This is a genomic window from Dyella sp. ASV21 (assembly GCF_016428975.1).
Lineage (GTDB): Bacteria > Pseudomonadota > Gammaproteobacteria > Xanthomonadales > Rhodanobacteraceae > Dyella.
This window is the reverse complement of sequence record NZ_JAELTT010000002.1, coordinates 1-57,001: the sequence shown is the minus strand read 5'-3', so window position 1 is coordinate 57,001 and position 57,001 is coordinate 1. Positions and strand designations below refer to the sequence as shown.

Sequence of the window (57,001 nt, the reverse complement as noted above, 5' to 3'; positions counted from 1 at the left end):
GCAGGAGTCGTTGCATGGTTGCGGGCACGGTGAGTGAGGTCTCACGAGCATGCGCCGCGGGGCTTAGTTCCTGCTTAGGGAACGCTTGAACAAGTCGCGGAGCCGGCGAAGGCCGAACTTACGGCCATCAGCCGCTACCTGCGCCGTACCCGCGGGCGCCATTGCCCCCTGACACGCGTCAGTCGAACAACTTGCCGGGGTTGAGGATGCGTTTGGGATCGAACACCTGGCGCACGCCACGCATCAATGAAATCTCCGCATCGCTTCGCGTGCTGCCCAGGTACGCGCGCTTGACCAGACCGATGCCATGTTCGGCCGAGATACTGCCGCCATGGCGCTGCAAGGTATCGGCGAGCAACCGGGTAACGTGCTCGCACTGTGCGATGAAATCGCCTTCCGACATATCGGCCGGGCGCAGCACGTTGATATGCAGGTTGCCGTCCCCGATATGGCCGAACCACACCACGTCGAAATGCGGGTACTCGCGACCCAATAGGTCCTGGATCTCGTGCAGAAATGCCGGCAGCGCGCTGATGCGCAGCGAGATGTCGTTCTTGTACGGCTTGTACGGCGCCAGGCTCTCGGTGATGCCTTCGCGCAATCGCCACAAGGCCATGGCCTGCGCTTCGCTCTGCGCCAGCACGCCGTCGCTGATCCAGCCGTGCTCCACGCCTTGCTCGAACGTCGCCAGCGCCAGCTCCTGGGCGGCCTCGTCGGCATCGAACTCGGTGACCACGTAATACGGATGCTCGCCGTCGATGGCGCGCCGCGCACCATGCTCCAGCACGTGGCGCAGCGCGGTGTCGGTAAAGAACTCGAAAGCCTGCAAGTGCAGTTGGGCGCGAAAGAGTGCGAACACATCCATCAACGCATCCATGCTCGGCAACGCCAGCAGCATCACCTGCGAAGGCGGCGGCGGATCGGTGAGCCGCAGAGTAGCTTCGACCACCACGCCCAACGTGCCTTCCGAGCCGATCATCAACTGGCGCAGGTCATAGCCGCTTGAGTTCTTGATCAGGCCACGGTTGAGCTGCAGGAGTTCGCCGTTGCCCGCGACCACGGTGAGTCCGGCGATCCATTCGCGGGTATTGCCGTAACGGATCACGCGGATGCCACCGGCATTGGTGGCGATATTGCCGCCGATAGAGCAGGAACCGCGCGCGGCAAAATCCACCGGATAGATCAGGCCCTGCTCCCGTGCCGCGTCGTGCACCGCATGCAGGGTCATGCCGGCCTGCACGCTCAGGGTACGGTCGACCGCATCGAAGCCGAGCAACCGGTTCATGCGCTCCAGGCTCAGCACCAACTCCCCGCGAGCCGCTACGGCGCCGCCCGAAAGGCCTGTGCGGCCGCCGGAAGGCACCAGCGAGACGCTGTGCGCGTTGGCCCAGCGCACGATGGTCTGCACCTCGGCCACTTCGCTGGGCAGCGCAACCGCCAAGGGTGCCGGCGTCCAGCGCCGGGTCCAGTCGCGGCCGTAGTGCTCCAGGTCGGCGGGGGCGGTCAGCAATCGCAGGTTGGGCAGGCGGTCGGCCAACTCGGCCAGACGGGCATCGATCATTGCGCAGGGTTCCCAGGTGTCTGCCCAGCCTGCCAGCGATGGGGCGCAGCGTCCAGTGCTGCAACGCCGCAAATTGGCACCAAGGTCTGGCATAGTGCGGGGGACCTTTCTCGTGCCATGGCCATGAAGACCTCGTTCCCGAAACAAGACATCAAAGTGCTCCTGCTGGAAGGCGTCAGTCGCAGCGCGGTGGAAGCCTTTCATCGTGCGGGCTACAGCCAGATCGAATTCCACGAAAAGGCCCTGCCCGAGGCCGAATTGAAGGCCCGTATCGCCGATGCCCACATCGTCGGCATCCGTTCGCGTTCCCACCTCAACGACGACGTGCTTCAGCAGGCCAAACGGCTAATCGCCGTCGGCTGTTTCTGCATCGGCACCAACCAGGTGGACCTCGATGCCGCTCGGCGGCTCGGCGTGCCGGTGTTCAATGCCCCCTACTCCAACACCCGCAGCGTGGCCGAGCTGGTGATCGCCGAAGCCATCATGCTGCTGCGCGGCATCCCCCAGAAGAATGCCCTCTGCCATCGCGGCGGCTGGACCAAGTCCGCCGCCGGCAGCTTCGAGGTGCGCGACAAGGTGCTGGGTATCGTCGGCTACGGTCATATCGGCACCCAGGTCGGCGTGCTGGCCGAGAGTCTGGGCATGCGGGTGATCTTCCACGACATCGAATCCAAGCTCTCGCTGGGCAATGCGCGCGCCGCCGACAGCCTCGACGACCTGCTGGAACGTGCCGACGTGGTGACCTTGCATGTGCCGGAAACCCCAGCCACCAAGCTGATGATCGGCACGCGTGAGCTGGCCCAGATGCGCAAGGGCTCGCTGCTGATCAACGCATCACGCGGCACCGTGGTGGATATCGACGCGCTGGCGGCGGCACTGACAGCAGAACACATCGCCGGCGCCGCCGTGGACGTGTTCCCGGTAGAGCCCAAGGGCAACGACGATGCCTTCGTCTCACCCCTGGTGGGCATGGACAACGTGATCCTGACGCCGCATATCGGCGGCAGCACGCTGGAGGCACAGGACAATATCGGCATCGAAGTGGCCAGCAAACTGGTGCGCTACAGCGACAACGGTTCCACCCTGTCGGCGGTGAACTTCCCCGAGGTGTCGCTACCGGAGCACCCGCGCAGCCGTCGCCTGCTGCATATCCATCGCAACGTGCCCGGCGTACTCTCGCGCATCAACGAGTTGTTCTCGGCGGGCAACATCAATATCGATGCGCAGTTCCTGCAGACCGACAGCGAGGTGGGCTACGTGGTGATCGATGTGGCCGCGAACGAACGTCAGTCGGCCGCGCTGCGCGACCAATTGGCCGCCATCCCCGGCACATTGCGCAGTCGCGTGCTGTACTGAACCCGCTCCGGACGCGCGGCGCCCCACCCGGGGGCGCCGCGCGTTATCAGAACGACCAGCCGCTGCGACCCTTGGCCTTGGCCCGATACATTGCCGTATCGGCCCGCGCCAGCCACTCCTGTGCGGTCTCTTCGTCTTCGCCGCTATGAATGGCCGCGCCAATGCTGGTGGATAACTCCACGACCACGTTGAGTACTTCCTGCTCCCGACACACGCGCTCCAGTACCGATTGCGCAATCTGCGCCACGTCGGCATGCGCCTGGTGAATACCCTCGATCAACAACACGAATTCGTCGCCTGCGAGGCGCCCCAGGAAATCGCTATCGCGCACCGCCGACGACACCTGGGCCGCGAACAGGCGCAGCACCTCATCGCCGAACTCATGGCCCAGCGTGTCGTTCATGCGCTTGAAGCCGTCCAGGTCCATGAACAGCAGCACCAGTGCGTCACCGCTTTCGCGCGCGCGCGCCATGGCCTGATTCATTCGCTGCATCAAGGCACGGCGATTGGGCAGGCCGGTCAGTGCATCGTGCGTGGCGTCGTGCTCCACCTGCTGGAATCGGCGCTTGCGTTCGCTCACATCCTGCGCAAGGAGGTAGAAACCGGCCACCTTGCCGTTGGGCCGCACTTCCGGCACGAGATTGGCATAGAACCACATTGGCCCCTGCTTGCCGTGCAACTGGTACTCCACCGTGCCACGCCGACCCTGCAAGACATCGGTGAGCACCGGCCGTAGCTGCGCGTACGTGCTGGCGCCCCAAAAGATGCGCGCATCGACACCGATAAGACCATCCTCAGCCACTCCGAACCAATCGTGGTAGGCGCGGTTGTGAAAGCGATAGCGAAGATCGCGGTCCAGATAGGCCACCATGGCGGGCAGGTTGTCGGTGATGGTGCGCAAGCGCGAGGCCATTTCGCGCAAGGCGCGCTCGTCCGCCTTGCGGCGGCCGACATCGTGCATGAAGGCATGCACGATGATGCGTTCGTCCAGGCGGCTGGTATTGAGAATGATCTCCAGCGGGAACGATTCGCCGCCGCGCCGCATGCCCATGATCACCATGCGGCGCCCGCACAGGCGCTCGCCAGCGCCCGCCAGCAATGGCGCGAGCGCGCGAGCATAGCGTTGTCGTCGTAGCGCCGGCACGATCAAATCGAAGGGGTCGCGCCCGATCGCCTCTTCGGCCGACCAGCCGAAGATCCGCTGTGCCGAGTGATTCCACGCGACGATGCGTCCTCGTTCATCGACTTCCGCAAAGCCGGCCAGCACGTTTTGCAGGATGTATTCGTGCCGGTTCGGCTCGTCGCGCGACGCGCGCTGCGCCGGCTGACACAGGTACATCTGCGCCAGAGCGGCAAGATCCGCCAAGGATGCCAGGTCGGTTTCATCAAAGGCCCGCGGGTGCGGATCGACCAGGCACAGCCAGGCGAGCACGCGGCCATCGCCGCCGCGCACTGCGTGCTTGGCGAAGAATCCACCGGGAAACCGCGGGCATGAGCCGTCGACAACGATGTCGGCGTTGGTCAGTTCGCCGTAGCGCGAATGGGGATCGTTGGCCGCGAAAAGCCCACACGCGGCAACTTTGAACAGTCGGCGTGCGGTGCGCATGACAGCTGACAACTCAGCCGGGGCAGCCGCTTCTGTCGCGGCGAGCCGGCGCAACAGCTCTCGCCAGACAGGATCATCGTTGAATGAAACAGGTGGACTCATGGGCAAACTTGCACGCAACGAGCGTGACCGCATGCGCTCCAAACGCGGCAGACGCTCCTTCTATTTCACGTAGCGACCAGGAGTCCATCCAGCGGGCGCCATAACGCATCGGAACATTCACGATGCGAAGAACCTAGGGCAACGGCAATCGGCCAAGCATGACGCATTCACGGCGCATGCGACTGTGATTCATGGGGAGCCGACCCTGGCGACGATCCGCCAAACTCATGCCCCGCCATCCACCCGCCTCCCCTCCAGGAGCAGGCTTCCGATGTCTCGCACCCCTAAAAGCAAAACGGCGCCATAGGCGCCGTTTTATTTCGTCTGTTGCCGAATTGGTCGGGACGGCGGGATTCGAACCCACGACCCTCTGCCCCCCAGGCAGATGCGCTACCAGGCTGCGCTACGCCCCGACGATACGGCAAGTCGCTGAGTGTACCAGCTTCACTGGTCACACCGGAAGAAAAAAAACGAAAGACGTCAGCGGCGCAGCAGCGCCAGTACTTCCTCCAGCTCCATGCGCACCTGACGCACGATCTGGTGGGAAATGCTCGACTCCATCCGGGCCTGCGGGCCTTCCAGACGCGCACGCGCGCCGGTGATGGTGAAGCCTTCGTCGTACAACAGGCCGCGGATCTGACGAATCATCAGCACATCATGGCGCTGATAATAGCGACGGTTTCCGCGGCGCTTGACGGGATTAAGGGCAGGAAATTCCTGCTCCCAGTAGCGCAGTACATGCGGCTTCACGCCACACAGTTCACTGACCTCACCAATGGTGAAGTAACGCTTCGCCGGAATGGCGAGGAGCTCGGTGTTATTCCCTTGGTCCAGCATAGCCCTCGACTCTCACCTTGAGTTTCTGTCCCGGTCGGAACGTCACCACTCGGCGGGCGGAAATAGGGATTTCCTCACCCGTCTTGGGGTTGCGCCCCGGTCGCTGGTTTTTCTGCCGCAGATCAAAGTTGCCGAAACCCGACAACTTCACCTGTTCACCTTTTTCCAATGCTTCGCGGACGACTTCGAAATAGGCATCCACGAATTCTTTGGCCTCACGCTTATTGAGACCCACTTCGAGGAAAAGGCGCTCTGCCATCTCCGCCTTGGTCAGCGCCATTTCATCCTCTCAACTTTGCCATGCATGTCACCTCCAACGCTGCAACCGCTTCACGTATATAACGGTCCGCGTCGTCGTCGGTAAGCGTGCGTGAAGCGTCCTGTAATATCAAGCCCATAGCGAGACTCTTTCGGCCCGCTTCGACCCCTTTTCCGCTGTAACGGTCAAACAAGCGCAGCTCTTGGAGCGCCGCACCCACGGTGGCGCGGACCACCTGCTCAATTTGTGACCAGCTGACGCCCTCGGGCAGGTCCATGGCAATGTCCCGGCGCACCGAGGGGAAGCGCGGCACGGCCGTGGCCTTGGGCAGGCGACGGCCCAGCACCGGCTCCAACGCAAGCTCCAGCACATGTACGTCGGCCCCCAGGTCCAGCCGCTTGGCCAGCTGCGGATGCAGTGCGCCCAGATGCCCCACCGTCACGCCATCGCGGGTAACGCGAGCGCCTCGGCCCGGATGCAGCCAGGCGGGCAGGCCATCGGCGTGCACCGCCCAACGCTCCGGCTCGCCGCCCCAGGCGATCAGGGCATCGAGATCACCCTTGAGGTCATGGAAATCCAGGGTGCGGGCGGCTTCGCCCCACTGCTCGGCATGGGCCGTGCCACAAGCCACCACGGCCAGGGTCGGGGTTTCGGTCGGCGCGTCTTTGCGGGCGACCGCCTCGGCCTCGATACGGAACGTGCGACCCAGCTCAAACAGGCGCACACGCTCCTGCTGGCGGGCACGATTGTGCGATAGGGCCTGGATCAAGCCCGGCAGCAGGGAGGGGCGCATCACCGCAAGATCCGCCGACAACGGGTTGGCCAAAGCCACCAGGTCTTGCAGAAAGCCCCAGCGCTGCAGCAACTCCTGGCTCACGAAGGCCAGATTGACCGCTTCGTAGTAGCCCCGCGCTGCCCATTGCTCTCGCACCGCCAACTCGTTGAGGCGACCTTCCGGCTCAATGGCCAGGGTCAGCGCGCCGGTCGGCGTGGAGGTGGGAATATTGTCGTAGCCGTGAATACGGGCCACTTCTTCGATCAGGTCTTCCTCGCGCTCGATGTCGAAGCGACTGCTCGGGGCGGTGACCTGCCAGCCGTCGGCCTGCGCGGTCACCTGCATGCCCAGCGCGGTAAAGATGCGGGCAACCTCGGCGTCGGCCACCTCAATACCCAGCACGCGCTGGAGCCGCGCCCGACGCAGCAGCAAGGTAGCGGGCCTGGGCAGATCGGCGAGATTCTCCGCCCTGAGCACCGGCCCGGCCTTGCCGCCGGCGATGGACAGTAGTAGTTCGGTGGCGCGCTCCAGCGCGCGCTGCGGCAGCGCGGGGTCGACGCCGCGCTCGAAACGATGCGAGGCATCGGTGTGCATGCCCAGCTTGCGCGCACGTCCCATGATGGCCGCCGGGGCAAAGTGCGCCGACTCCAGGAAGACGTTCCGCGTATCGTCGGTGACGCGCGAATCGAAGCCGCCCATGACACCCGCCACCGCCAAGGCGCTCTGCTCATCGGCAATGAGCAGGAAGCCACTGCCGAGCCTGGCTTCGGAACCGTCCAGCAATGTGAGGGTTTCGCCTTCGCGCGCATGTCGCACAACGATGTCGCCGTGCAGCTTGTCGTTGTCGAACGCGTGCAGCGGCTGACCCAGTTCGAGCATGACGTAGTTGGTGACATCCACCACGGCACTGATCGGGCGCAGCCCGGCGCGGCGCAGACGTTCGGCCAGCCACAGCGGCGTGCGGGCCTTGGCATCGAGACCCTCGATCACGCGGCCCAGGTAGCGCGGCGCATCGGCCCCCGCCTCCAGGCGAATGCCACGGCGCGCGTCGCTGCTTACGGGTGCCGGCGCTTGCTCGCCCGTCTTCACACGGCTGCCGAACAGCGCTGCCACATCATGCGCCAGGCCAACCAGGCCCAGGCAGTCGGGGCGGTTGGGGGTGAGCTTGAGTTCGAAGCTCGCATCGGGGAGGCCGAGGTAGGTCGCCAGCGGCGTGCCCACGGGCGCATCCAGCGGCAGCTCCAGCAAGCCGGAGGCGTCATTGTCGATGCCCAGCTCCTTGGCCGAGCACAGCATGCCGAACGACTCCACGCCGCGCAGCTTGGCCGCCTTGATGTTGATGCCGCCAGGAAGGCTGGCACCTACCTTGGCGAGCGGAATTTTGATGCCAACGCGCGCGTTGGGCGCACCGCAGACAATCTGCAATGGCTCGCCCAGACCGGCGTTCACCGTGCACACCTGCAGGCGGTCCGCTTCGGGGTGCTTTACGGCGCCGATGATCTCGGCAACGACCACACCATCCAAGCCTTCGCCCAGCGGTGTGAGCTCTTCTACTTCCAGGCCAGCCATCGTTAGGGCGTGAGCCAATGCCGCGCGGTCGGCCTGGATCTCCACCAGTTCGCGCAGCCAGTTCTCGGAGAATTTCATGCGTATCGATTCCTGCTGCGATTTAGGCGAACTGCTTGAGGAAGCGCAGATCGTTCTCAAAGAACGCGCGCAGATCGGAGACGCCATAGCGCAACATGGCAAAGCGCTCCACGCCCAGGCCGAACGCGAAACCGGTGTAGCGTTCCGGGTCGATGCCGCAGTTCTTCAGCACGTTGGGATGCACCATGCCGCAGCCCAGCACCTCAAGCCAACGCGTGCTGCCGTCCTCGGCATCCCAGCGGATGTCCACTTCGGCCGATGGCTCGGTGAAGGGGAAATAGCTGGGACGGAAGCGCATCTCGAAATCACGCTCGAAGAAGGCACGGATGAACTCGGCCAGCGTGCCCTTCAAGTCGGCAAAGCTGGAGGTTTCGTCGACCAGCAGGCCTTCGATCTGGTGGAACATCGGCGAATGGGTCTGGTCCGAATCGCTGCGATAGACCTTGCCCGGCGCAATGATGCGGATGGGCGGCTGACGCCCCTGCATCGAGCGAACCTGCACCGGCGAGGTATGTGTGCGCAGCAGGCGGCCATCGCCGAAATAGAAGGTGTCGTGCATGGCGCGCGCCGGGTGATGCGGCGGGAAGTTCAGCGCCTCGAAGTTGTGCCAGTCGTCTTCGATCTCCGGACCGTCCGCGCGCTGGTAACCCAGTCGAGAGAAGATCGCGGTGATGCGCTCCAACGTACGCGTGATCGGATGGATGCCGCCGCGCTCGCCATGGCGACCCGGCAAGGAGATGTCGATGGTTTCCGAGGCCAGGCGACGATCCAGCTCCGCCTGCTCCAGCACCTGCTTGCGTGCGGCAAGTGCGTCGGCGAGGCGATCCTTGACGCGATTGACCTCGGCGCCGCGCGCCTTGCGCTCGTCGGGCGACAGCGCACCCAGGGCCTTCAGCGCGGTAGTGACGATGCCGCTTTTGCCCAGCAAGCCCACGCGAAGCGCGTCGAGCGCCTCCAGCGTGTCAGCCGTGTCGATTTCCGCCAGCGCTTGCGCGGCGCGGCTATCCAGATCGTCCATCGATGCGATTCCGGTGAAAAGGTCAGAAACAAAAACGGGGAGGAGGCTTTAGGCCTCCTCCCCGCAAGCGTTACGCGCATCCCTTGAAGAGTGCGGCCATCAATGGCCGCTTCTTGATCTTCGCGATCAAGGATGAGCGTACAAATTACGCTGCCAGACTGGCCTTCGCCTTTTCAGCGATTGCGCCAAACGCCTTGATGTCGTGCACGGCGATGTCCGCCAGCACCTTGCGGTCGACCGTGATGCCGGCCTTGGCCAGACCGTTGATCAGGCGGCTGTACGACAGACCGAACTGACGGGCAGCGGCGTTGATACGCACGATCCACAGCGCGCGGAACTGGCGCTTGCGCTGCTTGCGGCCGATGTAGGCGTACTGACCGGCCTTGATGACAGCCTGGTTAGCAACGCGGAAGACCTTGCGACGGGCGTTGTAGTAGCCCTTCGCGCGGCCAATGATCTTTTTGTGACGACGACGGGCGGTAACGCCACGCTTAACACGAGCCATGGTTCAGTCCTCCGCCTTAGAGATACGGCAACATGCGTGCTACACCCTTGGTGTCGCATGCCTTGACGTGGTTGGTCGCACGCAGACCGCGCTTACGCTTGGTCGACTTCTTGGTCAGGATGTGCGACTTGAAGGCGTGACCGGCCTTGAACTTGCCCGAAGCGGTCTTGCGAAAACGCTTCGCGGCCGCCCGGTTGGTCTTGATCTTGGGCATGGAAATGCTCCTTGATGGGGATAAACCCCGGTTTCTGACTGATCTGGCGGCAACCTGGCGGCTGCGCTTTCCGTCCTGCCAGCATCGGTGCACGACCCGTCCTGGTGGGTCGAACCGGCGATTATACGGAGGAAATCAGGGTTTTGCTAGCGCAAGATACCCATCAAGGCGAAACACCGGACGGGCCTGCACATGGCTGGGGCCTGATACGACCGGGTCGGCCTTTCTCGGCCGGGGCACGCGGGCGCCAGGGTCTGACTCAAGCACCGGACCCCTGCTTTCGCAGGCATGAGGGCTCTGGCGGGGACGGCTGTCTGACCAGGGGAATACGGCGACGAGGCCCCCAGGCCAGCAGCCCAGGCCTCGATGCCGATCGCAAGGCGGGCAACCGCCATCCAGAGGCTGACGCAAGCTTATGAACAAAAAGAAAAAAGCGACCCAAAGGCCGCTTTTTCCCACTATCCAGAAACTTACTTCTTCTTGGGGCCGATCATCATGACCATCTGACGGCCTTCCAGGCGGGGGAAGGACTCCACCACACCGTTCTCGCCCACATCCTCCTGGATCTTCTTGGCCAGATTCTGGCCCAGGTCCTGGTGGGACATTTCGCGACCGCGGAAGCGGATGGTGACCTTGACCTTGTCGCCTTCCTCAAGGAAGCGAAGCATGTTGCGCAGCTTGATCTGGTAGTCGCCCACGTCCGTCACCGGGCGGAACTTCACTTCCTTGATCTCAACCTGCTTTTGCTTCTTTTTGGCGGCCTGCGCCTTCTTCTGGGCTTCGAACTTGAACTTGCCGTAGTCCATGATGCGGCAGACCGGCGGGTCGCCATTCGGCTGAATCTCGACCAGGTCCAGACCGGCCTCTTGCGCCATAGTTAGCGCTTCGTCACGACTCAGAATGCCCAGCTGTTCCGAATCGGGACCGATGACACGGACGCGCGGTACGCGAATCTCATGGTTACGGCGATTGCCCTTAGTGTCGGTGGTAGCGATACCACTATCCTCCAGAAGAGTTCTTGATCATGCCGGCCCGCGCGCTTAGCGACGGGTCTCGGCTTCCAGACGTTCCACGAAGGCGGCCAGCGGAATGCTGCCCAGATCTTCGCCAGAACGGGTACGCACAGAAACCGCCCCGGATTCCTTCTCGCGATCACCGACCACCAGCAGGTAAGGGACTTTCTGCAACGTATGTTCTCGGATTTTATAGCCGACCTTCTCATTGCGCAAATCGGCCTGCACACGGAAACCTTTGTCCACAAGGGTTTGCGTCACCTCGCGAACATAATCGGCCTGGGCGTCCGTAATGCTGAAGACAGCCGCCTGCACGGGGGCCAGCCAAGTCGGCAATAGACCGGCGTGATGCTCGATCAGGATGCCGATAAAGCGCTCCATGGACCCCACGATGGCACGATGCAGCATCACCGGGTGACGGCGCTGTGAATGCTCGTCCACGTACTCGGCATCCAGGCGCTCGGGCATCATGAAGTCCACCTGCATGGTACCCACCTGCCAGGCACGGCCAATGGAGTCCTTCATGTGGTACTCGATCTTGGGGCCGTAGAAGGCACCCTCGCCCGGCAGTTCCTCCCAGACGACGCCGGCCGCGCCCAGCGCCGCGCGCAAGGCGTTCTCGGCGCGGTCCCATACCTCGTCGCTACCGATGCGCTTGTCCGGGCGCAGGGCGATCTTGAGTGCGATGTCCTCGAAGCCGAAGTCGCCATAGACCTTCATGGCCTGCTGGTGGAACGCCGTCACCTCGGATTCGATCTGCTCTTCCGTGCAGAAGATGTGGCCATCGTCCTGCGTGAAGGCACGCACGCGCATGATGCCGTGCAGCGCACCCGAGGGCTCGTTGCGATGGCACGCGCCGAACTCGCCGTAGCGGATCGGCAGTTCGCGGTAACTGTGCAGGTCGGTATTGAAGATCTGCACATGGCCCGGGCAGTTCATGGGCTTGAGCGCAAACGTGTGCTTCTCCGACTCGGTGAAGAACATGTTCTCCTGGTAGTTGTCCCAGTGGCCTGACTTCTTCCACAGCGACACGTCCAGCACCTGCGGGCAGCGCACTTCCTGGTAGCCGCTGTTGCGGTACACGCGGCGCATGTACTGCTCCACCTGCTGCCAGATGGCCCAGCCCTTGGGATGCCAGAACACCATGCCGGGGCCTTCTTCCTGCTGATGGAAGAGATCCAGCGCTTTGCCGATCTTGCGGTGATCGCGCTTCTCGGCCTCTTCCAACTGAAGCAGGTAGGCCTTGAGATCCTTGTCGTTCAACCACGCCGTACCATAGATGCGCGTGAGCATGGCGTTGTTGGAGTCGCCACGCCAATAGGCACCCGCGACCTTCATCAGCTTGAACGCGCGCAGCTTGCCCGTATTGGGCACGTGCGGGCCACGACAGAGATCGGTGAATTCGCCCTGCGAGTACAGCGAGAGTTCCTCATTGGAAGGAATGCTCTCGATAATCTCCGCCTTGTAGGCCTCGCCCATGCCGCGGAAGAAATTCACCGCCTCGTCGCGCGACTTCACGCTGCGCGTTACAGGCAGGCCTTCCTTCACGATCTTGTGCATTTCCTCTTCGATCTTGACCAGGTCGTCCGGCGTAAAAGGACGCTCGTAGGCGAAGTCGTAGAAGAAACCATTGTCGATCACCGGACCAATGGTGACCTGCGCGCCCGGATACAGGCGCTGCACGGCCTGCGCCAGCAAGTGCGCGGTGGAGTGGCGCAGGATGTCCAGCGCCTCCGGGCTCTTCTCGGTGACGATTTCCAGATGGGCGTTGTGATCGATGGGGAAGCTGGCGTCCACCAACTTGCCGTCGACCTTGCCGGCCAGTGTGGCCTTGGCCAGGCCCGCGCCAATGGAGGCAGCTACATCCTGCACCGTCACCGGGTGCTCAAAGGGGCGTTTGCTGCCGTCGGGTAGCGTAATTTCAATCATGTCTGCACCTGATTCGAGCCGCCCTACGAGGCGTGCTCCGTTGCTCTTGGAGAACTCCGAATAACGAGGGTTTCGCCTACTCGTCCTTCCCGCGCAGGCGGGAAGGATGGCGAAAATCGTGACAACCCTGCACTTCGGAAAAAATCATAAAAAAAGAGCGCCGCGCGCCCTTCCTGACACACAAGGCGTGGCGTCGTTCAACGTTGGAAATGGGTAGTTGCCATGTCACACACTCGACCGGCGCGTAAGCGCGAGCCACCTTGCTTCCAATGAAGTTCCCGGGAGACGCTAGTTTAGCCTACCCGGCGCTGTCAATTCAGCCTGCAGCGCCCGCCCCGGCGCCCCGGCGATAGAATGCGCGGCTTCCCTCGGAGGCCTTCCCATGCGCGTACTCGTCACCGGCACCGCCGGCTTTATTGGCTCAGCCCTGGCCGAACGCCTGCTGGCACGCGGCGACGAGGTCTATGGCATCGACAACCACAACGATTACTACGACCCCTCGCTGAAGGAAGCCCGCCTGGCGCGCTTTGCCACTCATCCGCTTTACACGCACCTGCGCGCGGATCTGGCCGATGCGCAAGCGGTGCAGCGCGCCTTCGCCGACTTCCTGCCGCAGCGCGTGGTGAACCTGGCGGCCCAAGCGGGCGTGCGCTATTCGCTGAAAAATCCCCAGGCGTATGTGCAGAGCAACCTGGTGGGCTTTGTGAACATCCTGGAGGCTTGCAGGCACGGCAAGGTGGAGCATCTGGTCTATGCCTCCTCCAGCTCGGTGTACGGCGCCAACCGCAAAATGCCGTTCGCCATCGCGGATGCCGTCGATCACCCGGTGAGCTTGTATGCGGCCAGCAAGAAGGCCAATGAGCTGATGGCGCATACCTACAGCCATCTCTACGCGCTCCCCACCACAGGACTGCGCTTTTTTACCGTCTACGGGCCCTGGGGCCGGCCGGACATGTCGCCCATGCTGTTCGCCGACCGCATCAGTCGTGGCCAAGCCATCGACGTATTCAACTATGGCAACCACAGCCGCGACTTTACGTACATCGACGATATTGTCGAGGGCGTCATCCGCACGCTGGATCACCCCGCCCTGCCCGACCCCGCCTATGACGCACTCAGGCCCACCCCCGGCACCTCCAGCGCGCCCTATCGGGTCTACAACATCGGCAACGACCAACCAGTACAGCTGCTGCGGTTCATCGAACTGATGGAACAACACCTGGGCCGCACCGTAGAAAAGCACCTGCTGCCGATGCAGCCGGGCGATGTACCCGACACCTGGGCCGATGTATCCGCGCTACGCCGGGATGTGGGCTACGCGCCCGGCACCTCGATCGAGGACGGCGTGGCGCGTTTCGTGGCGTGGTATCGGGAGTATTTCCCGCGCGAAGCGTAAGCCGCGCAGGAGTCACTCAGAACGGCTTGGCAAGCACCAGGAAAATCACGCCCAGCAGCACGAACACCGGCAACTCGTTCATGATGCGCAACGCCTTGCCCGACGGCAGGGCGCCGCCCTGCTCACTACGCTTCAGCAGGCGACCGGTCCAGATAAAGTAAGCGAGCAGCAACGCCACCAGCGCGAGCTTGGCATGCAGCCAATGCGCATCGCCAAAATGGGGCAGGACGCCCGGAAATACGCGCCAGCCTTGCCACAAGGCCAGGCCAAGCAAAAAGGCCAAGCCGAACATGTTGTGGCCGAACCGGTACAAGCGGCGCCCCATCAACACCAGGCGTGCCTTTACCGCCGCATTGTCACCCGCCTCCACCACATTCACCAGGATGCGCGGCAGGTAGAACACCGTGGCCATCCAGGCGATCACGAATAGCAAATGGAGGCTCTTGATCCACATATAGGTCATCGACGGGCTCCTTCAGCGCAAAAAGAAACGGCGCGGCCCCGAGGGCCGCGCCGTTTCATCGGTATTGGTGGGCGGTACAAGGATCGAACTTGTGACCCCTACCATGTCAAGGTAGTGCTCTACCGCTGAGCTAACCGCCCGGAACTCGCCCGGCATGCCGTGCGAGCCGCGCAGTATACGTGAGCCCAGGCCGGACGACAACCGTCCCCGAAAGCCCCGGCATTCAGCGCAGCGCCCGCTCCCGCAACTGGTGAATCTGGTCGCGCAGGCGCGCCGCTTCCTCGAACTCCAGGTTCTCGGCGTGTCTGTACATCTGCGCCTCCAGCTTCTTGATCATGTTGGCGGCCTGGTCGGCGCTGAGCGCGGCGTAATCGGCCGCCTTCTCCGCCACGACGGACGGGCGTTCACCGCGCCGGCCGCGCCCACGCGATCCCGCCTCGCTTCGCGCACCTTCCATGATGTCGGCGATGCGCCTCACCACCGACTGCGGGGTAATGCCGTGGTCCTGGTTGTATTGCTCCTGCTTCTCGCGGCGGCGCGCCGTTTCGTCCATGGCCGCTCGCATCGAACGGGTGATGACGTCGGCGTACAGGATGGCCTTGCCGCGCAGGTTGCGCGCGGCACGACCGATGGTCTGAATCAACGAGCCGGTGGAACGCAGGAAGCCCTCCTTGTCGGCATCCAGAATCGCCACCAGCGACACCTCGGGCATGTCCAGACCCTCACGCAGCAGGTTGATGCCCACCAACACATCGAACTCGCCCAGGCGAAGGTCGCGGATGATCTCCACACGCTCCACCGTTTCGATGTCCGAATGCAGGTAGCGCACCTTGACGCCGTGTTCGCTCAAATACTCGGTGAGGTTTTCGGCCATGCGCTTGGTCAGCGTGGTGACCAGCACGCGGTCGCCCATCGCGACGCGTTTGTGCACCTCGCCCAGCAGATCGTCCACCTGGGTACGCACGGGGCGCACTTCCACTTCCGGATCGAGCAAGCCAGTGGGGCGCACCACCAGCTCGACGATGGCATCACCGGACTTCTCCAACTCGTACTTCGCCGGGGTAGCCGATACGAAGATGGAGCGCGGCGCGCGCTGCTCCCATTCCTCGAAGCGCAGCGGTCGATTATCCATCGCCGACGGCATGCGGAAGCCGAATTCCACCAACGTTTCCTTGCGCGAGCGGTCGCCTTTGTACATGGCGCCCAGCTGCGGAATCGTTACGTGCGATTCGTCCACAACCAGCAAGGCATCCGCCGGCAGGTAGTCGAACAACGTCGGAGGTGGCTCCCCGGGCGCGCGGCGCGTGAGATGCCGCGAATAGTTCTCGATGCCTTGGCAATAACCCACCTCGGCCATCATTTCGATATCGAAGCGCGTGCGTTGATCCAGGCGCTGGGCCTCGACCAGCTTATTGTCTTTGTACAGCTGCTCCAGCCGCTCTTTGAGCTCTTCCTTGATGGTTTCGATGGCGTTGAGCACGCTTTCGCGCGTACTCGCGTAGTGAGTACGCGGATACACGGTGTAGCGCGGCACCTTGCGCAGGGTTTCGCCCGTCAGCGGATCGAACAACGCCATGTTCTCGACCTCGCCATCGAACAGCTCGATGCGCAACGCCTCGGTTTCCGATTCCGCCGGAAACACGTCGATCACCTCGCCACGCACGCGATACGTGCCGCGGCGAAGCTCCGTCTCATTGCGTGTGTATTGCAGTTCGGTCAGCTGTCGAATCAGGGCGCGCTGATCGATGTGCTCGCCCTTGGCCAGGATCAGGCGCAAGGACAAATAGTCCTCCGGATCGCCCAGGCCGTAGATGGCCGACACCGTGGCGACGATCAACGAGTCCTTGCGCGACAGCAGCGCCTTGGTGGCCGCCAGACGCATCTGCTCAATATGATCGTTGATCGATGCGTCCTTCTCGATATAGGTATCGGAGGCAGCAACATAGGCTTCCGGCTGGTAGTAGTCGTAGTAGCTGACGAAGTACTCCACCGCGTTGTGCGGAAAGAACTCCTTGAACTCGCCGTACAGCTGCGCCGCCAGGGTCTTGTTGGGTGCCAGCACGATGGTCGGCCGCTGCACCTTCTCGATCACATTGGCGATGGTGAAGGTCTTGCCCGAACCGGTCACGCCGAGCAGGGTTTGCGAGGCCAGTCCGGCCTCGAAGCCTTCACACAGGGCACGAATGGCGGCCGGCTGGTCGCCGGAGGGCTTGTAGGGGGAGACGAGCTCGAAACGGTCAGTCATGGCGGCTACATGCGGTCGCGAAGGGACATTTTAAATCGCCCCTGCTGACAGCGCCTGTCAGCAGGCTATGACCCATCGCCCCTCCCATCGACGACTCCAGGCCACGCGGGGCTTGGCTAGCCTGCCCCTTCTCAGCGCAGATGGGACGAGCCATGGCTTCGCAATGGAAGCACCGCACTGCCGGATTCACGCTGTTTGAGTTCATCGTAGCCCTGGGCTTGGGCCTGCTGCTGGCCACCCTGGCCACCCCTACCCTGACGCGGCTGCTGGACCGCCACCGCCTGTACACGGCCCAAACCGGCCTGATGGCCTCCTTGCAAGCCACGCGAACACTCGCCGTCATCCATCAATCACGCGCCATGCTCTGCCCGTCACGAGATGGCCGACGCTGCTCGGATGAATTGCATTGGGAGAGCGGCTGGCTGGTGGGACACTACCGCAGCGACAACGCCGACCAACTGGAAGGCACACCGCACTTCACTCGCCCCGGCCAGCCGCGTATCACCATCCTGAGTACCGCCGGCCGCCGCCGCGTCCGCTACCAGGCCGACGGCAGTGCGGGCGGCAGCAATGTCAGCTTTACACTGTGTCGCACCGGGCACGCGGAAGACGCGTTAAGTGTCGTCGTATCCAACGCGGGCCGCGCTTACCAGTCCACACCTACCCTGGATCAAGCCGCCCGTTGTGCCATGGGCGGTTAAAGACACGCCTTCGCGCTATCGCGATAGGCCCGCATGGCCAGTACCTCCACGCGCTCGTGCAGGCTCACTTCCGCCCCATCCGCTCGACTGCGCACCACCAGCCACTCCTCCGCCTCGGTGGTCGCGTTGGGCACGATGATCTGAAAGCCATCAGCTACTTCCATCATGCGCGCCGCAGGCGAGATTCGCGACCAATGGGCCAGCACACATTCGGCGTACTGGCGATCGGTCTTGACCGTACTTGCCTGAAACGTCGGCTTGTTACGCATGACATCGCCGCTGCTGGCGCAGCCAGCGAGCCACAGGGTTATCCCTAGCAATAGGAGCACACGCATGACGATCCCGGCGTTATCGCGGTGCTTCAAGTCTAGCGCGCACACGCCCAGGAGCGCGGCGAACCGCCGTATGAAGGGGTTGACTCCGTCCTCGCGCATGTCCACGGTCGTCCTGCTTGGCCGCATAGGCTGACGTCGGCGCACTTGAGCACCCCGAAATGACGTGACAGCATCGGGCACATGAACAAGCGACCCGCCGCAGCCCAGCATCTGCGCGACCTCGCGCGATTGCGGCGCGTCCGCGATCGCATCGACCGGGAGTACGCCCAGCCGCTGGATGTCGACGCGCTCGCGCGCGGGGCACACATGTCCGCGGGTCATCTCAGCCGCCAGTTTCGTCTTGCGTACGGCGAGTCGCCCTACAGCTACCTGATGACGCGCCGCATCGAACGCGCGATGACGCTGCTCCGACAAGGCGACCTCAGCGTCACCGACGTGTGCTTTGCGGTGGGCTGTGCATCGCTGGGCACCTTCACCACGCGATTCACCGAACTGGTCGGCATGCCGCCCGGTGCCTACCGGCGCCAAGAGACGCACGCGATCGCGGAGATGCCACCTTGCATCGCGCGACAGATAGCGCGACCGATCAGGAATCGAGAAGCGCTGGCTACCGAGCCGGACATAGACTGAACCCCATGGCCCCCCCCCCGCCGCTGAGAGAAACCGCCATGGACATCACCATTCACTCGAGCTTTCTTCCGCAGAACGACCCGGATGCCGCCCTCGCGTTTTATCGCGACACGCTTGGCTTCGAGGTGCGCAACGACGTCGGATACGGCGGAAAGCGCTGGATCACCGTCGGCCCTGCGGGCCAGGCCGCCCCCTCCATCGTGCTGTATCCACCCGAAGCCAGCCCCGGCATTACCGATGACGAGCGCCGCACTATCGGCGAGATGATGGCCAAGGGCACCTTCGGCATTCTCCTGCTGGCCACCCGGGATCTGGAAGGCACGTTCGAGCAGCTTCAGGCTCGCGATGCCGATATCGTGCAGGAGCCGACCGACCAACCGTATGGCGTCCGCGACTGCGCGGTTCGCGACCCCGCCGGCAACATGATACGCATCCAGCAACTGCGCTGAATCGCTTCAGCCATCAAGCTGAAGACAGCGGCCAAGAGGCAGGCTTGATACGCCAAAAACAAAAAGGGCTTACCCGAAGGTAAGCCCTTGAATTTGGCGCCCGAAGTTGGACTCGAACCAACGACCCCCTGATTAACAGTCAAGTGCTCTAACCGGCTGAGCTATTCGGGCGGGGTGAGCTGGATAGTTTGCGTATTCAGCTCGGGTCTGTCAAGCCGTTGCCGGCCGGTTTTTCAGCCCACCCGCTCGCCCGTGAGCACACGGTAGCAGGGCTCGTAGGCGGTACCGCCAGGCAGTTTCATACGGTCCTGCACCACGAAGGCCTTCAGCAGCTCGTCCAGCGACTGCATGATGTCGGCATCGCCGTCGATGGCGAACGGGCCGAACTTTTCGATGGCCCGCAGGCCCTCTTCCTTCACGTTGCCGGCCACGATGCCCGAGAAGGCGCGACGCAGGTCGGCCGCCAACTCGTGACGCGGACGATCGCGATGGATGGCGAGCGAGCGCATGGCTTCGTGGGTGGGGCGGAACGGCAGCTGGAACGCGTACGGAATATTGAGCGCCCAATTGAAGAAAAAGGCGTCCTTGGTATCCAGACGGTAGTTGCGCACCTTATCGATACCACGAACCATGGCACGCGCAACGGCGGCCGGATCGTCCACGATGATCTGGTAGTGCTGAGCCGCCGCATCGCCGAGGGTCAGTCGCAGGAAGCGATCGATCTGCTCAAAGTAGGCCGCCGACTGCTTGGGACCGGTGAGGATCAGCGGGAACGGCACGCCAGCGTTGTCCGGGTGCAGCAGGATGCCAAGAAGGTAGAGGATTTCTTCGGCCGTACCCACGCCGCCCGGGAACACGATGATGCCGTGACCCATGCGTACGAACGCTTCAAGACGCTTCTCGATGTCCGGCATGATCACCAAGTGGTTCACGATCGGGTTGGGCGATTCGGCGGCGATGATGCCCGGCTCGGTGATGCCGATGTAGCGGTTGTTGCGGCGACGCTGCTTGGCGTGGGCGATGGTGGCGCCCTTCATCGGCCCCTTCATGGCACCCGGGCCGCAACCCGTGCAGATATCCATGCCACGCAGGCCGAGCTGGTAACCCACCTGCTTGGTGTATTCGTATTCGTCGCGCGAGATCGAGTGACCGCCCCAGCACACCACCAGGTTGGGGTCGATCTGCGGCTTGAGGATGCGCGCATTGCGCAGGATCTCGAACACGGCATGGGTCAAGCCCACGCTGTCGTCCAGATCAAAGTTGCCCTGCTCCATCTGCGTCGACACGTAGACGATGTCGCGCACCACGGCCACCAGCAGCTCATTGATACCGCGGATGATCTGACCATCCACGAAGGCCTGGGACGGCGCGTGGGTCAACTCGATCTTGATGCCTCGATCCTGCTGCAGCACCTGGATGTCGAAATCCGGGAACTGCTCGAGGATGCTACGGGGGTCATCGCTCATGTTGCCGGAGGTGAGCACGGCCAGCGCGCAACGGCGCAGCAAGGCATGCAGGCCTGATCCGCTGGCGTCGCGAAGGCGAGCCACCTCGTTGCGGGACAGGATATCCAGGCCACCGGCGGGCGAAATGCGCGCGCTCACGGTGGCGGGGCGACCGGTCTTGCCGGCGTTCGTATCATTCATTGAAGCGTTCTCCTCGCCGCGCCCTCGCGGCTCGTACGTCCGAGCAAAACGCGGCGGACCGCGTAGCTTCTCGCGCCGGGCATGGCAGGGTCAAGCACGGAACCGCCCGGCGTTCAGCCCTCCCATAAAAAAAGCCGGCGCCCTTGCGGGCGCCGGCCTGACCGTCAGAACTTTCGACGGGTTTAGAACGTGTACTTCACGCTCAGCATGGCGGACCAACGCTGGGACGGGTTCAACGACTCGTTCACCGGGAGCGGGGACGCGTTCGGCGCGTAGTTGCCGTTCTTGTCCTTATAGTTCTTGCCCGAGATGTCGTAGTAGTAGTTGCCCTTGGCGTCGATGCCGCTCACGTCAGCCAGGTTACGCACACCCGGGAAGGTCGCACGGCGCTCCACACCCCAACGCTTGTTGAGCATGTTGGTGAAGTTGTAGATGTCCAGCGAGATGATGCCCTTGTTGCCGTCGAACAGGCCCGGAATTTCCTGGCGGAACGACAGGTCAAGCTGGCTGATCCACGCAGCACGATCGGCGTTGCGACCAGCGACCTCACCCTTGTGCTTGCGCAGGTAGTCGTCGCTGTTGACGTAGTCCATGAACTGCTGCTTCATCTGGCTGGTCACCGCGGAAGCCCACTTCACGTCGTCCACCGACTTCGGGATGTAGACCAGGTCGCGGGCATAACCGTCGCCGTTGATGTCGTTGCCGAAGGTCCAGCTGTACGGCGAGCCGGAGTGGCCGTCATACATCGCACTCACGGTGGTGGCGTAGTTGCCGAAGAAGCGGTGCTGCCAGGTCAGCGAGGCGATCACGCGCTTGGGAATCGAGTACGCCGACGTGGAGGCCTTGTCTTCGTTCGGATTCACCCAGACGTTGTTGCCGTAGTTGGAGTTGGCAACACTCGACGAGCCGGGGTTCACGTCCGTGGAGCGGTTGTAGCTGAAGCCCACCATGCCGTACCACTCGTCCGAGAATGCCTTCTTGAACGACAGCGTGACGTTGTCCGAACTGCCCTTATGGGTGTTGGTCAGCAGCGTCGTCGCACGGTCGAACGCCGGATTGCCGTTGGCGCGCTCGTTGCTCGAGGTCAGGCCGTTGGCGTTGGCGGTACCGCCGGTGCCCTTGACGTTGGCGTTCCAATACAGGTTACGACCATCCTGAGCCAGGCCGGTCGGGGCGCCGATGTTGATGTTCTTGTAGAAGATTGCATCGCGCACCTGCAGGTGGATCCACTCCACCGAACCCACGATGCCCATCCAGGGCAGCTCGCGGTCGAGCGCCAGGTTCATCTTCCACACGGTCGGCTGCTTGAAGCTCGGATCGACGGTATCCACCGCCATCTTCGCCGACGAGGAGCCCAGCGTGGTCGAGTTGCCCGGGATGATCGGGTTGTTGGGATCGTACGACGGTGCCGGCTTGGCGCCGATGCCGGCCAGCACGGTGCCCGGCAGGCCACTCTTGCTGTCGGTGATGTTCCAGGTGCCCACGCTATAGCCGTTGTTGGCATAGGCGTTGGAGATCCACACGCTCGGATTGTTCGCGATGAACAGGCCGGCGCCGCCACGCAGCTGGGTCATGCGCTCGGTGTCGAACTGGTAGTTGAACGACAGGCGCGGCTCGATTACGCGGTTGCCGCTGACGCGGGTGTTGTTCGCGTAGCCGAAGCCACCCTTCGCCGCCACGCATGCCGCCGTCTTGCCATCAGCCTGGTAGGCAGTGAACGCCTTGCCCGGAGCGGCCGCGAAGCACGGATTGAGCATCGGCTGATCGTTGGTCAGCGGGATATCCACACGGGCGCCGTACTGCACCGACAGACGGTCGGTTACCTGCCAGGTGTCCTGCAGGAAGATGCCGTACTGGTTCAGCGTGTAGCGTGCGGCCACGTCGTCCAGCGAGTAGCCGTTGACCGGGCGCTTCATCTGGTAGTTGTACCAGGCGCCATTGGGCCATGCGGACAGGTTGAACTGGTACGAACCGAAGTAACGCTGCAGGAACGCGTTGTAGTACTCGTCGCGCTGGTAGTCAGCGCCACCCTTGAGGGTGTGGTCGCCCAGATAGACGGTACCGGCGAAGTAGGCGTTCCAGGTCTTCACGCTCAACGCGTTGACCTGACTGCTCGGCTCGGTGCCCAGCGCCACGTTGGTGCCGCTGCTGGCATCGTTGTTCGGGTAGACCTGGATGTACGGCTGATCGCCGCCCACCAGCGCCGCGCGGGCCTGGTCGTAGGTGGCGTACGAAACGTTCGTCTCGGTGGAGAACTTGTCGTTCCAGTCGTCGAACAGGCTCACCGTGTAGCTCTTGCTGTCACGGTTCTTGGAGTACCAGTTACTGCTCAGGTTCAGATAACCGACGGCGCTGGCCGTGGCGATCGGCTGCACTTCGTTGGTCTTGTTGAAGCGGAAGCTGGCGCGATGGTTGGACGAGATGTTCCAGTCCAGCTTGACCAGGTAGCGCTTGTCGGTCAGATCGAACTTGTCGGTGTAGTTGCCCGGGGTGAGGCCGAGCTTCTGCGCCTGCGCGATGATCTGATCCACCTGCGCCTGGGTCAGGCCCTGCACGCCATTGGTGTAGCTGGAGTCAGACGGGCCGTAGCTCGAACCCACGCCGACCTTTTTGGATTCTTCGTACGAAGCGAAGAAGAACAGCTTGTCCTTGACCAGGGGGCCGCCGACGGTGAAACCCGAGGTCCAGTTGCGGTCGAAACCGGTGTACTTGGAGCTCTGGCCATTGGCGTTCTTCAGCTCGCCCACCATGTCATTGGTGTTCTGGAAGGTGTAGTACACCGAGCCGTGGAATTCGTTAGTACCGCTCTTGGTGACCGCATTGACGTTGGCACCCACGCCGCGACGGGCGGAGACGTCGTAGTTGGCGGTCGAGATGTTGTATTCCTCGATCGTGTCCTGCGAGATCGGCGTACCGACGCTGGCCAGGCCGTTGTCTTCCAGACCGAACGGGTCACCCGCGCTCACCGTGTCGATGGTGATGTTGTTGTAGCGGAAGTTCTGGCCCAGCGCGGAGATCTGGCCGCGGTCGCGGTCGGAAATGGTCACGCGCGGATCGAGGCGAACCACGTCCTGGATGGAGCGGTTCGGCGTCGGCGTGGCTTCGAGCTCACGGCGCGACACGTTGGTCGACAGACCCTTGTTGTCCGAGTTGAAGGTCTGCGACAAGGTCGTCGCCGACACCGTCACGCCGCCGAGGTTCTGCGCGGCAACCTGCGACGCGCCCATGGTCAGATTGACGGCCGTGTCCGAAGCCAGCTGCAGGTACACGTTGTCCTGCTCGGACTGGGTGCCGTCCTTGGAAACCTTCACATCGAAGGGACCGCCCACGCGCAGACCCTGGGCCGAGTAACGGCCGCTGGCATCCGTGGTGGTGGTCTTGGTGGTGCCGGACGGCTCATGCACGATCTGCACGGTGGCGCCTGCGACCGGCTGGCCGCTGGCGTCAACGATGCGGCCGCTGATCGAGGAGGAGTTGTCCTGTGCCAGGACCGGCGACGCCGCGAGCAGCGCGGCAATCGCGACCGGCAGCAATTTGGTACGCAATGCGTTGTTCATCGAGATTCGACCCCTAAGAGATTCGCAAGAAAGCATGGGACCAGCACAGAGGAGTCCCATGCCCCTCCGCCACCGTCTTAAGTGACTGATTCCCCAAAATTATTTGATGCGTCCAAGGCGCCCGGCGGGAGCCGCCGGCCAGGACTCATCACGACGAATGTATTCGTATTATATTACAATTTCGTAACTTTTTGACGAAAAACTCACACGTACTTGCGCTTTTTAGGGCGAATCTCGTAACTATTTGCTGTCGCTGTGCGGCGCCAGAAGACGACATCAGGCGGGCTGCAGCCAAAAAAAAACCGGCCCCCGAAGGGGCCGGTTGGCAAGGCGAAAAGCCGATGCGGTTTTAGAAGAACGACGCGCCGAAAGTCACCATGTAGGCACGCGGCTGCAGCAGGCCGTAGGTCGGCGAACTGGTGTAGAGCGAACCCATCGAGGTGGCCAGGAACTGCGCCGAGCTGACGTACGAGAACGCCTTGCGGTCGGTCAGGTTGCTCACATTGAGCTTCACGTACGGGTTCTTCAGCCAATCCCAGCTGCCGAACTTGTAGCCGGCGTTGAGGTTGAGGGTAGCGAAGCCACCCACGCGCTCGGTATTCATGTAATCGCCGTACAGCGAGCTGGTGACGCGTGCCGACAGCGAGGCCCACAGGTGGCTGCCATCGTCATAGGCGATGCTGACGTTGCCGATGTTGCGGGCCGTATCAGGCATGGTCTTGCCGTTGGTCGGATAGATGCCGTCGCCGCTACCACCATCGATGCTGCCGACGATCTTGGCCTGCGTGTAGGTGTAGGAGGCATACGCCGTCCAGTCCTGCGCCAACTTGTAGCTCAACTCACCGTTGAAACCCTGCATGTGCATGCGATGCACCGAGGTGTAGTAGGTGTAGCCCGTAGCCTGGTCGTAAGCGCTCTGCTGCTTGTTGTTGTAGTTGCTGCGGTAGATATCGGCGCTGGCGGACAGTGCGTCACCGTAGAAGCGGTAGCCCAGATCGGTGTTCCAGGCGGTTTCCGGCTTGTTCGCGTCAGCCTGGTTGTCCAGGGCATTCAGCAGCGCCACCGTGTTGGTGGGCGCGCGGAAGGTCTTGCCGCTGCCAATAAAGAACTGGTTACGCTCATCGAGCTGGAACTTGATACCCGCGGTCGGCAGGAACTTGTTCCAGTTCTTGTCCACGTTGGAGTAGTTCTGTTGCTTGGTGACGGTGCCGGCGGTGGAACCCGGGTACTCCCATACGAAGCCGTTACGGTTCGTCCACAGGTAGCTCACGCCAGCGGTGAAGGTCCACTGGTCGTTCGGGGTCCAGTTGTCGGTGACGAAGCCCTTCTTGATTTCGGTGTTGGTGTATTCGTCATACACCAGCTGCGGACGGCCGCTCGGGTAGTAGATATAGGCCGAGTTGGCCCACAGGTCAGCCGGGTTGCCCTGGCTGTCCGCCTGGCCATAGCTGTTGTCCTGGCTCTTGCGCGAACGCTCGTACCACACGCCGTATTCCAGGCTGTTATCCAGGCCAAAGTCCTGGTTGATCTTGGCGATCACGCCCGGGCGATACGTGGTGGCGGCCGAGTAGGAGTACACCACGCCCTTGGTGTTGTTGATCACCGCGCCGTCGTTGTTGACGTCCTGGTTGGCATAGCCAAAGCGATTGGTAGCCGCCGTGCTCTCGGTGACCGTCGCCGCGGCGCCGCCGCCGCCGTTGCCGTACCAGAAATACGGCACCACCGACAGGCGCGTGCTATCGCTCAGCTTGAACTCGCCGTCCAGGCTGAACATGTAGCTCTTGTACGGATTGGTGCGCAGGCCGTAGTAGTAGGTGTTGTTGCTGATGGCGGCCGCCGAGGAACCCTGCGACCAGGTCGGCAGGTAGTCGTAGTAGTAGCCGTTCTGGGCCACCTGAGCCTTGGTCAGCGAGCGATAGCTGTCGTTGTTCTGGCGGTTGTACTGCAGCGACGCACTGATGGAGTTGTCGTCATTGATGGTCCAGATCGACTTGCCGTCGACCTTGGTCACATTCATGTCGCCCTGACCACGCCACTTGTCGGCGGAGTTGTTGGAGTACGACAGCCAGGAGCGCACCGGGCCGGTGTCGCCCGTGTTGAAGCGGATGAAGGTGCGGCGGTAATCGTTGTTGCCCAGGCTCTGGGTGAAATCAAGGCCGGCGTTGTGCGAGGGGTCGATCGTCGCCCAGGCGATATGGCCACCCGAAGCGCCCGAGTCCGGCATGTCGATATCCGGAATGCCCTGCAGCACGGTGATGTCGCCCATGTTCTCCGAATCGCCGTACTCGGTGGCGTACACGGAGTAGCTGCCCGTGTCGGTGATCGGCGCGCCGTTCACGGTCATGCCGATGTCGGACGAGTCGAAGCCGCGGATGCTGTAGTGGCCGTTGGCCAGGCCAGTGACGTCATCGGTGGCGGCGTTCACGCCCGGGATGGAGCCGATCATCTGGGTGAAGTTGGCACCCGGGGAAGCCTTCTCGATGGCATCGCGCGTGATGGTCGAAACCGCCTTCGGCGCGGTCTGCACCGACATCAGGCCACCGCCGAGCGTCAGGCTCTGCGCCTGCACCGTCACCGTGTTGAGCTGCTGAACGCGCTTGGTGTCGTTCGAGGTGGTGGTGTTGGAGGTGCTGGACGCATTGGCGCGCTGGGCGGTCGCTTCCTTGGTGGTCGCCTGGCCGTTGTCCTGGCTGGCGGCGTCCTGTGCGAAAGCGGACCCGGCCGTCATGCAGAAGACGACCGCGATCGCCATGGAAAGGTGGTTACGTTTCATCATCGTCGTTTCCATAAGTGACAAAAGTGGAGCAAGCCGCCTGCGGCGAAGGCTCTTCAGGCAGCGGGGATTTGTGGGGTGGCGCATTCTTCGAAAAATCTTTCGCAATATTCGAAAAATCTCACGCAACCCCTTGCCCTAAAACGTAATTTCATTCGTTTAACGTAAAATTAAACGTTTTCTCAGGGCGTAAAAAAGCCCGATCGGTTGAAGATCGGGCAAAAATTACGAAATCAGTTAACGCACCGGCCCCTACGTGAAACACCCCTTGCGCACGGGCCAGCCTCGCTAAGGTTTACAGAAGTATTTTACAAGAAATTTACCGTTCGATCACGAAAGGCGCAAAAACGCACTTTTCGCTCGAAACAACTCGCGTGGAGTCGCAGGTGGACGGCGCCGGCCGCCTCACTTGCCGAGATAGCGCGCCCGCTTGGCCGGCTTGAGTGTCGCCAGATCCAACATAACCAAGCCATCGACACAACCAGAGAAGCCCGGGTCTTCGCCAAAGGCGAGGAACTGCACGCCTTCCGGATCCACCAGATCCACATATTGGCGATACAGCACCGGCAGGCTCACACCCAAGGCATCCAGGTGATGCTTGAGCTTGCCCAGCCCTGCGGCGGGATCCAACCCCGCCAGCGCGTCACGCACCAGATCGAACACCGCCGGTGACACGACGAATGGCTGCCGGGCCGAGGCGAGACCCGGTGCGCCGAAGTAATGCTGGTGAGCCGCGGCGATCCACTCGCGCGCCTCGCGCGGCAGACTGACCGACATGCTCACCGGTCCGAACAGATAGCGCAGTTCGGGATGACGTTGCAGATACAAGCCGATGCCTTGCCACAGGTGATCGAGCGCACGCGAACGCCAATAGGCTGGCGCGATAAAACTGCGGCCCAGCTCGAGGCCTTGCGCCAGGCGCGATTCCAGCGCGGGCGAATAATTGAACAGACTGGAGGTATACAGCGCGCTCATGCCGCGCTCGGTAATCAAACGTCCGCCATGACCGAAGCGGTAGGAGCCGACGATACGCAGCGCCTTGGGGTCCCACAGCACCAGATGCTCGTAATGCGGGTCGTACGCATCCAGGTCCCGGCGCGCGCCGGTGCCCTCGCCCACCTTGCGAAAGGTGAGCTCACGCAAACGACCGATCTCACGCAGTACCGCGCTGTCCGACGCACCCTTGAACAGCAGCAGTTGCTTGCCATCGTTGAGCTCGGCCAGCTTCTCTGCCTGCGATTGCAGTTCCGCCACCACCCGCTCCGTCGGCTCCGGATGGGCCAGCGGTGTCTGTCCGCCAAAGATCAGGCCGCGATGGCGACCTACGCGGTACACATGGCGACGCATCAACTTGGCCGCACGCTGCGGCAAACCGCCGCTGTGCTGTTCCAGTTCGTCGGCACCGACCAACGCGCCCACGCTAAAACCGATACGCCGGCTCACCGGCGAAATCGCCTCGCGCGGCAACATGGCCGTGCTCAGCGGCTTGGCCAACATGGAAAGGCCGTAGAACATGGCCGAATTGCGCGCCGCCACATGGATCGGCAGCACCGGCGCGCGGCTGCGCAGCGCCAGCCGTGCAAACCCATCCGACCACCGCCCGTCACTCACGCCGGACGGACGCACGCGCGACACTTCGCCCGCGGGGAACACGATCAGCGCCTCGCCCTTGTCCAGGGCGCGATAGATATTGCGCATGCGCGACGCCGCGCCGCTGCCGAATACATCCACCGGCAGCAGCAGCTTGTGCAGCTGGGGAATCGACATCAGCCAGTCGTTGGCAAGAATGCGCACATCGCTGCGCACTGACCCCACCAATTGCAGCAAGGCCAACGCGTCCATAAAACCCAGCGGGTGGTTGGCCACGATCAGCGCGGCGCCTTCGACGGGAATGTTTTCGCGCTCGCGCGGGTTAACGAAATAGCTGACACCGAGCAGGTCGAGCGAGCGCTCGACAAAATCGAAGCCTTCGGCCTCCCCGATCGCAGCCAGGGTCCGGTTGAAGCCATCCTCGTCGGCCAGCCGGCCCAGCATGCCAGCCATCGGCCGGCGAATCAGGGGATGTTGCGCCAACCATGGCAGACGTTCGGTGAGGGTCTGTTCGACGCTGAGCATGACCGCCTCCTGGGAATTTCCCCAAATGCTGGTCTTGGATTATGACAGCAAGGTTATGCGGATAGGACCGAAAGATCACGTCAGTGCAAACGCACCCTGTTTCAAACAGCCAGATGCAGGTACGCAGCCACGCCGCCAAGGAACATTTGCACCGATAGCGCGATCAGCAGCATGCCCATCACCCGCTCCAGGGCGGTCAGCACGCTCTCGCCCAGCCAACGAAACAGGTAGGTCGAGCACAGCAGGATCACCGAGGTCGCCAGCCACGCGCCGAGCAGCGCAATGGCCCAGTCCGCCGTGCGACCGGGCTGGGTATTGGTGAGCAGCAGCAGCGCCGCCATGGCCGAAGGGCCGGCCACGCCGGGGATAGCCATGGGCACGATGAACGGCTCTCCCTCGCCCTGCTTGCCGAAGATGCCTCCCTCGTGCGGCGGAAAGACCATGCGGATGCCAATCAGGAACAGCACGATGCCGCCCGCAATGCTGATCGACTCTTGCCGCAGCTGCAGCAGCTTGAGAATGAGCTGACCACCCACCAGGAAACACAGCAATACACCCAGTGCGATCAACAGCTCGCGCACCATCACGTAACGGCGTCGCTTGGGCGCGACATCCTTCAGCAGGCTGAGGAAGATCGGGATATTGCCCAGCGGATCCATGATGAGAAACAACAGGATCGCCGCCGACAGCGTGGTCATCTGCGTTTCCATCAGCGCAACTCCTTATGCGCCGTCATGCCGGCACCCGCAGGTCGAGTGCCGCGCCGCGCGCCTCGCGGCCTTGGCCGCCAAGCAGATAGATGGCTGCACGGGCTGTGGCATCCGGCAGCGGGTGCTGCATGGTGTCTTCACCGAAATACGCGGCGCGGCGCAACGTAGTACGCATGGGCGCGGGCAGCAGCGCATGGGCACGCAACGACGTACCCTCGGTTTCCTGGTGCAAGATCTCCACCATGCGCTCCAACGCCGCCTTGGACACGCCGTAACCACCCCAGTGGGCGCGCCGCATCAAGGCGGGATCATCGAGCACGAACACAGCGGCACTATCCGGTGCCTGGGTCAGCAACGCCATGCAGGCTTGGGTGAGCGCAAACGGCGCCGACACGTTGACATGCAGCGCGCGCAGCCAATCGTCCGGCTTGTGCACCGCCAGCGGGGTGAGCCCATTGAAGCTGGCCGCCGCATGCACGATGCCGTCCAGGCGGCCGAAGTCGCGCTCCAGGCCTTCCGCCAGCGCTTCGTAGTCACGCGGCGTGGCGGCTTCCATGTCCAGGGGATGGATGACCGGCTCGGGCAAGCCTTCACTCACCATCGCATCGTAAAGCTGTTCGAGCTGGCGCTTGCGGCGACCGGTGATGACGACCGTGGCATCCGCGCGCGCGGCCGCGCGCGCCACTGCGGCACCCAGGCCGCCATAAGCACCGGTGACCAGGATCACACGCCCGGCAAGGCTGTGCGCTGGCGGCGACCAATCGGCCGGTAGTTGAGCCATTGGCAACGTCATCAGGAATGCGCCCCGGCCACATCTGCCGCCATGCGCGCCAATTCGCCGGAGGCTTTCAGATCCTCCACGATGTCGCAGCCACCGATCAGCTCCCCCTGAATGAACAGCTGGGGAAAGGTCGGCCAGTTCGCATAGTGCGGCAGCGCAGCACGCACTTCCGGATCGGCCAGCACGTTCACAGCGTGAAACTCCGCACCCGCGTCCGTCAGCGCTTGCGCCGCGCGGCTGGAGAAGCCACACATGGGGAACTGCGGCGTGCCCTTCATGAAGAGCACAATGGCGTGTTCGGCCAGCACGGCCTTGATTCGCTCGTTAACGTCCATAGTCTCTTCATTCATCATTACAATGCACGTAGACCGATAGTGTAACAGTCGTCACTCGGCGGCCGCTTACCTGCGAGCTTGCCGGCACGATCCCTTTCCTCAGCCAACGCCCAGGAGCCATATCATGGCGATCGAACTCCCCCCCTTGCCCTACGAAAAGAACGCGCTCGAGCCGCACATCTCGGCGGAGACGCTGGAGTATCACTACGGCAAGCATCACCAAGCCTACGTGACCAACCTCAATAACCTTATCAAGGGCACGGAGTTCGAGAACGCTGCGCTGGAAGACATCATCAAGAAGTCCTCCGGTGGCGTGTTCAACAACGCCGCCCAGATCTGGAACCACACCTTCTACTGGCACTCGCTGAGCCCGACCGGCGGCAAGGAGCCGACCGGCAAGCTGGCCGATGCCATCACCAAGGCCTTCGGCTCGGTGGAGAAGTTCAAGGAAGAGTTCACCAAGTCCGCCGTGGGCAACTTCGGCTCGGGCTGGACCTGGCTGGTGCAGCGTCCGGACGGCTCGCTGGGCATCGTCAACACCTCCAACGCCGCCACGCCGATCACCGGCAGCGACAAGCCGCTGCTGACCTGCGATGTGTGGGAGCATGCTTACTACATCGACTACCGCAACGCCCGTCCGAAGTACATCGAGGCGTTCTGGAACCTGGTCAACTGGGACTTTGCGGCCAAGAACCTGGCCTAACCGCCGGTTGGGTTGTAGCCCATCAAAAAAACGGAGCCGTCACCGGCTCCGTTTTTTTTATGTCTTTGCCTCAGCCCAGCTCGCGTACCGCAGGGTCGGCCTGCTGGTCGCGATGCAACGCATGGGCAATGCCTGCCAGGCGTTCCACCAATTGCCTGGCGTTTTCGGCACACACCGTGGCATGCCCCACCTTACGCCCGACGCGCGGCTGCTTGCCGTAATCGTGCCAGTGCGCATCCACCGCGGAGAGCACCGGTGCGGCATCAGGCAGCTCGCCGATCCAGTTGAACATCGCCGATAGACCGCGCGCGGAGGTATCGCCCAGCGGCAGGCCCAACACGGCGCGCACGTGATTCTCAAACTGGCTGGTGAGCGCACCCTCGATGGTCCAGTGACCTGAGTTGTGCACGCGCGGCGCCATTTCGTTGCCCAACAGCTCGCCATTCTTCACGAACAGTTCCAGCGCGAACACGCCCACGTAGTCGAGCTTTTCCGCCAGCGTGCGCGCAAGCTCCGTGGCGCGCTGTTGCAGCTCGGCGATATCCGGTGCAGGCGCAAGACTCAGCGAGAGCACGCCATCCGTGTGCCAGTTCTGGGTCAGCGGCCAGGTGCGGAATTCGCCATCGCGGCTACGCACGGCGATCACCGACAACTCGCGGTCGAACGGCACGAAGGCTTCCAGTATCAGTCCATGCGCCGCGGCCTGCCCACCCAGCGCCGCCCAGGCGGCATCCGCATCGGCCAGCGTCTTGATGCGGAACTGACCTTTGCCGTCATAGCCCAGTCGGCGGGTTTTGAGAATGGCGGGCGCGCCAATCGCGGCCAGCGCCTGATCCAGCTCGGCACGGGTGTCGATGGCTTTGAACTCGGGCGTATGCAGCCCGCATTCGCGGAACAGCGTCTTCTCGGCCAGGCGATCCTGCGCCACCGCCAGCGCGCGCGGGGCCGGGAACACCGCCACACGCTCGGCCAGCCGATGCGCCGTTTCGGCCGGCACATTTTCGAAATCGAAGGTGACCACGTCGACCTGGGCGGCGAAGTGCTCCAGCGCCTCGTAATCGGTCCAATCGGCCACCACCAGCGGCGCGACCTGGCCGGCGCAGGCGTCTGCCGCGCTGTCCACCACCAGCGACTTCACGCCCAGCGGGGCCGCCGCGAGCGCCAGCATACGGGCCAGCTGACCGCCGCCCAGGATGCCGAGAACGGGTTGGCGGCGCGCGCTCACGAGCGCGGGTCCGGATGATCGAGCACGCTTTGCGTCTGGCGGCTGCGATAGGCGTCCAGAGCCTTGGCCAGCGATGGGTCATGCAGCGCCAGCACGGCGGCGGCCAGCAGGCCCGCGTTTACCGCCCCGGCGCGGCCGATGGCGAGGGTACCCACCGGAATGCCTGCCGGCATCTGCGCGATCGACAGCAGCGAATCCATGCCGTTGAGGGCCTTGGACTGCACCGGCACGCCAAACACCGGCAGACGGGTCTTGGCCGCCAGCATGCCCGGCAGGTGGGCCGCGCCACCGGCGCCAGCCACGATCACCTGGATACCGCGCTCGACCGCTTCCTCGGCGTAGCGAAACAGCAGGTCGGGCGTACGGTGCGCCGAAACCACCTGCACTTCATGGGCGACGCCAAGTTCAGCCAGCACATTGGCCGCATGCTCCATGGTTTCCCAGTCGGAACGGGAGCCCATCACAACACCCACACGTGGCGGGAGGGAAGTCGACGTCATGACCCAAGCCATCCAAAAGGGTTATTGTACGGCCTTTCCGCGTTTCGGCACGATCCCGCTCCCCATGGACAAACGCCTGCTCGACATCCTTTGCTGCCCCGTCAGCAAGGTCCCGGTCCGCCCCCTCGCCCGACCCGAACTGGAGGCACTGAACGCCGCCATCGGCGCTGGCGAGGTGCAAAACGTGGCCGGCAACGCCGTCCGCGACGCGCTGGCCGAGGGTCTTATCACCACCGACCGCAAGGTCGTCTACCGGGTAGAGGACGGCATCCCCGTGATGCTGCCTGAAGAGGGTATTGGCACCCTCCAACTGCGGGATTTCCCCAGCGCCAGCTGAGGCAGCCGCGTAGCCACTGTCCGTAAAACCCTACGCCAGATGTGAACGCGTCGACATATATCGAAGCGGTGCATGACAGCGCGCCGGGCTTTCTCGTATTGTAGTCAAGCGTAAATGTCGGGATGGGCTGCACGCACATCGGCATCACTTCAGGGGTGGGCGATGAAAGACGCCAGTGAGACATCCAATATCGTCAGCCTAAGCCAGCGCCTGGACCCGTCCAGTGAGCGCGGAGGCGCCCTCTTGAACAACGTCCGGGACATCGCAGGCCGTCGCCTGCAGATCTTGATCAACGGCATGTTCGAGCATGTCGACGATGCGTTGTTCGACCTCGCCGAGAAGGCGGAAAACAACGCCGCCCAGATGCACTATTTCGACGGCATGCGCGAAGTGCGCAAGCGCCGCCCCATGATCGAGCGCAGCTTCCTTGCCCAGATAGCGCGCGAACTGACCGACTTTGCCGCCAGCGTTCGCAGTAACGCGGGCAACCTCGGCGCGCCGCCACTGCCGATCGGCTCGGTGGAGCTGTCGCTGGTGGCCGATAACGAGCTGGAAGAGTCGCTGGCCATCACCAGCATGATCGGCAAGAACGAAACCCGCCTCACGCGCGACCTGTTCGCCGTGAACCAGCGCCTCTCGGTGATCTACGGCGGCATCAAGATCGACGATGCCAGCAATCCGATCGGGCCGTCGGCGTTGTCGCAAGCGTTCCGTCAGGCGATGCGCGAGCTGAGTGCGGAGATGCGCGTCAAGCTCATCATCTACAAGCTGTTCGACCGCTATGTGCTGGCCGCCCTGGACGAGCTGTACCAGGAGGTGAACGCCGAGCTGGTGCGGGCGGGCGTACTGCCGCAGCTGCGCCACGAGCTGCCCCGCTCGAGCGGCACCCCCCGCACGAGCGGCACCGGCGCTGCCGGTACCGCCGCCGTCGAGGGAGACGACACCGGCACCTTCCTTGCCGAAGACGAGGGCGCAACCTCCAACGAATTGCTGCAAACACTGCGCACGCTGTTCAGTGCGCGGCGCGGCGGCCCGGAAACGCCCATGCGCGTACCGGCCGGCGCCATCCAGATGCCGAGCGCGAACGAGCTGATCGGCGCGCTGAGCGTGTTGCAGAGTCAGGCGGCGATCAATCCGCACCCAGCCCTGCACGGCGCCAACGCCCTGGAGCTGGCCGGCGAAGTACAAGCGCTCAAGGAACATCTGCTGGCGCAGATCGGCTCGCTGCGGGGCGAAAAGCCCAGCCAGGTGTCGACCATCGACGAGGACACCATCGACCTGGTGGGCATGCTGTTCGAGTTCATCCTCGAAGACCGCAACCTGCCGACCGATATGCAGGTGATGCTGGCGCGCCTGCAGATTCCGTATCTCAAGGCGGCCATTCTTGACCGCAAGCTGTTCGCGCATCGCCAGCATCCGGCCCGTCGCCTGCTGGACAGCCTGGCCGATGCAGCCAAGGGCTGGTCAGCCGAGTCCGATCGCGATCACCGTCTGCACGACAAGATCAAGTCGATTGTCGATCGCCTGCTGCAGGACTTCGACGACGACCTGACCATCTTCGAGCGCCTGTGCGCGGAACTGCAGGAATTCCAGGACATCAGCCGCCGCCGCGCCGAATTGGCCGAGCAGCGCGTGGCCGAGTCCACTCGCGGTCGTGAAAAGCTGGAACAGGCCCGTCGCCGTGCCGCCCGTGAAATTCTCAGCCGCATCGACGGACATAGTTTGCCGCCGTTGATCCACGGCATCCTGTCGCGCGCCTGGGCCAATTACCTGGTGCTGACCATCCTGCGTCAGGGCGAGGAATCCAGCGAGTTCCGCGACGCGTTGCGCTTTACCAACGACTTTATCGACAGCACCAAGCCGGCACGTACGCTCGATGAACGCCGCGCACTGCGCCAGATGCTGCCGGGCATCGAGCGCGCGCTGCGCCGTGGCCTGGCCAATGTGGCGTTCCAGGAAAGCGATATCGATCGCCTGCTGGCCCAGTTGCACACCTATTACCGGCACCAGCTCGGCGAACCGGTGCCGGAGGCCGAAGTGCAGGCCGTGGAGGAATCCACCCACCTGCCTATTCCCGAAAGCATTCAGCCGATCACCGAAAGCGATACCGAGCTGCCCCGCAGCGAGACCGACGCGGAGCCGCTGCTGGACTCGCCGCAAATGCAGCTGGTGACGGAACTCAAGCCGGGCACCTGGCTGGAGTTTGTCAGTGGCCCGGAAAGCCTGGAGCGCGCCAAGCTGTCGTGGATCAGCCCGATGAGCGGCCGCTACCTGTTCGTGAATCGTCGCGGCCTCAAGGTCGCCGACTACGCTCCGCATGAACTGGCCGAAGCACTCGCCGCCGGTACCGCACGTGTGCTTGAATCCACCGCGCTGTTCGACCGCGCGCTGGATGCCATCGTCGGTCGCCTCAGCCAACCCGCTTCGGCCACCAGTCCTACGAACGAATGAATTCCAACATGCTTGTTGCTCCCCCGTCCGATCTGGTCCGGGCGGACGTAGAGCGCGCGTTTGCCGAAGATATCGGCAGCGGCGACGCCACGGCCGACCTGCTTCCCGCCTATGCGCTGGCCAGCGCCACCCTGACCTGTCGCGAAGACGCGGTGATTGCTGGCATTGACTGGTTCAACGCCTGCTTCCGCCGACTGGATCCCGACGTGCAGATCGATTGGTCGGCACAGGACGGTGACCGCGTCCAGGCCAATACCGCCATCTGCAGCCTGCATGGACGCGCGCGCCCCATGGTAAGTGCCGAGCGCTCGGCGCTGAACTTCCTGCAGCTGCTATCGGCCACGGCCACCACCACCGCCGCCTATGTCGCCGCTGTTGCGGGTACCGGCGTGCGCCTGCTGGACACGCGCAAGACCGTACCCGGCCTGCGCCTGGCCCAAAAGTATGCGGTGCGCTGCGGTGGTGGCCACAACCACCGGGTCGGCCTGTATGACGCCATCCTGGTGAAGGAAAACCACATCATCGCCGCAGGCGGCATTCGCCCCGCGGCCGAGGCGGCCCGTCGTCTGCACCCGTCGCTGCTGTTGGAAATCGAGGTGGAAAATCTCGACGAACTGCAGCAGGCGCTGGCTGCGGGTGTCGATCGCATCATGCTGGACAACTTCACCCTGCCCCAGATGCGCGAGGCGGTGTCCATCGCCAAGGGTCATGCGCAACTGGAGATCTCCGGTAACGTGGACCTGTCCACCATCGGCGAATATGCCCGCACCGGGGTCGACTTTATTTCGGTTGGCGCGCTGACCAAGCACATCCGCGCCGTCGACCTCTCGCTGCGACTGCGCCTAGACTGAGTTTTCCCGGGCGCCGGCCCGCGCCGACGCCCGCATTCACTGAATGGACTCTTGCAAGGCGCCGCTGGCGCCTACACTCTCGAGCCATGAGTGACCTTCCCGACCTGATCCTGCTAGTGGCACTGCTCGGCATCGTGGGCGCATGGCTCAAGTTCAGCCGCGCGCGCGAACAAGCGGTAGAAGAAGCGCGCCGACAGTGCCGCCAGCATGGCCTGCAACTACTGGATGAAAGCGTGGGGTTGCGAAGCGTCCGGTTACGTCGCGGCAACGGGCCCATGCGCCTGGAGCGCTGCTACTCCTTCGAAGTAAGCATTGACGGGGACGATCGCGAACCCGGCCGCCTGTGGATGATCGGGCACACCCTTACCGGGCTGAGCCTGCCCACCATCCAAAGCCACCTCCCCGGCCTGCAGGTCGAACACAGCGCGCCGCCAGCGTCCGATAACGTGGTACCGCTGCGCCGCCGACTGCCTACCGACAGCCGGCTGCACTAAGGCCGATTACTTCACTACCCGCAGGAAGGGCGCGCTGCGCTTGGGCTTGTCGCCCGACTGCTCGCCATCGCTGGGCGGCGGCGTGTTGTCATCCGGGTCGGAAGGCGGCGGCGGATTGTCACCCCCCTCTTCGGCCGGAAACATCATACCCTGCCCGTTTTCCTGGGCATACAGGGCCAGTACGGCGTATACCGGAATGTGAATGTTGTGGCTCACGCCGGAGAAGCGGGCCTGGAAGCTGATCCAATCATTGCCGAGATCGAGGCTGGCCACCGCGCGCATCGCCAGATTCAGCACTACCTGCCCGTTCTTCACCACCTGGGGCGGCACCCGCACACCCTCGCGGCCGGCATCCACCAGCACATAAGGGGTCAGATTGTTGTCGGTGATCCAGTCGTAAATCGCCCTTAGCAGATAGGGGCGATTGGACGTCATCGGCGGAAGCTTGTCGTCGGTCATTCAGAAGCCTGCTTGGGGCCGGCGCGGGGTAACCATCCGCAGCCTGGCCGTGTAGATGGCGCAAGTTTAAGCCAAGCCGAGGCAAAGTGACGCGGGCCCGCGCCAACGGGCCAGGCGGCCCGGCGCCCGTTAGGGGCGCATGGCCTTCTCTTCCGGGGTCAGGCTGCGGGCGTATCCCTGGCTGGCGAACAGGCGCTCGCCGTAATCAAGGATGGGCTTGCCCTCTCGCCCCAGCTCAACCCCCAGCCACGGCAGACGCCAGATCACCGGGGCCACCAGGCAATCGGTGAGGCTCATCTCAGGGTTGAGGAAGAAGCGGGAAGCCTTGAACAGCGGCAGCGAGGACAACAAATGCTCGCGCAACCGCTTGCGCGCAGCATCGGCCGGGCGCCCGCCAGCGCGGATGGTATCGATTTCCGGCAGCCAGTCCAGCTCGATGCGCACGGTCGCCAGGCGCAAGCGCGCGCGGGACAGCGGATCAATAGGCATCAGCGGAGGGTGCGGGTAGCGCTCGTCCAGGTATTCGCAGACGACAGCGGTGTTGTAGAGGGTCAGGTCGCGGTCGACCAGGGTGGGCGTAGAGCCATACGGGTTCAGATCGAGGAGGTCTTCCGGTGGCTTGGCCGGATCCACCACCACCCGTTCGTAGCTGACGCCCTTGGCGGCGAGCACGAGGCGTGTTCGATGACACTGGATGCCATCCGCTGTTGTGTAGAGGGCGAGTGCAGTACGCGAGCGAGCGCTTGGAACCATGCGCGATCTCCCCATCGACTTTAAACGGGTACGGCGGCTCGTGGCCGCCGTACCACAGGCTTTGGAGCGGCGTCTTAGTGGACGTCCTTCCAATATTCCTTCTTTAGCAGATATGCCAGGAAAGTGAAGCCCGCCAGGAATAGCAGCACCCAGATGCCGTAGCGCTGACGCTGCAGCGCGGCAGGCTCGGAGACGTACTCCAGAAAGGTGGTCAGGTCACGGGTCGCTTGCTGGTACTGGGCGGGCGTGAGCGTACCCGGCTGGGACAGCTCCAGCTTCTCCACTTCCTCGCCGCCTTCCTTCTTCACCGCAGTCTGCAGCCCCTGCAGCTCCCACAGCGGATTGGGCATGGAGGCGTTGGGGAACACCGTGTTGTTCCAGCCCACCGGGCGGCTCGGGTCCAGGTAGAACGAATTGAGGTAGCCGTAGACCCAGTCGGCCGTCTTGGCGCGCACTTCCAGCGAGAGATCCGGCGGTGCCTTGCCGAAGAACTGCTGGGCCGAATCCTCCGGCATATGCGAGATAACCACGTCACCGAACTTGGCGCCGGTGAAATTGAGGTTCTTCATCACCTCGTCTTCGGACAGGCCCAAGTCCTCGGCGATACGTGAGTAGCGCGCGTACTTCAGCGAGTGGCAACCCACGCAGTAATTGAAGAACAGCTTGGCGCCACGCTGCAACGAGGCCTGATCGCGGATGTTGGTCCCGGCGGAGGGCAAGCCGCCCTCTTCCGAGGCCGCCACCGAGGTGGCCCCCATCAGCAGTCCGGCGGCAAGTGCGAACGAGAAAAGGATTTTCTTCATCGAGGACGGCCGCTTAGTCATGGTCGAACACCACCCGTTCCGGGACCGGCTTGGTCGTTTCCCAGCCAAGACGCGTGTAGCACCCCAGGAACACGAAGAATCCGAAGTAGACCAGCGTCATCACTCGACCGAACAGGTTCTCCCAGAAGGTCACGTCGGTGCTGCTGCCGAACCACTCGGGAATCAATTCAGCCACCACGCCCGCACCCACCGCGCCCAAGGCGATGAAGGAGATCACGAACAGGGTCAACGCCACCTTGAAGCCGGTGCCGCGATAGCGAATGGAGCGCACCTTGCCGGCGTCGATCCATGGCAGCAGGAACAGCAGGACGATCGCGCCGAACATGCCCAACACCCCCCAGATGGCGGTGCTGAAGAACGACGGGATCATGCGCAGGATCGCGTAGAACGGGGTGAAGTACCACACCGGCTTGATGTGGGTCGGCGTCACCAGGTTGTTGGCCGGAATGAAGTTGTCATGCTCCAGGAACCAGCCACCAAAGCTCGGCGCGAAGAAGATGATGAACGCCGCGATGATCAGGAAGAAGCCGACGCCCGCCAGGTCTTTAACCGTGTAGTACGGATGGAAAGGAATGCCATCGGCCGGCTTGCTCGGATCCCAACGATTGCCCTTGGGCCCGTGCTTGATGTCTACGCCATCGGGGTTGTTGGAACCCACTTCGTGCAGCGCGGCCAGGTGCAACACCACCAGCAACAACAGCACCAGCGGCAGCGCGATCACGTGCAGCGCGAAGAAGCGGTTGAGCGTGGCGTCGGCCGGCAGGTAGTCGCCCATGATCCATTCGACCAGGGTGCTGCCGATCACGGGCACCGTGCCGAACAGGGAGATGATCACCTTGGCCCCCCAGAAGGACATGTTGCCCCAGGGCAGCACGTAGCCCATGAAGGCTTCGGCCATCAGCACCAGGAAGATCAGCATGCCCAGCAACCACACCAGCTCGCGCGGTTTCTGGTACGACCCGTACATCAGGCCGCGGAACATGTGCAGGAATACCACCACGAAGAACAGCGAGGCACCGGTGGAGTGCATGTAGCGGATCAGCCAACCCCACTCCACGTCACGCATGATGTACTCGACCGAGTTGAAGGCTTCCGCCGCACTCGTTTTGTAGTTCATGGTGAGGAAGATGCCGGTGACGATCTGGTTGACCAGCACCAGCAACGCCAGCGAACCGAAGTAGTACCAAAGATTGAAGTTCTTCGGCGCGTAGTACTCGGTCATGTGCTTGCGATACACCGGCATCAAGCCGGGCGCACGCTCATTGACCCAATCGCCGATACGCGTGAATACGTTGGCCATCAGCCTGCCTCCTTCGGATCCACACCGATCTGAATGTGCACGTCGTCCACGAAGTGGTATGGCGGCACGAGGAGGTTCTTGGGCGCCGGCACGCCGGCATAGACGCGCCCGGACATGTCATAGCGCGACTTGTGGCAAGGGCAGTAGAAGCCGCCCTTCCAGTCCGGATCGAACGGCTCGGGCTTCATCACCGGGACGAAGTCGGGCACGCAGCCCAGGTGCGTGCACAAACCCACCAGCACCAGCCACTCAGGCTTGATGGAGCGGGTTTCGTTCTGCGCGTACTTAGGTTGTTGTTCGGCGGAGCTGCCCGTGGACTTGGCATCGACCAGGCGATTGTCCTGGCTAGGCAAGGCTTCCAGTTGGGCCGGTGAGCGGTTCACCACGAAGACGGGGAGACCACGCCAGGGGTAAGTGACCTTTTGGCCCGACTCGATCTTGCTGATGTCGACCGTGACCGGGGCACCTGCGGATTTGGCCCGCGCACTGGGTTCCCACGACTTAATGAAGGGCACAGCTGCTGCAACGACTCCCACACCTCCGACCACCGCCGTGGTCGCTGTGAGGAAGCGGCGGCGGCCGTGATCGACGACTTCGTTCGCCATCAGGCTCTCCGGTACTTACATGCCATTGAGACGCGGAACTTAATAAGTCCCACAGGTGCTTGCCAAGCGCGTCGACACGTACAACAGCAGAGCAAGTCTGCTACTGACCGGAAAAACCCTAGCAACTCCCCCCAAAAAAACAAACAGCAGGCACGCGCGGCGGCCAGCACGATAAGCATGTAGCGAAAGCTACAGGCATTTCGCTTCCGGGCACCCTGCGCACCGGGAAGCTCCCGGGACGACCCGCTTCGCAAGTGCCAGCAGAACCCGGCTCCCGCAAAATCGCGTTAGTGTAGCGTCAGGGCATGACTCGTACAATAAAAGCGCCGCGCCCTTCACTACCACGCGCTACCCATCCTAACGCTTTGCAACGAAACGCATAACGACATGAAACATGCCGCAGGCACGCTCGCCTTCATCGCCCGTTTCGCGGTTCTTGGGCTGGCGGCCGCCTTCGTCATCAGCCTGATGTGGCCTGACGTAGGCAATCGCCTGCGACAACGTGTCGGCCTCTCACCCGCCAGCACGACCGCGCCAGCCGCCGCGACCAACCCTCCCCGAGTCAACGGCCCGGTGTCCTACGCCGATGCGGTGGCGCGCGCCGCGCCTTCGGTGGTGAACATCTACGCCAACAAGATGGTCACTGAGCAGGCGGTGCAGATGTACACCGACCCGGTGCTGCAGCGACTGTTTGGCGGCCGCCCCGCCGGCCCCGCCTATAAGCGCCGCGAACAGAGCCTGGGCTCAGGCGTGATCGTGAGCAGCGAGGGCTACGTACTCACCAACAACCATGTGATCGCCAACGCCGACGACATCCAGGTTCTGCTGTACGACGGCCGCGTAGCCAAGGCCAAGGTGGTGGGCGCGGATGTGGAGACCGACCTTGCGGTGCTGAAGATCGACGCCAGCAACCTGCCGGTGATCCGCATTGCCGAGCACATGCCCGTGCGCACGGGCGACGTCGTATTGGCCATCGGCAACCCGTTGGGCCTCAACCAGACCGTAACCATGGGCATCGTCAGCGCCATTGGCCGCCAGTTGAGCAGTGCCAGCCCGGAGGATTTCATCCAGACCGATGCGGCGATCAACCTCGGCAACTCGGGTGGCGCCCTGGTCAACAGCGAGGGCGAACTGGTGGGCATCAATACCTTGCTGATCGGCAAGGCGGCCAACGCCGAGGGCATCAGCTTCGCTATTCCCGTGGGCAATGCCAAGCGGGTACTGGACCAGATCATCGACAGCGGCCACGTCGTACGCGGATGGATGGGCGCGGACTACACCTTCGTCCCGGTTGCCGCCGACAGCGGCCTTCCCGCCGCCGCGCGCGGCGCCCAGGTCACCGAGATATACCCCGGCGGGCCGGCTGCCCAGGCGGGCATCCTGCCCCACGACATTCTGCTGCGCATTGGCACCGATGACATCGTCGACCCGGCCGACCTGCGCCGTCATGAGGCCGCCCTCAAGCCCGGCAGCAAAGTGGAGGTATCGGGCCTGCGCAACGGTTCGCCGTTCCACACCGAGGTGATCCTCGCGCAGCGACCGCCGCTGCGTCCCACGGCCTCACTGGATGGCTGACATCCCCGCCACTACCGGCAACCGGCCATCCCTGGGTCGGATCGCCTGGCCGTAGCGCCGACGCAGGGTACCCACACGGTCCACGTAGACTCGCGTTTCGTCATAGGGGGGCACGCCATTGTAGCGTTGCACCGCCCCCGGCCCCGCATTGTAGGCGGCCGCAGCAAGCTGCTCGTTGCCATTGAAGGTCCGCAGCAGAAAACCGAGGTAACGCGCACCGCCGCGAATGTTCTGGGCCGTGTCGAAAGCATCGCGCACGCCCATATCGGACGCCGTTCCCGGCATCAGCTGCATCAGGCCCTGCGCGCCCTTGAGGGACATGGCGCGGGGATTGAAGGCGCTTTCCGCATGGATGATGGCGCGCAGGAAGGCCTCATCCACCCCCGACTCACGACTCGCCAGTGCAATCACATCGGCATACGCGGTGAGATTGAGCGCGACCGAGTCCCAACGGATGTTCGAGTGCAGGTTGCACGCCACGCAGGTGGCGATATAGGTGAACAGCATGGTCACCGGCCCCTGCTGGCCGGCCGGCTTGAGGTTGGTGTACTCCACACTGCCGTCTTTGCGCACCACCCGGTAAACCGCGCCACGCAACACGCGATCGCCATCGGCAGAGACATTAGCCACCGGCTTGTCGGCCACCGAGCCGCTGCGCGCCGGACTGGTTTCGCTGTAGCTCCACTGCCCCGGCTTGCCGGCCGGCGTGCGGGGCATCGCCGGTGGCGCCATGCGTGCCGTGGTATCGACCGAATCCTTGACCCAGGCCAACGAAGTCACTGGAGGCGCAGTGACCGTCGGCGGCGCTTTCACCACGGTACCTGTCACGCCAGCCAACGAGGGGGCGGCGGGCTTGCTGACCGCCCGCGGTCGCACAGGATCAGGTGCCCCGGCGATGCGACTGCAGCCGTGGTAGCCGGTGGCGGTACTGCTGAATACCACTTCGCCCGCACTACCGGTACAGCGATAGAGTGCGCCTGCATGTGCCGTGCCCGCAGGCCAGGCGACGGACAGCAGCAGGGCACACGTCAGCGCCAGCCCCGATAGGACCGGATGGCGTGCCCAGCCAGGAAATAACCTAGCCACGGCCTCTCACTTGGGGGGCCTGCCCCCAGTGGTGATGCGACAACATACGCTCCCCTTCCAAAACACGGGGACACAGGCCTACCTAGGCCCGAGTCCGGCCGCAGTGTGCCCCCAACCCCCGGGGCTAGCCAAGCGGCGATCGGCCAATTCGTGCAGCAGGGCAAACTTAACCGAGCCGCAAAGCCCCTGGCCGCGCTGCAAGTGCTTGATCCGTCTCGCGCGTTCAACTGGCAGGCACCCGGCCAGGCGAGTAAACTGTTGGGTTCGGCGCCCTTTCTGCACCTGCACTACACGGTACCCAAGCCCATGACCGGCAAGCTTTTCATCAAAACCCACGGCTGCCAGATGAACGAGTACGACTCGGCCAAGATGGCGGACGTGCTCAAGGCATCGCATGGCCTGGAGCTGACGCAGGATGAGTCCGAGGCGGACGTCATCCTGGTCAACACCTGTTCGATCCGCGAGAAGGCCCAGGAAAAGGTGTTCAGCCAGTTGGGCCGCTGGAAGGAGCACAAGCAAGGTGACAAGCCGGTGCTGATCGGCGTGGGCGGCTGCGTGGCCTCGCAGGAAGGCCAGGACATCATCAAGCGTGCCCCCTACGTGGACCTGGTATTCGGCCCGCAGACCTTGCACCGCTTGCCGGAACTGATCGAGGCTCGCCGCCACAGTGGTAAGCCGCAGGTGGATATCAGCTTCCCGGAAATCGAGAAGTTCGATCGCCTGCCCGAACCGCGTGCCGAAGGTCCCACGGCCTTCGTCTCGATCATGGAAGGCTGCTCCAAGTACTGCTCGTACTGCGTGGTGCCCTATACCCGCGGCGAGGAGATCAGCCGCCCGTTCGACGACGTGATCGTCGAGGTGGCCCAACTGGCCGAGCAAGGCGTACGTGAAGTCAATTTGCTGGGGCAGAACGTCAACGCGTATCGCGGCCCCACCCATGACGGCGGCACGGCGGACCTGGCCGTGCTGATCCACGCCATCGCGCAGATCGAGGGCATTGGCCGCATTCGCTTCACCACCTCGCATCCGCTGGAGTTTTCCGACTCGCTGATCGAGGCATATGCGAACGTGCCGCAGCTGTGCAACTTCCTGCACCTGCCGGTGCAAGCGGGCTCTGACCGCATCCTCACGGCGATGAAGCGCGGCTACACGGCGTTGGAATTCAAGCAGAAGATCCGCAAGCTGCGCGCCGTGCGTCCGGACATCTGCATCTCCTCCGATTTCATCGTGGGCTTCCCCGGCGAGACCGATGAGGATTTCGAAAAGACCATGAAGCTCATCGACGATATCGGCTTCGACCAGAGCTTCTCTTTCATCTTCTCCGCACGACCAGGAACGCCCGCAGCCAACCTCGCCGACGACACCCCGGCTGAAGTGAAGCACGCGCGCCTTACCCGACTGCAGGCCAGGCTCAATGAGAACGCCCGCCAGATCAACGAGGCGATGGTTGGCACCGTCCAGCGCGTGCTGGTGGAAAAGCCCAGCAAGAAGAACCCCAATGAGCTCTCCGGGCGCACCGAGAACATGCGCTTTGTGAACTTCCCGGGCGATGCACGCATGATCGGCCAGTTCATCGACGTAGTGATCACCGAGGCGATGAGCAATTCGCTGCGCGGTCGCGTACAACTGGCCGACGCCCACGTCGCCCTGGCCTCGTGACGGTCACACCCATCACGATTCGCGAAATCGGCGCAGCCGATTTCGCCCTGGTTTGGCCCCTGTTCCACAGCGTAGTGGCCGCCGGCGACACCTACAGCTACCCGCCCGACCTGAGCTATGAGCAGGCGCGCAATTGGTGGGCGACCCCACCCAGCCGCTGCTTTGTCGCCGAACGCGGCCCGCAGGTGCTGGGCTGCTATATGCTCAAACCCAACCAGCCCGGACTGGGCGACCACGTCGCCAACGCCGGCTACATGGTGTCACCGGGGGCGCGTCGCCAAGGCGTCGCCTCGGCCATGTGCAAGCATTCGATGGAGCAGGCCCGCGACGCCGGCTTCACCGCCATGCAGTTCAACTTTGTGGTCTCCACCAACTCCTCCGCGGTCCGCCTATGGCAGCGCCACGGTTTCCGCATTGTCGGCCAGGTACCGGGCGCGTTTCGCCACGCCACTCACGGTCCGACCGACGTCTATGTGATGCATCGGCATCTTTGACCTGATATGACCAACGGCCTCTATCAACGCGACTTTTCCCTCGAGCCGGAAGACAACGCCCGACTCTCCAACCTCTGCGGCCCGTTCGACGAACACATGCGCCAGGTCGAACTGCGCCTGGGCGTGGAGATCAATCACCGCGGCAACCTGTTCCAAGTGATCGGCGAGGAAGATGCCGCGCGCGCGGCGGAAAAGGTATTGCGGGCGCTCTACGACGTCACCGCGAACGAGTCGCTCACCGGCGCCAAGATCAACCTGCATCTCGCCGAGTCGGGTATCGACGCCATCGTCAACGATGCGGCCGAAGGTGCGCAGGACGTCGCCATCAAGGTGAAGCGCGGCGTGATCAAGGGCCGCGGCCCCAACCAGGCGCGTTACCTGCACGCCATCACCACGCACGACATCAGCTTCGGCGTAGGCCCGGCCGGCACCGGCAAGACCTACCTCGCTGTCGCCAGCGCGGTGGAAGCGCTGGAAGCCAATCGGGTGCAGCGTCTGCTGCTGGTGCGCCCGGCGGTGGAAGCGGGCGAAAAGCTCGGCTTCCTGCCGGGCGACCTCAGTCAGAAGGTCGACCCGTACCTGCGCCCGCTGTATGACGCGCTATACGAAATGCTGGGTTTCGAGAAGGTCGCCAAGCTGATCGAGCGCAACGTGATCGAGATCGCCCCGCTCGCCTATATGCGCGGGCGCACGCTCAACGACTCCTATGTAATTCTCGACGAAGCGCAGAACACCACCGTCGAGCAGATGAAGATGTTCCTCACCCGTATCGGCTTCGGTTCGGTGGCGGTCATCACCGGCGATGTCAGCCAGATCGACCTGCCCCGAAATGTACGCTCTGGCCTGCGCCACGCCATCGAAGTACTGCGTGGCGTGGAAGGCATCAGCTTCACCTTCTTCACCTCGCGCGATGTGGTGCGCCACCCGCTGGTCGCCAAGATCGTGCGCGCCTACGAAGCCTTTGAGCAGGCTGCCGAGGACTCCGCCAAATGAGCGCCTCCGCACTGACGCTTTCGGTGGGCTACGCCGCACCGCGCAAGGGTGTGCCGACCTCCGCCAGCTTCCGCAGCTGGGTAGAGGCCGCTCTGCGCGGCGCCAAGCGACGCAAGGCAACGGAACTGTCCATCCGGATCGTGGATAGCAAGGAAGGCCGCCTGCTGAACCGCGAGTACCGCGACAAGGACTACGCGACCAACGTGCTCTCCTTCCCCGTCGAGCTGCCGCCGGGTGTCGTACTGCCCCTGATCGGCGACCTGGCCATCTGCGCCCCGGTCGTGCTGCGCGAAGCCGCCGAGCAAGGCAAGCGCCCGCGCGATCACTGGGCCCACATGACCGTGCACGGCGTGCTCCACCTGATTGGCTACGACCACATCGAAGACGCCGACGCCGAAGTGATGGAGGCACTGGAAGCGCGCATTTTGGCTGGGCTGGGCATCGCCAACCCCTACGAGGCCTGAGTGCCCTGCGCGGCCCCCGGGGGGCGACCGCGGAGAAGGCCGGGGGCGGCCTTGTTCCTGAATCGTCACGAATTTTCCGCTAGACTGGCGTCTCCGCCCGGTTTCGGGCTGCATCCGCACGAGTAATGAACGAGGACCCTGGCAGTACCAGCGGCCCGGCCCACCGCAGTTGGTGGGATCGACTGGGCCACCTGTTTTCCGGCGAGCCGCGCAACCGCAAGGAGCTCATTGATGAGCTGCGCACCGCCCATGTCAATGGCCTGATGTCCATTGACACCCTCACCATGGTCGAGGGTGCAATCAAGGTCACCGAGCTGAGCGTGGACGACGTCATGGTGCCGCGTGCCCAGATCGTGATGCTCTCGGCCGATGCGCCGCTGAGCGAAATCATCAACTCCGTCGTTGAATCCGGCCACTCTCGCTTCCCCGTCCACGGCGAAGACAAGGACGATATCCTCGGCATCCTGCTCGCCAAGGACCTGCTGCGCTTTGTCGGCAACGGCAACGGCGATCACTTCGATATCGCCAGCGTGCTGCGTCCTGCCGTGCTTATTCCCGAGTCGATGCGGTTGAACGTGCTACTGGCCGAGTTTCGTCACACGCGCAACCACATGGCGCTGGTGGTGGATGAATACGGCGGCGTCGCCGGCCTCATCACCATCGAAGACGTGCTCGAGCAGATTGTCGGCGAAATCGACGACGAACACGACGATGAGGAAGAACCCACGCTGATGCACGAGCAATCGGGCGGCGGCTGGGTGGTAAGCGCGCTCACCCCGATCGCGGACTTCAACGAGCAAACAGGCGCACACTTCTCCGACGAAGAGTTCGACACCGTCGGTGGCATGTGCACGTCCGAGTTCGGCCATTTGCCGGAAGTGGGCGAGGAGATCGCCATTGGCGACTACCTGTTCCACGTCACCGAAGCCGATGATCGCCGCGTACAAGCCTTCCGCGTAAGCCGTCGCCAGGACGACTGATCGTGCCCCAACCCGGCAGGACGCCCATGTCCATCTTCTCTCATGGCCTTGGCCGCTTCCTCGCCGTGTGCCTGTTGTTGCTGTGCGCCACCCTGGGCTGGGCGGCGCCAGCATGGGCGGGCGTCGCCAACGCGCCCGGCGCCAACCTAGAAGTCTCATTGATCACCTACGGCCCAGGCGATACCTACTGGGAACGTTTCGGCCATGACGCCATCGAGCTGCGCGATGCCGCCAGCGGCGAGTCGGTCACCTTCAACTACGGCGTGTTCGATTTCGACGAACAGGGCTTCCTGCTGCATTTCGCCGCCGGCCGCATGCACTACCTGATGGATGCCGCGCCCACCGACGTGGACCAGCAGTACTACATGAGCGTGGGTCGCTCGGTAACCCGCCAGCCGCTCGCCTTTACGCCAGCCCAAGCCACGGCACTGCGCGATTTCCTGCTGTGGAACCTGCGCCCGGAAAACGTTCGCTACAACTACGACTACTACGCCGACAATTGCGCCACGCGAGTACGCGATGCGTTGGACAAGGCGCTCGGCGGCGTACTGCACAAGCAGCTGGAGGCCCGCGCCGGCGGCATGACATACCGCCAGCAAACGGCGCGACTCATGAGCCAGCAAGCGTGGCTGATGCTTATCCTCGACCTGGGTCTTGGCCCCTATGCCGATCATCCGCTGACCGCATGGCAGGAGAGTTTCCTGCCCATGGTGCTACAGAAGGAGATCGCCAGCGTCACGGTTACCGATGCCGATGGCGCCGTGCATCCGCTGGTACTGGGCGAGCGAGAAATATCCCCCAACCGGCTGGACGCACCGCCGGCGCAGGCGCCTGATTTACGCCTGCCGCTGGGGCTTGCCGGGGTGATCTTCGCCATCCTCTTGCTGGCCGCTCGTCGTTTTCTGCCTACCGTGTACGCCCTGCTTGGCTCGCTGTACCTCGTGCTCGGCGGCCTGGTCGGCGTGGTCTTGCTGATTCTGTGGACGCTGACCACGCATCACTCCGCGTGGGCCAATGCGAACCTGCTGCTGTTCAATCCACTGGCCTTCATGCTGCTGCCCACCCTTTGGCGCTCCCGCCGCGGTGTGCCTGCATCCCGTCGCATGGACCTGCTGATCGTGCTGCAACTGTTGGCCGGCCTCACGGCCGTCCTGCTGCACTGGATGCCCGGCGTGGTGCAGCAGAACCAGCCCTGGCTGCTGTTCGCGCTACCCATATGGCTAGCGCTTGCATGGTGTGTGCGGGGCACGCGCGCGCCGGCTCGCCTTGCGCCATAAAAAGCCGTCATGGCGTCTTCGCGGTCGTCCATGCATGATTCGCGCATGACCTCCACGCTCCCGACTTCTGCCGCCCCCGCGGGCTCCATGGTGATCAATTGCGTGGCCTATCGTTTCGATGGGCAACGCATCGGCGACATCAGCCTCGATGACATCAGCGAGGTGCTCAAGGAGCCCGATACGTTTGTCTGGGTGGGCCTGCATGAGCCGGATGCCCCGCTGCTGAGCAAGATCCAGGAAGAGTTCGACCTGCACGACCTCGCCATCGAGGATGCCCAGCACGCGCATCAGCGCACCAAGATCGAGACCTACGGCGACTCGCTGTTCATCGTGGTGCAGACCGCGCAGTTGGTGAGTGGCCACATCGCGTTTGGCGAAACTCACATCTTTCTGGGTGCGCGCTACCTGGTCACCGTGCGCCACGGCGCTTCGCTGTCCTATGCGCCCGCCCGACGCAATTGCGAACACACCCCTGACTTGCTGGCACTAGGCCCCAGCTACGGCCTGTATGGTGTGCTCGACTTCATCGTGGACAACCTGCTGCCTATCGTTCGTGATTTCCGCGAAGAACTGCAGGAACTGGAGAAGGACATTTTCTCCGACACATTCAAACGCAGCACCATCCGCCGCCTGTATGACATGCAGCGCGATTTGATGACACTACGTCTTGCCGTGGCACCACTACAGGACATCATCAGCCAGCTGGTGCGCATGCATCCGCAACTGATTCCGGATGAACTGCGCGCCTACTTCCGCGATGTCTATGACCACGTATTCCGCGTCAACGAATCGATCAGCGCCATGCGCGAAATGCTCGCCGCCGCGATCAACGTCAACCTGTCGCTGGTAACCTTTGGCCAGAACGAAGTGATGAAGCGTCTGGCCGGTTATGCGGCGATGCTGGCGGCACCCACCCTGGTGACGAGCTGGTACGGCATGAACTTCGAGAACATGCCGGAGCTGCACAAGCCCTGGGCCTACCCCCTGGTTATCGGCGTAGTGGCGACGCTGGTCGGCAGTATCTTCGTCTTCCTAAAACGAGCCAAGTGGCTCTAGTTCTGAGAGCCGAGCGCCGGGGACCGGGCTTCGCCCAATAAATTAAAGGGACAAAAAAATGGCGGCCTTTCGGCCGCCATTTTCCTATTCACTCACCGCGCTTACTTGGCGGTACTCTTCACGGCGTCTTCCGACGTCCACTGCTTCAACCACGCATTGACCGTCTCGTGCCACTGCACGCTGTTCTGCGGCTTGAGCACCCAGTGGTTCTCATCCGGGAAGTGCAGCAGCTGGCTGGGGATACCGCGACGCTGCAGCGCCGTGAAGGCGCCCAGGCCCTGCGTATCGGGAATGCGGAAATCCTTGGCCGAGTGGATCACCAGCATCGGTACGCGCCAATCCTTGACGTGATTGACCGGATTGAACTTCTCGTAGTTTTCCGGATGCTCGAACTGCGTGCCGCCGTTCTCACGTTCCTCGAACCACAGTTCCTCGGTGTCGTAATACATGGCGCGAGCATCGAATACGCCATCGTGATCCACCAGGCACTTCCAGGGCTGGTTCCACACGCCCGCGATCCAGTAAATCATGTAGCCGCCGTAGCTGGCACCCAGTGCACACGCGCGGTCACCGTCGAGGAAGTTGTACTTGGACAAGGCCGCCGACCAACCCGCCTTCAGGTCTTCCAGCGGCTTGCCGCCCCAGTCGCCCGAGATCGAATCGGTGAATGCCTGGCCATAGCCGGTGGAACCGTGGAAGTTCACGGTGACCACGGCGAAGCCCTGCCCCGCATACGTTTGCGGATTCCAGCGATAGCTCCAGCCATTGCTCATCGCACCTTGCGGGCCGCCGTGGATGATGAATGCCACGGGGTACTTCTTGCCCGCCTGATAACCGGCTGGCTTGACCACATAGCCCTGCACCGTCTCGTTGTTCCAACCCTTGAAGGTGAAGAACTGCGGATCGCCCATCTGCACGTTCTTCAGGCGCGCCGCGTTGTAATGCGTGACCTGCTTGAGACCCTTGCCGGAGAGATCGGCCACATAGAGATCGGCGGGGCGCTTTAGGTCATCGCGCTGCACCAGCAACCTCGACTTGCCCGCGGCATAGCCGGTCACGTCGCCGTCGGTGACCAGGGTGGTGACCTTGCCACTGGCCGCGTCGATGGCGAACAGCGGGTGCTGGCCGTTGTCGTCGGCGGTGGCGTAGAGGGTTTTACCGTCTGCCGAAATCTGCAGGCCGCCAGCGGAGCGATCCCAGTTCGGCGCCACTTCGTGCTTCTGGCCCGTAGCCAGATCCAACGCCATGATGCCGAAGCGGTCGGCCTCCGATACCGGCGTCTTCATCGCCAGGTAGTACAGCGTCTTGCCGTCCGGCGAGGGCAACGGGAATGCATCCCACGCCTGGTTTTCGGCGGTGAGGTTGCGCGGCGCGGCCGAGGCGTCGGCCGGTACGCTGTAGACGTCGAAGTTGGTGGACCACGGCTCGGTCTTGCCCGCGATGCGCACGCTGAAATACACGGTCTTGCCGTCGGGCGAGAAGTTGAACTCGCCTTCGTCACCAAACGGCTTGCTCGGCACATCGCCGTCGATACCACGCGTGAGCAGCAACGGCTGTGCGCTGGGCTTGTCCAGATCGGCGATGAATAACTGTGCGCGGCGACCGTCGGACCAGGTATCCCAGTGACGCACAAACAGCTTGTCGTACACCGTGCCGGAAGCCTTGTCGGCGGCACGGCCGTCCAGACGCTCCTTGGTGCAGGCAAGGTCAGCGCAATCGGTGAATACGCCAAACGTCAGCAGCGCTTGCTTGCCATCCGGCGAGAGCTTGTAGCCGTCCACATCAAGGGGGGCATGGGTCACCTGCACCGGCTGCGCCGATGCCATCGGTGCGCGTCGCCACAGCTGCGCCACGCCATCCTTCGCTGCCACGTAGTAAAACGCACTGCCATCGGGCGACCAGCGCGGCGAGGAGGCCTTCTCCACCAGCTTGACCGGCTCGCCGTTCTTGCTCAGGTCAAGCAGGTAGATCGAGGTAACGCCCTTGTTCGCGGCGTAGTCGGTGGCGCGCACGGTGTACAGCGCGTAACGACCGTCCGGTGACAGCTGGGGATCGCCCACGCGATCCATCATCACCAGGTCACGGATGGTGAACGGGTGGGGGCCATGGTTCACAGCCTCGGCCGCCATGGCGGAGGTACCGGCCAGCGCAAGCGCCAGCGCGACAAGCAAGGGTTTCATCGAAGGGTTCCCAGGGCATTACGAAAGCACTGACGTTAAGAGCCTCAGCGGCGGGACGCAAGCTGAGGCTTTTCGCCGTAGGAATCTACCGACATAGCGGAACGTCTTTGTTGCAGCGCGACCAAGGCCGGCAAAGGCCGTCGTTATACTCCGGGACTTTGTGTCTGCACGCTCCTGCTCATGACTGACGCCGTAACCCGCTCCACTACCCCCGCTCGTGCCGTTGAGCAGGATGAACTGTTCGGCCATCCCAAGGGCCTGTACGTGTGCTTCTTCACCGAGATGTGGGAGCGCTTTTCGTTCTACGGCATGAAAGCGCTGCTTGCGCTGTACCTGATCAAACACCACGGTTTCTCGGATACGGAGAGCCTGTCCGTGCTGGGCGCCTACGGCGGCCTGGTCTATGCGACACCCCTGCTCGGCGGCCTGCTGGCAGACCGTTACCTGGGCATGCGCAAGGCCGTGGCGCTGGGTGGCGTACTGCTGTGCCTGGGTCACCTGGGCATGGCAGTGGAGGGGCATGCGGCCACCATCGGCCCCGATGGCGCCGTGCATCGCGATACCTTTGCGCTAAGCGTTTTCTATCTCTCGCTCGCGCTGATCATCAGTGGCGTAGGCTTTCTCAAGCCCAATATCTCTACGGTGGTGGGCAAGCTTTACCCAGAGAACGATCCGCGCCTGGACTCGGGCTTTACCTTGTTCTATGCAGGCATCAATGTGGGCGCGCTGTTTTCCGCGCTCATTTGCGGCTACCTGGGTGACACCTACGGCTGGGGCTACGGCTTTGGCGCCGCCGGTATCGGCATGCTGGCTGGCCTGGCGGTATTCCTGACCGGGCAAAAGTACCTGCAAGGCCACGCCGAGCCGCCGAATGCCGCCGCGTTGCGCCAACGCGTGCTGGGCCCGCTGACGTTGGAATGGAGCATCTACCTTGGCGCCGCCCTTACCCTGCCGGTGCTGTGGGCGCTGATGCAGTTGGGCAGCGCCGTGTTGTGGCTGCAGGTGCTGGCGCTGGGTTCGTGGCTGGGCTGGCTGGGGTGGTACGTCACCACTCGCTGCACGCCGGTGCAACGCCGTCAGATGCTGGCCTGCGTGTTTTTCACCGCCATCTGCCTGTTGTTCTTCTCGCTGTACGAGCAGACGTACGGCTCATGGGTGCTGTTCAACGACCGCATGTTGACCAAGGACCTGTTCCCGGCCCTGGTGATCCGCGAAGGGCACCCGGTGCCCTGGTCCACCCTGCCCCTGCTGTTGTGCCCTTTCGTCATTGCGCTGGCCTTGCGCCTGCGTGGCAAGCGCCTCCCGGCGCTGCTGCTGGGCGGCCTCACCGCGATGGGGTTGCTGCTGATCGTGCGCGACTGCCTGGTACTGCCGCAGACCGCCAGTTCGCTGACCTACCTGGGCGCGCTCTTCATTGTGCTGCTTTCGCCACTCATGGCGTGGCTGTGGCCCTTCCTCGACCGGCGTGGCCTGAACCCCTCCACCCCGGTCAAGAGCGCCATTGGCCTGGCCTTCGCGGGCCTGGCCTTCGTCCCGCTGATGATCGGCAACCAGACCGTGACGCCGGACGCACTGGGCAGCGTGTGGTGGATTGTGCTGGCCTACCTGTTGATCGAAATCGGCGAAGTGGCGTTGGCGCCTATCGGCCTGTCCGCCGTCACCCAGCTTTCGGTACCCCAGGTTGCCGGCCTGATGATGGGCGCCTGGTGGCTGGGCACCTCCTTCTCCGAGCAGTTGGCCTCCATCTTCGGCAAGTTCGCCGCCTTGGACCTGCCCGCCGACGGCAAGATCGATATGGCGATCGCCACCGCTAAATATGGTCAGCTGTTCCAGCACATGATCTGGCTGGGCCTGGCGTCGGCCGCAGCGGCCTTGTTGCTGGCGCCACTGATGAAGCGCTGGATGGCTGGGACCCGATAAGTCCCTGGGCACCAAGGCACAGCTAAAGCGCGGCCCGGGTCACGAAACGGGCAAGTCCTTGCCCGTTCTGGGCAAGGCGGGACCGAAGGGGCCCCCGTTTGGTACAAAACATGCCTCACTTCGGGTGAGACAACCAGGGGGACCTTCCATGCTTCGCCAGCGCCTTTCCGCCGGCTTCACCTTGATCGAGTTGATGATCGTGGTGGCGATCATCGCCATTCTTGCGGCTATCGCTATTCCTGCCTATCAGGATTACGCCATCCGCGCCCAGGTCAGCGAAGGCATGAGCCTGGCCACCGGGGCGAAAGCTGCCGTGTGGGATTTTGTTTCTAATACGGGGCGCTACCCCCCGAATAACCAGTCGGCAGGCCTTGCCTCTTCCACCTCCATCAACGGAAGTTACGTGTCTGGCGTTGATGCCACCGGGGGCGCGGTCACCGTTACTTTCCAAAGCCCCAAAGCCAATCAGGCGATCCATAACCAGCAGCTCATTCTGTCGCCCGTTACGGGCGCAGGCAGCATCACGTGGACCTGCACGAGGAGCAATCTTTCGGCAAAGTACTTGCCCTCCTCCTGCCGACAGTAGGTGCCTTAAGAATCCGACTCAATGCCCTCTCAAGGGCTCGTAGTGTCGACAGACAGCAACCCAAGTGACCTTTTATGTCACTTCATGCCCTGGACCGGCACCGCGAGAAGATGCCGGATGCATCACGATTTTAGAGCTATGCACCTACGGCTGACCGTCCTTGTGACCATTCGTGATGACGTGCACAATCCGATTTCCCGCGAATATGCGGGAATATAAAAGCGGCAGCCATGGCATATAACCTGCTTGAAGTTGACGCGAGCTTCCTGGTCGTTCCGACCGCAAGTATTGGGAACCAATCCCGCCTAGGGGGATTCGGGACTGGGGCTCAGGGGGCAGTAACTACGGTTAGCTAACCAAGATAGAGGAACCATCATGAAGAACGTGCAGAAGGGCTTTACCCTGATCGAATTGATGATCGTCGTGGCGATCATCGCGATCCTGGCCGCCATCGCCATCCCGGCTTATCAGGACTACACCATCCGCTCGCAGGTCTCGGAAGGCCTTTCGCTGGCTGACGGTGCCAAGACGGCGCTTGCCGAGTACTACTCGAACAAGGGTTCGTTCCCGACGAGCAATGGGTCGGCCGGCCTTGCCACTGCTGCCAGTATCAGCGGCAACTACGTCTCCAAGGTCGACGGTGGCGCTACGGCTGGTCAGATTCAGGTGACTTATTCCGGGCCGAAGGCTAACACCAAGCTGACGACTGGCCCGGCTGTTCTTATCCTGTCGGCCATCACCAATGCGGGCAGCATCCAGTGGACCTGCAAGGCCGGTAGCAACCTCCCGGCCAAGTACCTGCCTTCTTCCTGCCGCTAATCGCTGGAACTGGCTAAGCTGATAAAGGGCCGCCCTTGGCGGCCCTTTATTTTTGGAAAACGCATGTACTCTCGCGCCTTTTTACTGCCAGCCTTCATGCTCATGCTGGTAGTCATCACGATTGCCGCCTACATTCCAGGCCTCCACGGCCCCTTTTTGTTCGACGATTTCGCCAACCTGCCCAGCCTGGGCGCCAACGGCCCCATCCGTGATTGGCCGGCATTCTGGCGCTACATCACCTCCGGCACCGCAGACCCAACGGGGCGCCCTCTTTCTCCTGTCTCTTATACACATCTCCGAGCCCACGAGACCCGTGACCGAATCGCGGTTGCCGGCTGGGGGTTGTAAAAGGGGGGGGGGGGGGGGGGGGGGGGGGGGGGGGGGGGGGGGGGGGGGGGGGGGGGGGGGGGGGGGGGGGGGGGGGGGGGGGGGGGGGGGGGGGGGGGGGGGGG

At 63.2% G+C, this 57,001-nt stretch carries 52 protein-coding genes and 3 tRNA genes (1 of these 55 cut by a window edge); 22 read left to right on the top strand and 33 right to left on the bottom strand.

All coding sequences use genetic code 11. The annotated features are described in order from the left end of the window. Together JHD67_RS01120 and JHD67_RS01115 are read right to left on the bottom strand one after the other, a co-directional pair. Window positions 1-16: the 5' portion of a YncE family protein gene (locus tag JHD67_RS01120; protein WP_199096472.1), read on the bottom strand. The gene continues 1,016 nt to the left of window position 1, outside the view; only the first 16 of its 1,032 coding nucleotides appear in the window; its start codon is at window positions 14-16; its stop codon lies beyond the left edge, outside the window. 162 nt (window positions 17-178) lie between these two features. Further along, complete coding sequence (locus JHD67_RS01115) at window positions 179-1,561, bottom strand: FAD-binding oxidoreductase (protein ID WP_199096471.1); 1,383 nt, start codon at window positions 1,559-1,561, stop codon at window positions 179-181. A 123-nt stretch (window positions 1,562-1,684) separates the two neighbouring features. On the opposite strand from JHD67_RS01115, the gene serA reads away from it, so the two are divergent. Then, a complete protein-coding gene (gene serA / locus JHD67_RS01110; protein ID WP_199096470.1) occupies window positions 1,685-2,917 on the top strand; it encodes a phosphoglycerate dehydrogenase in 1,233 nt (410 codons plus the stop codon). Between the two features lie 46 nt (window positions 2,918-2,963). On the opposite strand, the gene JHD67_RS01105 is transcribed toward serA, so the two are convergent. The 10 genes from JHD67_RS01105 to thrS form a co-directional block, all read right to left on the bottom strand. After that, the gene (locus JHD67_RS01105) at window positions 2,964-4,625 is read right to left on the bottom strand and encodes a diguanylate cyclase (protein ID WP_199096469.1); all 1,662 of its coding nucleotides are present in this window, start codon (window positions 4,623-4,625) and stop codon (window positions 2,964-2,966) included. 336 nt (window positions 4,626-4,961) lie between these two features. Beyond that, window positions 4,962-5,038 (bottom strand) — tRNA-Pro (locus tag JHD67_RS01100). Window positions 5,039-5,105: 67 nt separating this feature from the next. Then, on the bottom strand, window positions 5,106-5,462 hold the full coding sequence (locus JHD67_RS01095; protein ID WP_199096462.1) for a MerR family transcriptional regulator: 357 nt from the start codon (window positions 5,460-5,462) through the stop codon (window positions 5,106-5,108). Beyond that, complete coding sequence (gene ihfA, locus JHD67_RS01090; RefSeq protein WP_019467382.1) at window positions 5,443-5,742, bottom strand: integration host factor subunit alpha; 300 nt, start codon at window positions 5,740-5,742, stop codon at window positions 5,443-5,445. Before ihfA ends, JHD67_RS01095 begins: the two co-directional genes overlap by 20 nt. A gap of 1 nt (window position 5,743) precedes the next feature. Next, window positions 5,744-8,143, bottom strand: coding sequence for a phenylalanine--tRNA ligase subunit beta (gene pheT / locus JHD67_RS01085; protein ID WP_199096461.1), 2,400 nt, complete (start codon window positions 8,141-8,143; stop codon window positions 5,744-5,746). A 22-nt stretch (window positions 8,144-8,165) separates the two neighbouring features. Then, a complete protein-coding gene (gene pheS, locus JHD67_RS01080; protein WP_199096459.1) occupies window positions 8,166-9,161 on the bottom strand; it encodes a phenylalanine--tRNA ligase subunit alpha in 996 nt (331 codons plus the stop codon). A 145-nt stretch (window positions 9,162-9,306) separates the two neighbouring features. Then, entirely contained in the window at window positions 9,307-9,666 is a 360-nt protein-coding gene (gene rplT, locus JHD67_RS01075) for a 50S ribosomal protein L20 (RefSeq protein ID WP_017463630.1), read from the bottom strand. Window positions 9,667-9,682: 16 nt separating this feature from the next. Next, complete coding sequence (gene rpmI / locus JHD67_RS01070; protein ID WP_038615747.1) at window positions 9,683-9,880, bottom strand: 50S ribosomal protein L35; 198 nt, start codon at window positions 9,878-9,880, stop codon at window positions 9,683-9,685. A gap of 470 nt (window positions 9,881-10,350) precedes the next feature. Next, a complete protein-coding gene (infC, locus tag JHD67_RS01065) occupies window positions 10,351-10,875 on the bottom strand; it encodes a translation initiation factor IF-3 (RefSeq protein WP_343214280.1) in 525 nt (174 codons plus the stop codon). Window positions 10,876-10,920: 45 nt separating this feature from the next. Further along, on the bottom strand, window positions 10,921-12,822 hold the full coding sequence (gene thrS, locus JHD67_RS01060; RefSeq protein ID WP_199096457.1) for a threonine--tRNA ligase: 1,902 nt from the start codon (window positions 12,820-12,822) through the stop codon (window positions 10,921-10,923). Window positions 12,823-13,204: 382 nt separating this feature from the next. Here thrS and JHD67_RS01055 point away from each other — a divergent pair, with 382 nt between their 5' ends. Then, window positions 13,205-14,218, top strand: a complete 1,014-nt coding sequence (locus JHD67_RS01055; RefSeq protein ID WP_199096455.1) for an NAD-dependent epimerase — start codon at window positions 13,205-13,207, stop codon at window positions 14,216-14,218. Window positions 14,219-14,234: 16 nt separating this feature from the next. Here the strand turns inward: JHD67_RS01055 and JHD67_RS01050 are convergent, their stop codons facing one another. From JHD67_RS01050 to uvrB, 3 genes are all read right to left on the bottom strand, one after another. Continuing rightward, on the bottom strand, window positions 14,235-14,681 hold the full coding sequence (locus JHD67_RS01050) for a CopD family protein (protein ID WP_199096453.1): 447 nt from the start codon (window positions 14,679-14,681) through the stop codon (window positions 14,235-14,237). Between the two features lie 65 nt (window positions 14,682-14,746). Beyond that, window positions 14,747-14,821, bottom strand: a tRNA-Val gene (locus JHD67_RS01045). An 83-nt stretch (window positions 14,822-14,904) separates the two neighbouring features. After that, the gene (uvrB, locus tag JHD67_RS01040; protein WP_199096451.1) at window positions 14,905-16,926 is read right to left on the bottom strand and encodes an excinuclease ABC subunit UvrB; all 2,022 of its coding nucleotides are present in this window, start codon (window positions 16,924-16,926) and stop codon (window positions 14,905-14,907) included. 152 nt (window positions 16,927-17,078) lie between these two features. On the opposite strand from uvrB, the gene JHD67_RS01035 reads away from it, so the two are divergent. Next, window positions 17,079-17,627, top strand: a complete 549-nt coding sequence (locus JHD67_RS01035; RefSeq protein WP_199096448.1) for a GspH/FimT family pseudopilin — start codon at window positions 17,079-17,081, stop codon at window positions 17,625-17,627. Here JHD67_RS01035 and JHD67_RS01030 read toward each other — a convergent pair. Next, window positions 17,624-17,962 carry a hypothetical protein gene (locus JHD67_RS01030; protein WP_199096446.1) on the bottom strand — a complete coding sequence of 113 codons (339 nt, stop codon included), beginning with the start codon at window positions 17,960-17,962 and terminating at the stop codon, window positions 17,624-17,626. The two genes, JHD67_RS01035 and JHD67_RS01030, sit on opposite strands and share 4 nt — an antisense overlap. A 180-nt stretch (window positions 17,963-18,142) precedes the next feature. Between JHD67_RS01030 and JHD67_RS01025 the strand changes: the two genes are divergently transcribed. Further along, entirely contained in the window at window positions 18,143-18,592 is a 450-nt protein-coding gene (locus JHD67_RS01025; RefSeq protein ID WP_199096444.1) for a helix-turn-helix transcriptional regulator, read from the top strand. Window positions 18,593-18,630: 38 nt separating this feature from the next. After that, complete coding sequence (locus tag JHD67_RS01020; protein WP_199096442.1) at window positions 18,631-19,041, top strand: VOC family protein; 411 nt, start codon at window positions 18,631-18,633, stop codon at window positions 19,039-19,041. Window positions 19,042-19,135: 94 nt separating this feature from the next. Here JHD67_RS01020 and JHD67_RS01015 read toward each other — a convergent pair. The 8 genes from JHD67_RS01015 to grxD all read right to left on the bottom strand — a co-directional run bounded on the left by JHD67_RS01015 (window position 19,136) and on the right by grxD (window position 30,958). Beyond that, window positions 19,136-19,212, bottom strand: a tRNA-Asn gene (locus JHD67_RS01015). 62 nt (window positions 19,213-19,274) lie between these two features. Then, window positions 19,275-20,687, bottom strand: a complete 1,413-nt coding sequence (ppnN, locus tag JHD67_RS01010; protein WP_199096440.1) for a nucleotide 5'-monophosphate nucleosidase PpnN — start codon at window positions 20,685-20,687, stop codon at window positions 19,275-19,277. 182 nt (window positions 20,688-20,869) lie between these two features. Beyond that, on the bottom strand, window positions 20,870-24,244 hold the full coding sequence (locus JHD67_RS01005) for a carboxypeptidase regulatory-like domain-containing protein (protein WP_199096438.1): 3,375 nt from the start codon (window positions 24,242-24,244) through the stop codon (window positions 20,870-20,872). 349 nt (window positions 24,245-24,593) lie between these two features. Next, the gene (locus JHD67_RS01000; protein WP_233171558.1) at window positions 24,594-27,020 is read right to left on the bottom strand and encodes a TonB-dependent receptor; all 2,427 of its coding nucleotides are present in this window, start codon (window positions 27,018-27,020) and stop codon (window positions 24,594-24,596) included. Window positions 27,021-27,422: 402 nt separating this feature from the next. Next, the gene (locus JHD67_RS00995; RefSeq protein WP_199096436.1) at window positions 27,423-29,132 is read right to left on the bottom strand and encodes a lysophospholipid acyltransferase family protein; all 1,710 of its coding nucleotides are present in this window, start codon (window positions 29,130-29,132) and stop codon (window positions 27,423-27,425) included. A 101-nt stretch (window positions 29,133-29,233) separates the two neighbouring features. Continuing rightward, on the bottom strand, window positions 29,234-29,830 hold the full coding sequence (locus JHD67_RS00990; RefSeq protein WP_199096621.1) for a YhgN family NAAT transporter: 597 nt from the start codon (window positions 29,828-29,830) through the stop codon (window positions 29,234-29,236). A gap of 34 nt (window positions 29,831-29,864) precedes the next feature. Next, entirely contained in the window at window positions 29,865-30,635 is a 771-nt protein-coding gene (locus tag JHD67_RS00985) for an SDR family NAD(P)-dependent oxidoreductase (RefSeq protein ID WP_199096434.1), read from the bottom strand. Beyond that, window positions 30,635-30,958: a Grx4 family monothiol glutaredoxin gene (gene grxD / locus JHD67_RS00980; RefSeq protein WP_199096432.1), complete on the bottom strand. Its 324-nt coding sequence runs from the start codon at window positions 30,956-30,958 to the stop codon at window positions 30,635-30,637. The genes JHD67_RS00985 and grxD overlap by 1 nt, the downstream gene beginning before the upstream one ends. Before the next feature lie 124 nt (window positions 30,959-31,082). On the opposite strand from grxD, the gene sodB reads away from it, so the two are divergent. After that, window positions 31,083-31,661, top strand: a complete 579-nt coding sequence (gene sodB / locus JHD67_RS00975; protein ID WP_199096430.1) for a superoxide dismutase [Fe] — start codon at window positions 31,083-31,085, stop codon at window positions 31,659-31,661. 70 nt (window positions 31,662-31,731) lie between these two features. On the opposite strand, the gene JHD67_RS00970 is transcribed toward sodB, so the two are convergent. Both JHD67_RS00970 and purE read right to left on the bottom strand, forming a co-directional pair. After that, complete coding sequence (locus JHD67_RS00970; RefSeq protein WP_199096428.1) at window positions 31,732-32,886, bottom strand: 5-(carboxyamino)imidazole ribonucleotide synthase; 1,155 nt, start codon at window positions 32,884-32,886, stop codon at window positions 31,732-31,734. Then, the gene (gene purE / locus JHD67_RS00965) at window positions 32,883-33,386 is read right to left on the bottom strand and encodes a 5-(carboxyamino)imidazole ribonucleotide mutase (protein WP_199096426.1); all 504 of its coding nucleotides are present in this window, start codon (window positions 33,384-33,386) and stop codon (window positions 32,883-32,885) included. Before purE ends, JHD67_RS00970 begins: the two co-directional genes overlap by 4 nt. A 64-nt stretch (window positions 33,387-33,450) precedes the next feature. Between purE and JHD67_RS00960 the strand changes: the two genes are divergently transcribed. The 4 genes from JHD67_RS00960 (at window position 33,451) to JHD67_RS00945 (ending at window position 37,519) form a co-directional block, all read left to right on the top strand. Continuing rightward, entirely contained in the window at window positions 33,451-33,723 is a 273-nt protein-coding gene (locus JHD67_RS00960; RefSeq protein ID WP_199096619.1) for a Trm112 family protein, read from the top strand. Between the two features lie 162 nt (window positions 33,724-33,885). After that, entirely contained in the window at window positions 33,886-36,174 is a 2,289-nt protein-coding gene (locus JHD67_RS00955) for a DUF1631 domain-containing protein (protein WP_199096424.1), read from the top strand. Window positions 36,175-36,182: 8 nt separating this feature from the next. Further along, window positions 36,183-37,025, top strand: coding sequence for a carboxylating nicotinate-nucleotide diphosphorylase (gene nadC, locus JHD67_RS00950; RefSeq protein WP_233171557.1), 843 nt, complete (start codon window positions 36,183-36,185; stop codon window positions 37,023-37,025). 86 nt (window positions 37,026-37,111) lie between these two features. Next, window positions 37,112-37,519: a DUF3301 domain-containing protein gene (locus tag JHD67_RS00945; protein ID WP_199096420.1), complete on the top strand. Its 408-nt coding sequence runs from the start codon at window positions 37,112-37,114 to the stop codon at window positions 37,517-37,519. Window positions 37,520-37,525: 6 nt separating this feature from the next. Here JHD67_RS00945 and JHD67_RS00940 read toward each other — a convergent pair whose 3' ends face one another. From JHD67_RS00940 to petA, 5 genes are all read right to left on the bottom strand, one after another. Next, window positions 37,526-37,978: a ClpXP protease specificity-enhancing factor gene (locus tag JHD67_RS00940; RefSeq protein ID WP_233171556.1), complete on the bottom strand. Its 453-nt coding sequence runs from the start codon at window positions 37,976-37,978 to the stop codon at window positions 37,526-37,528. Window positions 37,979-38,107: 129 nt separating this feature from the next. Continuing rightward, window positions 38,108-38,731 (bottom strand): glutathione S-transferase N-terminal domain-containing protein, encoded by a 624-nt coding sequence (locus tag JHD67_RS00935; RefSeq protein ID WP_199096418.1) that lies wholly within the window; start codon window positions 38,729-38,731, stop codon window positions 38,108-38,110. 74 nt (window positions 38,732-38,805) lie between these two features. Further along, window positions 38,806-39,534, bottom strand: coding sequence for a cytochrome c1 (locus JHD67_RS00930; protein ID WP_199096615.1), 729 nt, complete (start codon window positions 39,532-39,534; stop codon window positions 38,806-38,808). Between the two features lie 13 nt (window positions 39,535-39,547). Continuing rightward, on the bottom strand, window positions 39,548-40,855 hold the full coding sequence (locus JHD67_RS00925) for a cytochrome bc complex cytochrome b subunit (protein ID WP_199096416.1): 1,308 nt from the start codon (window positions 40,853-40,855) through the stop codon (window positions 39,548-39,550). Further along, entirely contained in the window at window positions 40,855-41,460 is a 606-nt protein-coding gene (gene petA, locus JHD67_RS00920; RefSeq protein WP_199096414.1) for a ubiquinol-cytochrome c reductase iron-sulfur subunit, read from the bottom strand. The genes JHD67_RS00925 and petA overlap by 1 nt, the downstream gene beginning before the upstream one ends. Before the next feature lie 387 nt (window positions 41,461-41,847). Here petA and JHD67_RS00915 point away from each other — a divergent pair, with 387 nt between their 5' ends. Further along, the gene (locus tag JHD67_RS00915; protein ID WP_199096412.1) at window positions 41,848-43,035 is read left to right on the top strand and encodes a trypsin-like peptidase domain-containing protein; all 1,188 of its coding nucleotides are present in this window, start codon (window positions 41,848-41,850) and stop codon (window positions 43,033-43,035) included. On the opposite strand, the gene JHD67_RS00910 is transcribed toward JHD67_RS00915, so the two are convergent. Continuing rightward, complete coding sequence (locus JHD67_RS00910; RefSeq protein WP_199096410.1) at window positions 43,021-44,121, bottom strand: lytic transglycosylase domain-containing protein; 1,101 nt, start codon at window positions 44,119-44,121, stop codon at window positions 43,021-43,023. The genes JHD67_RS00915 and JHD67_RS00910 overlap by 15 nt on opposite strands. Window positions 44,122-44,427: 306 nt before the next feature. Between JHD67_RS00910 and miaB the strand changes: the two genes are divergently transcribed. The 7 genes from miaB to corA all read left to right on the top strand — a co-directional run bounded on the left by miaB (window position 44,428) and on the right by corA (window position 51,044). Further along, entirely contained in the window at window positions 44,428-45,780 is a 1,353-nt protein-coding gene (miaB, locus tag JHD67_RS00905; RefSeq protein WP_199096613.1) for a tRNA (N6-isopentenyl adenosine(37)-C2)-methylthiotransferase MiaB, read from the top strand. After that, the gene (locus tag JHD67_RS00900) at window positions 45,777-46,274 is read left to right on the top strand and encodes a GNAT family N-acetyltransferase (RefSeq protein ID WP_199096408.1); all 498 of its coding nucleotides are present in this window, start codon (window positions 45,777-45,779) and stop codon (window positions 46,272-46,274) included. Before miaB ends, JHD67_RS00900 begins: the two co-directional genes overlap by 4 nt. A gap of 6 nt (window positions 46,275-46,280) precedes the next feature. Continuing rightward, the gene (locus JHD67_RS00895; RefSeq protein ID WP_199096406.1) at window positions 46,281-47,267 is read left to right on the top strand and encodes a PhoH family protein; all 987 of its coding nucleotides are present in this window, start codon (window positions 46,281-46,283) and stop codon (window positions 47,265-47,267) included. After that, entirely contained in the window at window positions 47,264-47,731 is a 468-nt protein-coding gene (gene ybeY, locus JHD67_RS00890) for an rRNA maturation RNase YbeY (protein ID WP_199096404.1), read from the top strand. Before JHD67_RS00895 ends, ybeY begins: the two co-directional genes overlap by 4 nt. Before the next feature lie 125 nt (window positions 47,732-47,856). Beyond that, window positions 47,857-48,711: a transporter associated domain-containing protein gene (locus tag JHD67_RS00885; RefSeq protein ID WP_199096402.1), complete on the top strand. Its 855-nt coding sequence runs from the start codon at window positions 47,857-47,859 to the stop codon at window positions 48,709-48,711. 26 nt (window positions 48,712-48,737) lie between these two features. After that, window positions 48,738-49,988: a DUF4105 domain-containing protein gene (locus JHD67_RS00880; RefSeq protein ID WP_199096400.1), complete on the top strand. Its 1,251-nt coding sequence runs from the start codon at window positions 48,738-48,740 to the stop codon at window positions 49,986-49,988. Window positions 49,989-50,033: 45 nt separating this feature from the next. Next, window positions 50,034-51,044 carry a magnesium/cobalt transporter CorA gene (gene corA / locus JHD67_RS00875; RefSeq protein ID WP_233171555.1) on the top strand — a complete coding sequence of 337 codons (1,011 nt, stop codon included), beginning with the start codon at window positions 50,034-50,036 and terminating at the stop codon, window positions 51,042-51,044. Window positions 51,045-51,145: 101 nt separating this feature from the next. Here the strand turns inward: corA and JHD67_RS00870 are convergent, their stop codons facing one another. Then, entirely contained in the window at window positions 51,146-53,224 is a 2,079-nt protein-coding gene (locus JHD67_RS00870) for a S9 family peptidase (protein ID WP_199096398.1), read from the bottom strand. A gap of 180 nt (window positions 53,225-53,404) precedes the next feature. Here JHD67_RS00870 and JHD67_RS00865 point away from each other — a divergent pair, with 180 nt between their 5' ends. The 4 genes from JHD67_RS00865 (at window position 53,405) to JHD67_RS00850 (ending at window position 56,897) form a co-directional block, all read left to right on the top strand. Next, complete coding sequence (locus JHD67_RS00865) at window positions 53,405-55,144, top strand: oligopeptide:H+ symporter (protein WP_199096396.1); 1,740 nt, start codon at window positions 53,405-53,407, stop codon at window positions 55,142-55,144. Between the two features lie 148 nt (window positions 55,145-55,292). Further along, entirely contained in the window at window positions 55,293-55,730 is a 438-nt protein-coding gene (locus JHD67_RS00860; RefSeq protein ID WP_199096395.1) for a pilin, read from the top strand. Between the two features lie 375 nt (window positions 55,731-56,105). Continuing rightward, entirely contained in the window at window positions 56,106-56,549 is a 444-nt protein-coding gene (locus JHD67_RS00855) for a pilin (RefSeq protein ID WP_199096394.1), read from the top strand. Window positions 56,550-56,612: 63 nt separating this feature from the next. Continuing rightward, window positions 56,613-56,897: a hypothetical protein gene (locus JHD67_RS00850; RefSeq protein WP_199096393.1), complete on the top strand. Its 285-nt coding sequence runs from the start codon at window positions 56,613-56,615 to the stop codon at window positions 56,895-56,897. Window positions 56,898-57,001 lie beyond the last annotated feature (104 nt).

Bases quoted from the DNA above. Each gene is read 5' to 3' on its own strand.
- JHD67_RS01035 (WP_199096448.1), top strand. From the start codon at position 17,079: ATGGCTTCGCAATGGAAGCACCGCACTGCCGGATTCACGCTGTTTGAG.
- ppnN (WP_199096440.1), bottom strand. From the start codon at position 20,687: ATGAATGATACGAACGCCGGCAAGACCGGTCGCCCCGCCACCGTGAGC.
- JHD67_RS00850 (WP_199096393.1), top strand. From the start codon at position 56,613: ATGTACTCTCGCGCCTTTTTACTGCCAGCCTTCATGCTCATGCTGGTA.
- serA (WP_199096470.1), top strand. From the start codon at position 1,685: ATGAAGACCTCGTTCCCGAAACAAGACATCAAAGTGCTCCTGCTGGAA.
- JHD67_RS01095 (WP_199096462.1), bottom strand. From the start codon at position 5,462: ATGCTGGACCAAGGGAATAACACCGAGCTCCTCGCCATTCCGGCGAAG.
- JHD67_RS00960 (WP_199096619.1), top strand. From the start codon at position 33,451: ATGGACAAACGCCTGCTCGACATCCTTTGCTGCCCCGTCAGCAAGGTC.
- ybeY (WP_199096404.1), top strand. From the start codon at position 47,264: ATGAGCGCCTCCGCACTGACGCTTTCGGTGGGCTACGCCGCACCGCGC.
- pheT (WP_199096461.1), bottom strand. From the start codon at position 8,143: ATGAAATTCTCCGAGAACTGGCTGCGCGAACTGGTGGAGATCCAGGCC.
- sodB (WP_199096430.1), top strand. From the start codon at position 31,083: ATGGCGATCGAACTCCCCCCCTTGCCCTACGAAAAGAACGCGCTCGAG.
- thrS (WP_199096457.1), bottom strand. From the start codon at position 12,822: ATGATTGAAATTACGCTACCCGACGGCAGCAAACGCCCCTTTGAGCAC.
- JHD67_RS00925 (WP_199096416.1), bottom strand. From the start codon at position 40,855: ATGGCCAACGTATTCACGCGTATCGGCGATTGGGTCAATGAGCGTGCG.
- JHD67_RS00995 (WP_199096436.1), bottom strand. From the start codon at position 29,132: ATGCTCAGCGTCGAACAGACCCTCACCGAACGTCTGCCATGGTTGGCG.
- JHD67_RS00955 (WP_199096424.1), top strand. From the start codon at position 33,886: ATGAAAGACGCCAGTGAGACATCCAATATCGTCAGCCTAAGCCAGCGC.
- ihfA (WP_019467382.1), bottom strand. From the start codon at position 5,742: ATGGCGCTGACCAAGGCGGAGATGGCAGAGCGCCTTTTCCTCGAAGTG.
- JHD67_RS01005 (WP_199096438.1), bottom strand. From the start codon at position 24,244: ATGAACAACGCATTGCGTACCAAATTGCTGCCGGTCGCGATTGCCGCG.
- JHD67_RS00855 (WP_199096394.1), top strand. From the start codon at position 56,106: ATGAAGAACGTGCAGAAGGGCTTTACCCTGATCGAATTGATGATCGTC.
- grxD (WP_199096432.1), bottom strand. From the start codon at position 30,958: ATGGACGTTAACGAGCGAATCAAGGCCGTGCTGGCCGAACACGCCATT.
- JHD67_RS00895 (WP_199096406.1), top strand. From the start codon at position 46,281: ATGACCAACGGCCTCTATCAACGCGACTTTTCCCTCGAGCCGGAAGAC.
- JHD67_RS00870 (WP_199096398.1), bottom strand. From the start codon at position 53,224: ATGAAACCCTTGCTTGTCGCGCTGGCGCTTGCGCTGGCCGGTACCTCC.
- miaB (WP_199096613.1), top strand. From the start codon at position 44,428: ATGACCGGCAAGCTTTTCATCAAAACCCACGGCTGCCAGATGAACGAG.
- JHD67_RS01025 (WP_199096444.1), top strand. From the start codon at position 18,143: ATGAACAAGCGACCCGCCGCAGCCCAGCATCTGCGCGACCTCGCGCGA.
- JHD67_RS01055 (WP_199096455.1), top strand. From the start codon at position 13,205: ATGCGCGTACTCGTCACCGGCACCGCCGGCTTTATTGGCTCAGCCCTG.
- rpmI (WP_038615747.1), bottom strand. From the start codon at position 9,880: ATGCCCAAGATCAAGACCAACCGGGCGGCCGCGAAGCGTTTTCGCAAG.
- JHD67_RS01000 (WP_233171558.1), bottom strand. From the start codon at position 27,020: ATGATGAAACGTAACCACCTTTCCATGGCGATCGCGGTCGTCTTCTGC.
- JHD67_RS00985 (WP_199096434.1), bottom strand. From the start codon at position 30,635: ATGACGTTGCCAATGGCTCAACTACCGGCCGATTGGTCGCCGCCAGCG.
- petA (WP_199096414.1), bottom strand. From the start codon at position 41,460: ATGGCGAACGAAGTCGTCGATCACGGCCGCCGCCGCTTCCTCACAGCG.
- JHD67_RS00915 (WP_199096412.1), top strand. From the start codon at position 41,848: ATGAAACATGCCGCAGGCACGCTCGCCTTCATCGCCCGTTTCGCGGTT.
- JHD67_RS01020 (WP_199096442.1), top strand. From the start codon at position 18,631: ATGGACATCACCATTCACTCGAGCTTTCTTCCGCAGAACGACCCGGAT.
- JHD67_RS00930 (WP_199096615.1), bottom strand. From the start codon at position 39,534: ATGAAGAAAATCCTTTTCTCGTTCGCACTTGCCGCCGGACTGCTGATG.
- corA (WP_233171555.1), top strand. From the start codon at position 50,034: ATGACCTCCACGCTCCCGACTTCTGCCGCCCCCGCGGGCTCCATGGTG.
- JHD67_RS01030 (WP_199096446.1), bottom strand. From the start codon at position 17,962: ATGCGTGTGCTCCTATTGCTAGGGATAACCCTGTGGCTCGCTGGCTGC.
- JHD67_RS00990 (WP_199096621.1), bottom strand. From the start codon at position 29,830: ATGACCACGCTGTCGGCGGCGATCCTGTTGTTTCTCATCATGGATCCG.
- JHD67_RS00880 (WP_199096400.1), top strand. From the start codon at position 48,738: ATGTCCATCTTCTCTCATGGCCTTGGCCGCTTCCTCGCCGTGTGCCTG.
- pheS (WP_199096459.1), bottom strand. From the start codon at position 9,161: ATGGACGATCTGGATAGCCGCGCCGCGCAAGCGCTGGCGGAAATCGAC.
- JHD67_RS00940 (WP_233171556.1), bottom strand. From the start codon at position 37,978: ATGACCGACGACAAGCTTCCGCCGATGACGTCCAATCGCCCCTATCTG.
- rplT (WP_017463630.1), bottom strand. From the start codon at position 9,666: ATGGCTCGTGTTAAGCGTGGCGTTACCGCCCGTCGTCGTCACAAAAAG.
- JHD67_RS00865 (WP_199096396.1), top strand. From the start codon at position 53,405: ATGACTGACGCCGTAACCCGCTCCACTACCCCCGCTCGTGCCGTTGAG.
- nadC (WP_233171557.1), top strand. From the start codon at position 36,183: ATGCTTGTTGCTCCCCCGTCCGATCTGGTCCGGGCGGACGTAGAGCGC.
- purE (WP_199096426.1), bottom strand. From the start codon at position 33,386: ATGACGTCGACTTCCCTCCCGCCACGTGTGGGTGTTGTGATGGGCTCC.
- JHD67_RS00935 (WP_199096418.1), bottom strand. From the start codon at position 38,731: ATGGTTCCAAGCGCTCGCTCGCGTACTGCACTCGCCCTCTACACAACA.
- JHD67_RS01050 (WP_199096453.1), bottom strand. From the start codon at position 14,681: ATGACCTATATGTGGATCAAGAGCCTCCATTTGCTATTCGTGATCGCC.
- JHD67_RS00860 (WP_199096395.1), top strand. From the start codon at position 55,293: ATGCTTCGCCAGCGCCTTTCCGCCGGCTTCACCTTGATCGAGTTGATG.
- JHD67_RS00945 (WP_199096420.1), top strand. From the start codon at position 37,112: ATGAGTGACCTTCCCGACCTGATCCTGCTAGTGGCACTGCTCGGCATC.
- JHD67_RS01105 (WP_199096469.1), bottom strand. From the start codon at position 4,625: ATGAGTCCACCTGTTTCATTCAACGATGATCCTGTCTGGCGAGAGCTG.
- JHD67_RS00885 (WP_199096402.1), top strand. From the start codon at position 47,857: ATGAACGAGGACCCTGGCAGTACCAGCGGCCCGGCCCACCGCAGTTGG.
- JHD67_RS01115 (WP_199096471.1), bottom strand. From the start codon at position 1,561: ATGATCGATGCCCGTCTGGCCGAGTTGGCCGACCGCCTGCCCAACCTG.
- uvrB (WP_199096451.1), bottom strand. From the start codon at position 16,926: ATGACTGACCGTTTCGAGCTCGTCTCCCCCTACAAGCCCTCCGGCGAC.